The sequence below is a fragment of the Streptococcus sp. CCH8-C6 genome (assembly GCF_001557225.1).
Classification (GTDB): domain Bacteria; phylum Bacillota; class Bacilli; order Lactobacillales; family Streptococcaceae; genus Streptococcus; species Streptococcus sanguinis_C.
This window is the reverse complement of record NZ_LSJN01000008.1, coordinates 1-57,671: the sequence shown is the minus strand read 5'-3', so window position 1 is coordinate 57,671 and position 57,671 is coordinate 1. Positions and strand designations below refer to the sequence as shown.

The 57,671-nt window shown below is 44.8% G+C and carries 51 protein-coding genes, 1 tRNA gene, 5 pseudogenes and 1 riboswitch (1 of these 58 running past the window's edge); of the genes and pseudogenes, 17 read left to right on the top strand and 40 right to left on the bottom strand.

The annotated features are described in order from the left end of the window. Nucleotides 1–531: the 3' portion of an AraC family transcriptional regulator gene (locus AX677_RS00665; RefSeq protein ID WP_002896563.1), read on the top strand. It extends 342 nt beyond the left edge of the window; only the last 531 of its 873 coding nucleotides appear in the window; its start codon lies beyond the left edge, outside the window; it ends in the stop codon at nt 529–531. 122 nt (nt 532–653) lie between these two features. Here the strand turns inward: AX677_RS00665 and AX677_RS00660 are convergent. The 10 genes and pseudogenes from AX677_RS00660 to AX677_RS00615 all read right to left on the bottom strand — a co-directional run bounded on the left by AX677_RS00660 (nt 654) and on the right by AX677_RS00615 (nt 10,530). Continuing rightward, a pseudogene (locus AX677_RS00660) lies at nt 654–1,327 on the bottom strand (hypothetical protein). An 89-nt stretch (nt 1,328–1,416) separates the two neighbouring features. Further along, a complete protein-coding gene (locus AX677_RS00655) occupies nt 1,417–1,617 on the bottom strand; it encodes a hypothetical protein (protein ID WP_048772272.1) in 201 nt (66 codons plus the stop codon). Nucleotides 1,618–1,791: 174 nt separating this feature from the next. Then, complete coding sequence (locus AX677_RS00650) at nt 1,792–3,174, bottom strand: CapA family protein (protein ID WP_060975810.1); 1,383 nt, start codon at nt 3,172–3,174, stop codon at nt 1,792–1,794. Between the two features lie 217 nt (nt 3,175–3,391). Next, entirely contained in the window at nt 3,392–4,663 is a 1,272-nt protein-coding gene (locus tag AX677_RS00645; protein ID WP_060975809.1) for a TRZ/ATZ family protein, read from the bottom strand. A gap of 137 nt (nt 4,664–4,800) precedes the next feature. After that, nucleotides 4,801–5,493 carry a methionine ABC transporter permease gene (locus tag AX677_RS00640; RefSeq protein WP_002898357.1) on the bottom strand — a complete coding sequence of 231 codons (693 nt, stop codon included), beginning with the start codon at nt 5,491–5,493 and terminating at the stop codon, nt 4,801–4,803. Next, entirely contained in the window at nt 5,493–6,560 is a 1,068-nt protein-coding gene (locus AX677_RS00635; RefSeq protein WP_060975808.1) for a methionine ABC transporter ATP-binding protein, read from the bottom strand. The genes AX677_RS00640 and AX677_RS00635 overlap by 1 nt, the downstream gene beginning before the upstream one ends. A 249-nt stretch (nt 6,561–6,809) precedes the next feature. Continuing rightward, nucleotides 6,810–7,682, bottom strand: a complete 873-nt coding sequence (locus AX677_RS00630; protein WP_002896572.1) for a MetQ/NlpA family ABC transporter substrate-binding protein — start codon at nt 7,680–7,682, stop codon at nt 6,810–6,812. A 158-nt stretch (nt 7,683–7,840) separates the two neighbouring features. Next, nucleotides 7,841–8,776, bottom strand: a complete 936-nt coding sequence (gene msrB, locus AX677_RS00625) for a peptide-methionine (R)-S-oxide reductase MsrB (RefSeq protein WP_060975807.1) — start codon at nt 8,774–8,776, stop codon at nt 7,841–7,843. A gap of 255 nt (nt 8,777–9,031) precedes the next feature. Then, the gene (locus tag AX677_RS00620; RefSeq protein ID WP_060975806.1) at nt 9,032–9,421 is read right to left on the bottom strand and encodes a DUF1310 family protein; all 390 of its coding nucleotides are present in this window, start codon (nt 9,419–9,421) and stop codon (nt 9,032–9,034) included. A 170-nt stretch (nt 9,422–9,591) separates the two neighbouring features. Then, complete coding sequence (locus tag AX677_RS00615; RefSeq protein ID WP_060975805.1) at nt 9,592–10,530, bottom strand: dihydroorotate oxidase; 939 nt, start codon at nt 10,528–10,530, stop codon at nt 9,592–9,594. 352 nt (nt 10,531–10,882) lie between these two features. Between AX677_RS00615 and gdhA the strand changes: the two genes are divergently transcribed. The 3 genes and pseudogenes from gdhA to AX677_RS00600 form a co-directional block, all read left to right on the top strand. Further along, entirely contained in the window at nt 10,883–12,229 is a 1,347-nt protein-coding gene (gdhA, locus tag AX677_RS00610) for an NADP-specific glutamate dehydrogenase (protein ID WP_060975804.1), read from the top strand. A 30-nt stretch (nt 12,230–12,259) separates the two neighbouring features. After that, entirely contained in the window at nt 12,260–12,745 is a 486-nt protein-coding gene (locus tag AX677_RS00605; RefSeq protein WP_060975803.1) for a GNAT family N-acetyltransferase, read from the top strand. Between the two features lie 16 nt (nt 12,746–12,761). Beyond that, nucleotides 12,762–12,932: pseudogene (locus AX677_RS00600) on the top strand (NADP oxidoreductase); the annotation flags it as partial. A 30-nt stretch (nt 12,933–12,962) separates the two neighbouring features. Here the strand turns inward: AX677_RS00600 and AX677_RS00595 are convergent. The 4 genes from AX677_RS00595 to AX677_RS00580 all read right to left on the bottom strand — a co-directional run bounded on the left by AX677_RS00595 (nt 12,963) and on the right by AX677_RS00580 (nt 15,985). After that, a complete protein-coding gene (locus AX677_RS00595) occupies nt 12,963–13,331 on the bottom strand; it encodes an EXLDI protein (protein ID WP_060975801.1) in 369 nt (122 codons plus the stop codon). 62 nt (nt 13,332–13,393) lie between these two features. Further along, the gene (locus tag AX677_RS00590; RefSeq protein ID WP_060975800.1) at nt 13,394–14,296 is read right to left on the bottom strand and encodes a DUF2268 domain-containing protein; all 903 of its coding nucleotides are present in this window, start codon (nt 14,294–14,296) and stop codon (nt 13,394–13,396) included. Between the two features lie 174 nt (nt 14,297–14,470). Beyond that, entirely contained in the window at nt 14,471–15,100 is a 630-nt protein-coding gene (locus AX677_RS00585; protein WP_060975799.1) for a DUF4352 domain-containing protein, read from the bottom strand. Between the two features lie 21 nt (nt 15,101–15,121). Next, nucleotides 15,122–15,985 (bottom strand): mechanosensitive ion channel family protein, encoded by an 864-nt coding sequence (locus AX677_RS00580; protein WP_002907299.1) that lies wholly within the window; start codon nt 15,983–15,985, stop codon nt 15,122–15,124. 143 nt (nt 15,986–16,128) lie between these two features. On the opposite strand from AX677_RS00580, the pseudogene sstT reads away from it, so the two are divergent. Beyond that, nucleotides 16,129–17,337, top strand: a pseudogene (gene sstT, locus AX677_RS00575) (serine/threonine transporter SstT). 65 nt (nt 17,338–17,402) lie between these two features. On the opposite strand, the gene AX677_RS00570 reads toward sstT, so the two are convergent. From AX677_RS00570 to AX677_RS00540, 7 genes are all read right to left on the bottom strand, one after another. Then, nucleotides 17,403–18,740 (bottom strand): sodium:alanine symporter family protein, encoded by a 1,338-nt coding sequence (locus tag AX677_RS00570; protein ID WP_060975798.1) that lies wholly within the window; start codon nt 18,738–18,740, stop codon nt 17,403–17,405. A gap of 85 nt (nt 18,741–18,825) precedes the next feature. Beyond that, nucleotides 18,826–18,918, bottom strand: a riboswitch (glycine riboswitch). 166 nt (nt 18,919–19,084) lie between these two features. After that, nucleotides 19,085–19,399 carry a thioredoxin gene (gene trxA / locus AX677_RS00565; protein ID WP_002898369.1) on the bottom strand — a complete coding sequence of 105 codons (315 nt, stop codon included), beginning with the start codon at nt 19,397–19,399 and terminating at the stop codon, nt 19,085–19,087. A gap of 85 nt (nt 19,400–19,484) precedes the next feature. Further along, entirely contained in the window at nt 19,485–20,903 is a 1,419-nt protein-coding gene (locus AX677_RS00560) for a C69 family dipeptidase (protein WP_060975797.1), read from the bottom strand. Nucleotides 20,904–21,003: 100 nt separating this feature from the next. Further along, nucleotides 21,004–21,648, bottom strand: a complete 645-nt coding sequence (locus AX677_RS00555) for a GNAT family N-acetyltransferase (RefSeq protein WP_002903750.1) — start codon at nt 21,646–21,648, stop codon at nt 21,004–21,006. Nucleotides 21,649–21,657: 9 nt separating this feature from the next. Next, entirely contained in the window at nt 21,658–23,991 is a 2,334-nt protein-coding gene (locus tag AX677_RS00550; protein ID WP_060975796.1) for an endonuclease MutS2, read from the bottom strand. Nucleotides 23,992–24,045: 54 nt separating this feature from the next. Further along, the gene (locus AX677_RS00545; protein ID WP_060975795.1) at nt 24,046–24,597 is read right to left on the bottom strand and encodes a CvpA family protein; all 552 of its coding nucleotides are present in this window, start codon (nt 24,595–24,597) and stop codon (nt 24,046–24,048) included. Between the two features lie 10 nt (nt 24,598–24,607). Beyond that, entirely contained in the window at nt 24,608–24,898 is a 291-nt protein-coding gene (locus tag AX677_RS00540; RefSeq protein ID WP_002896593.1) for a hypothetical protein, read from the bottom strand. Nucleotides 24,899–25,086: 188 nt separating this feature from the next. Between AX677_RS00540 and rnhC the strand changes: the two genes are divergently transcribed. Genes rnhC through AX677_RS00525 form a run of 3 tightly spaced genes read left to right on the top strand, consistent with a single transcriptional unit; the run spans nt 25,087 to nt 29,036 of the window. Further along, complete coding sequence (gene rnhC / locus AX677_RS00535; RefSeq protein ID WP_060975794.1) at nt 25,087–25,977, top strand: ribonuclease HIII; 891 nt, start codon at nt 25,087–25,089, stop codon at nt 25,975–25,977. 3 nt (nt 25,978–25,980) lie between these two features. Then, nucleotides 25,981–26,610: a signal peptidase I gene (gene lepB / locus AX677_RS00530; RefSeq protein WP_002932010.1), complete on the top strand. Its 630-nt coding sequence runs from the start codon at nt 25,981–25,983 to the stop codon at nt 26,608–26,610. Nucleotides 26,611–26,669: 59 nt separating this feature from the next. Further along, nucleotides 26,670–29,036 carry an ATP-dependent RecD-like DNA helicase gene (locus AX677_RS00525; protein WP_060975793.1) on the top strand — a complete coding sequence of 789 codons (2,367 nt, stop codon included), beginning with the start codon at nt 26,670–26,672 and terminating at the stop codon, nt 29,034–29,036. A gap of 50 nt (nt 29,037–29,086) precedes the next feature. On the opposite strand, the gene AX677_RS00520 is transcribed toward AX677_RS00525, so the two are convergent. The 5 genes from AX677_RS00520 to dinB form a co-directional block, all read right to left on the bottom strand. Then, complete coding sequence (locus tag AX677_RS00520) at nt 29,087–29,728, bottom strand: TetR/AcrR family transcriptional regulator (RefSeq protein WP_060975792.1); 642 nt, start codon at nt 29,726–29,728, stop codon at nt 29,087–29,089. Nucleotides 29,729–29,803: 75 nt separating this feature from the next. Then, nucleotides 29,804–30,553: a CPBP family intramembrane glutamic endopeptidase gene (locus tag AX677_RS00515; RefSeq protein ID WP_060975791.1), complete on the bottom strand. Its 750-nt coding sequence runs from the start codon at nt 30,551–30,553 to the stop codon at nt 29,804–29,806. After that, the gene (locus AX677_RS00510; RefSeq protein WP_060975790.1) at nt 30,543–31,337 is read right to left on the bottom strand and encodes a CPBP family intramembrane glutamic endopeptidase; all 795 of its coding nucleotides are present in this window, start codon (nt 31,335–31,337) and stop codon (nt 30,543–30,545) included. Before AX677_RS00510 ends, AX677_RS00515 begins: the two co-directional genes overlap by 11 nt. Before the next feature lie 318 nt (nt 31,338–31,655). Continuing rightward, a complete protein-coding gene (locus AX677_RS00505; protein ID WP_060975789.1) occupies nt 31,656–31,982 on the bottom strand; it encodes a hypothetical protein in 327 nt (108 codons plus the stop codon). A gap of 211 nt (nt 31,983–32,193) precedes the next feature. Continuing rightward, nucleotides 32,194–33,258 (bottom strand): DNA polymerase IV, encoded by a 1,065-nt coding sequence (gene dinB / locus AX677_RS00500; protein ID WP_060975788.1) that lies wholly within the window; start codon nt 33,256–33,258, stop codon nt 32,194–32,196. Between the two features lie 369 nt (nt 33,259–33,627). Here dinB and pflB point away from each other — a divergent pair, with 369 nt between their 5' ends. From pflB to AX677_RS00475, 5 genes are all read left to right on the top strand, one after another. Beyond that, a complete protein-coding gene (gene pflB, locus AX677_RS00495; RefSeq protein WP_048772231.1) occupies nt 33,628–35,943 on the top strand; it encodes a formate C-acetyltransferase in 2,316 nt (771 codons plus the stop codon). A 159-nt stretch (nt 35,944–36,102) separates the two neighbouring features. Beyond that, complete coding sequence (locus AX677_RS00490; RefSeq protein ID WP_002901514.1) at nt 36,103–36,879, top strand: threonine/serine exporter family protein; 777 nt, start codon at nt 36,103–36,105, stop codon at nt 36,877–36,879. A gap of 4 nt (nt 36,880–36,883) precedes the next feature. Beyond that, nucleotides 36,884–37,351, top strand: coding sequence for a threonine/serine exporter family protein (locus AX677_RS00485; protein WP_002898388.1), 468 nt, complete (start codon nt 36,884–36,886; stop codon nt 37,349–37,351). A gap of 144 nt (nt 37,352–37,495) precedes the next feature. After that, nucleotides 37,496–38,674, top strand: coding sequence for a hydroxymethylglutaryl-CoA synthase (locus AX677_RS00480; RefSeq protein WP_060975787.1), 1,179 nt, complete (start codon nt 37,496–37,498; stop codon nt 38,672–38,674). Next, entirely contained in the window at nt 38,671–39,945 is a 1,275-nt protein-coding gene (locus AX677_RS00475; RefSeq protein WP_060975786.1) for a hydroxymethylglutaryl-CoA reductase, degradative, read from the top strand. The genes AX677_RS00480 and AX677_RS00475 overlap by 4 nt, the downstream gene beginning before the upstream one ends. Nucleotides 39,946–39,984: 39 nt before the next feature. On the opposite strand, the gene fni is transcribed toward AX677_RS00475, so the two are convergent. From fni to gla, 8 genes are all read right to left on the bottom strand, one after another. Continuing rightward, nucleotides 39,985–40,992 carry a type 2 isopentenyl-diphosphate Delta-isomerase gene (gene fni / locus AX677_RS00470; RefSeq protein WP_082730164.1) on the bottom strand — a complete coding sequence of 336 codons (1,008 nt, stop codon included), beginning with the start codon at nt 40,990–40,992 and terminating at the stop codon, nt 39,985–39,987. Continuing rightward, nucleotides 40,973–41,992: a phosphomevalonate kinase gene (locus AX677_RS00465; RefSeq protein ID WP_060975784.1), complete on the bottom strand. Its 1,020-nt coding sequence runs from the start codon at nt 41,990–41,992 to the stop codon at nt 40,973–40,975. Before AX677_RS00465 ends, fni begins: the two co-directional genes overlap by 20 nt. Next, entirely contained in the window at nt 41,982–42,929 is a 948-nt protein-coding gene (gene mvaD / locus AX677_RS00460; protein ID WP_060975783.1) for a diphosphomevalonate decarboxylase, read from the bottom strand. Before mvaD ends, AX677_RS00465 begins: the two co-directional genes overlap by 11 nt. Then, nucleotides 42,911–43,789, bottom strand: coding sequence for a mevalonate kinase (gene mvk, locus AX677_RS00455; protein WP_060975782.1), 879 nt, complete (start codon nt 43,787–43,789; stop codon nt 42,911–42,913). Before mvk ends, mvaD begins: the two co-directional genes overlap by 19 nt. Nucleotides 43,790–43,939: 150 nt before the next feature. Then, nucleotides 43,940–44,875 (bottom strand): serine hydrolase domain-containing protein, encoded by a 936-nt coding sequence (locus AX677_RS00450; RefSeq protein ID WP_060975781.1) that lies wholly within the window; start codon nt 44,873–44,875, stop codon nt 43,940–43,942. Then, complete coding sequence (locus tag AX677_RS00445) at nt 44,872–45,606, bottom strand: CppA N-terminal domain-containing protein (RefSeq protein WP_060975780.1); 735 nt, start codon at nt 45,604–45,606, stop codon at nt 44,872–44,874. The genes AX677_RS00450 and AX677_RS00445 overlap by 4 nt, the downstream gene beginning before the upstream one ends. Before the next feature lie 95 nt (nt 45,607–45,701). Further along, nucleotides 45,702–46,985, bottom strand: a complete 1,284-nt coding sequence (locus AX677_RS00440) for a hypothetical protein (protein ID WP_060975779.1) — start codon at nt 46,983–46,985, stop codon at nt 45,702–45,704. A 63-nt stretch (nt 46,986–47,048) separates the two neighbouring features. Next, nucleotides 47,049–47,954 (bottom strand): aquaglyceroporin Gla, encoded by a 906-nt coding sequence (gla, locus tag AX677_RS00435; RefSeq protein WP_002898407.1) that lies wholly within the window; start codon nt 47,952–47,954, stop codon nt 47,049–47,051. A gap of 105 nt (nt 47,955–48,059) precedes the next feature. On the opposite strand from gla, the gene AX677_RS00430 reads away from it, so the two are divergent. Beyond that, nucleotides 48,060–50,345 carry a Xaa-Pro dipeptidyl-peptidase gene (locus AX677_RS00430; RefSeq protein WP_060975778.1) on the top strand — a complete coding sequence of 762 codons (2,286 nt, stop codon included), beginning with the start codon at nt 48,060–48,062 and terminating at the stop codon, nt 50,343–50,345. Nucleotides 50,346–50,389: 44 nt separating this feature from the next. Here the strand turns inward: AX677_RS00430 and AX677_RS00425 are convergent, their stop codons facing one another. Then, entirely contained in the window at nt 50,390–50,794 is a 405-nt protein-coding gene (locus AX677_RS00425; protein ID WP_002931955.1) for a hypothetical protein, read from the bottom strand. Nucleotides 50,795–50,986: 192 nt separating this feature from the next. On the opposite strand from AX677_RS00425, the gene AX677_RS00420 reads away from it, so the two are divergent. Beyond that, a complete protein-coding gene (locus tag AX677_RS00420; RefSeq protein WP_002919734.1) occupies nt 50,987–51,286 on the top strand; it encodes a YbaB/EbfC family nucleoid-associated protein in 300 nt (99 codons plus the stop codon). Nucleotides 51,287–51,403: 117 nt separating this feature from the next. On the opposite strand, the gene AX677_RS00415 is transcribed toward AX677_RS00420, so the two are convergent. Next, complete coding sequence (locus tag AX677_RS00415) at nt 51,404–53,158, bottom strand: glycerophosphoryl diester phosphodiesterase membrane domain-containing protein (RefSeq protein ID WP_060975777.1); 1,755 nt, start codon at nt 53,156–53,158, stop codon at nt 51,404–51,406. 90 nt (nt 53,159–53,248) lie between these two features. Then, entirely contained in the window at nt 53,249–53,743 is a 495-nt protein-coding gene (locus tag AX677_RS00410) for a DUF536 domain-containing protein (protein ID WP_002896624.1), read from the bottom strand. A 301-nt stretch (nt 53,744–54,044) separates the two neighbouring features. On the opposite strand from AX677_RS00410, the gene AX677_RS00405 reads away from it, so the two are divergent. Further along, nucleotides 54,045–55,220 (top strand): NAD(P)/FAD-dependent oxidoreductase, encoded by a 1,176-nt coding sequence (locus AX677_RS00405; RefSeq protein WP_060975776.1) that lies wholly within the window; start codon nt 54,045–54,047, stop codon nt 55,218–55,220. A gap of 108 nt (nt 55,221–55,328) precedes the next feature. Here AX677_RS00405 and AX677_RS00400 read toward each other — a convergent pair whose 3' ends face one another. Together AX677_RS00400 and AX677_RS00395 are read right to left on the bottom strand one after the other, a co-directional pair. Then, nucleotides 55,329–56,069, bottom strand: coding sequence for a MerR family transcriptional regulator (locus AX677_RS00400; RefSeq protein WP_060975775.1), 741 nt, complete (start codon nt 56,067–56,069; stop codon nt 55,329–55,331). Nucleotides 56,070–56,174: 105 nt separating this feature from the next. Further along, nucleotides 56,175–56,921 (bottom strand): annotated as a pseudogene (locus AX677_RS00395) (class I SAM-dependent methyltransferase). Between the two features lie 212 nt (nt 56,922–57,133). Here AX677_RS00395 and AX677_RS09460 point away from each other — a divergent pair. Beyond that, nucleotides 57,134–57,363, top strand: a pseudogene (locus tag AX677_RS09460) (ISL3 family transposase); the annotation flags it as partial. 159 nt (nt 57,364–57,522) lie between these two features. Here AX677_RS09460 and AX677_RS00390 read toward each other — a convergent pair. Next, a tRNA-Leu gene (locus tag AX677_RS00390) sits at nt 57,523–57,606 on the bottom strand. Between the last annotated feature and the right edge of the window lie 65 nt (nt 57,607–57,671).

Here is a 57,671-nt window from a genome sequence, read left to right as displayed (position 1 = left end):
CTCTACAATGGCCAGTTGGACTTGACTCATGTTATCAAGCCTACGGATACAGCCTATGCCGAGATTCGCCAGTGCCTCTTAGCAGCTATGGAAACAGGCTATTTCCGCAAATCTCACTACGAATTTCAACTCAAGGCCCAGCTCAACCAGCTCTTCTATCTGCTCTTTGAGAATGGCTATGTCATTTCCAAAGACCTGTCACCAGAAGGCTATCGCAAGGAAGAAAAGATTCGCTCCATCATCGACTACATCAATGCCCACTACCAAGAAGACCTGAATATTGACCAACTGGCTGGCATTTGCGGCTACAGCTCTACCCATTTCATGAACTTCTTCAAGAAGCATCTGGGCGTTTCCTGCATAGAGTACTTGATTCAATTCCGCCTTCGCAAGGCAGCCGAACTCCTGCAGCACTCTAATCTCTCTGTACTGGAAATCTCCAGCCAAGCAGGCTTTAATAACCTGTCCAACTTTAACCGCCAGTTCAAAAAATACTACCAAATGACACCAAGTCAGTATCGGAAGAAATGAAGCTCTAAAATGGAAAATAAAAAAACGAATACCTGCTAAGCTAAATGAACTTTGTGGTATTCGTTTTTTTGTAACGCTAATATTATAAGAAGGATAGAAACAGCACCATGTTTTGTAAGATATTATTCTAGATCTCGGTCCCTGCCTTCTGAGCCATAGACTCTGTGATAGGCTTTGACATAAAAAGATATGGGTTTATCTGATTCGTTTTGGACAGTGATATCTTGATCACTGTCGCTTACACTAAAAACAAACGTTCTATTTTGGGTAAAGTTGACATCAATGCTATAGTTTTCGTTAAACTCAACACCTAAATCGGATAAAGCCTGTTCGTTTGGGATTGTTATCCCCCCCCTTCCTTTTCATTATAGTAGTGAACAGACTTTTTTTCTGCATCATAGATATACTCATTTTCACCTATCTGCTCTCTCAAATAAGAATCATAAATTCTAATTTTCCCATCTGTTTTATCTTTAAATTTTAAAACACTGACTCCTGAACCCTTTATTAGCTCAAAATTAGGCTTTTTAATCTTTACATAAACAGCTTCGCCTGGCCTTAATTTTACTAATTGGTAAGAGCCACCATGATCTTCTCCGCCAAAATAAACAAGATTCCAAATCAAAGTTCCCAAAAAGAGTAGACTAATCACTTTCCCATAAATGCTTTTGTAGAAAGGCTTCTTTATACAGATATAAACTATCCATGAAACGATAAAAACAACAAAGATAAATAAGAGTGGTAAAAAGTGAATTAAAAAGTCTATTAAAAGAAAAAGTTGTTCAAAAAAATACATATTTAGCCTTTCCTTAATTCTCAATCAATATTTAGTTTCAACGAACAAGGATAAAGCTAGTCCCTATCATTTCATTTGGACTGTTCTCCTTACGAACTCATCATTTCTATACTAGCAAGTTCAGCAGAAGATTGAAGAGCCCCAGCCAAAAGATAGCTAGCAGCAAATTGCGCCCCTGCTTTTCCTTGAAGAGATTTCTTCTCAGAAACAGGCAGAAAATCAACAAGACCAGGGAGCACACTAGCAACAAAAACAAGATAAACATAGGTATAAGATACAAAAGCAACCACAAACCAAAATACATTTCATTTTCTTTCCAATAACATAATAGACGAGCTCGAAAGCGGTCAGTTTCATTCATTAACAGTTCTATAATCCTTTTTAATTATAACAAAATCTTAAATTTCAAAACAGCAAAAACCAGATTGGTAAATCCAATCTGGCTAAAATCATATTCAGGCAATTTATTGCCCCGGCCAATTCAGTCCAACATGAGAATTCATTTCCTGATAGGCGGTATCAATCCGTGCTCTGGTTTCTTGATCCAGTTTGTCTCGATACTTGCCACCTTCGACAAAGTCGTCCAAAATCCAGGTCTGGTAAGTGTATAAAGGTAGACCGTCTGCCGAAGTAGTGCCTTTTTCCACTCGGCTGACCCAGCTCGGATGAGCCTGGGCACTTTTTATCTGTGTGCCCTTTGGTGTCTTTTCAATGGTAACATCCATCAGCACTCCGCGCTCGGTCCAATGAGCATTTTCAATTCCCTCCATAGTTTCGATGCGCTGATTGGAAATGAAATTTCCCATAGAATACATGATCAGCTTCTTCTGACCATCTTTCTCTAAAATCTCCGCCGGCTCAACCACATGAGGATGCCCTCCAAAGACGATATCTGCTCCCCAGTCAACCATTTTATGGTAGAGGGCCATCTGCTCCTCGGTTGGCTCCAGCTGGTACTCTATCCCCATCTGAGGCATGACGACTGTAATATCTGCTTCCTTTTCCGCCCGTTCAATCTCGGCCCGCATCTTTTCTTCATCCAGATCGGACAGGCGATTATCATAGTCTTCCTGACTGAGAAGCCCTTCCATGCCATTGTAGCCATAAGAGTAGGCTAGCAGTGCAATCCTAATGCCTTTTACTTCCTTTATCAAGAGCGGTGCCTGACTGCGGCTTTCATGCGGATAAACACCGACGGGAGTGATTCCCTCTTTTTCAAAAGCCTGAGCTGTAGTGAAAACTCCCTCCAAGCCAGAGTCTAAAATGTGATTATGAGCCAGATCCATCACCTGATAGCCAGCATCCTTGATTGCTGGAACTACGGCTTCTGGAGCATTAAAGAGCGGATAGCCATTCAAGGGATAGTCCGGCCGAATCGTGCCTTCAAAGTCCCCTAAGACCAAATCTCCCTGCCGAAGCCATTCCTTGGCATAGTGGAAATTCTCAGAAAAATCATAAGTGCCATCTTCTTTCTGAGCGCTCAGATAAAGGCCATCGTGATAAAGCAAATCCCCAGTTGCCATGATGCGAACCGTCTGATTCTGAGAGGAATCTGACTGCTGCTCTTTCTTACTAGGAGACAGAAAGGTAAAATCCTGCACATGCTCTGACAGCAGAATTAATCCAGCTGACAGCCCTACTACGGTCAAAAGCACTCCGACAAACTGGCGATTGCTAAGCTGTTTTTGAAAGATTTTGGGACGAGGAAATGGAAGTCCCTTAAACCAGTCCCGCCAAGCATGGTAAGCATCTGCCAGCAGATTATGTTCCGCAGTAAAATCCGATATCTTTTTCCAAAGTTCCTGAAAAAAAGTCCGAATCTTCTCCCAAAGAAATTTTTTATCCATCACATTTCTCCGCTTTTTCTTACTTGATAATAGTGCATCAACATTTACTATATTGTACTATTTTTATCGCCAAAAGGAAAGAAAAGCAAAAAAACAGGAGCGGGGAGAAGCATGCTACAATCTCCAAATTGCGGCATGCTCCCACCATTCTCCTGCTTCATTTTCTATTTTTTCAATTCTAATAGCTGATTGCCGAGCTGAAACTCAGCTTTCATTCTTACACAAAACTCCCTACATCAACGGTGAGCACCTGGCCGTCTCGGACGACCTGCTGCCCAGCAATGTAGACATCCTGAACATCACTGCCTTTGACTGCGTACACTAGGTGCGACAGCATATTTCCCAAAGGATAGAGATGAAGTCTTCCCTTAGGTTGAATGACAATGAAATCGGCTTGCTTGCCCGCTTCCAGACTACCGATTTTGTTATCCAATCCCAACGCCTTGGCTCCTTCAATAGTCAAAGCTTTCAAAGCCTGATCAATCGTAAACTGGGTCGCATCTCCTGCCCGCATCTTCTGAAGGAGAGCAGCTGTCCGACCTTCTTCAAACATATCCAGATTATTATTGGAAGCGACAGAGTCTGTCGCTAAGCCAACGGTCACCCCAGCGGCTAGTAAGTCGGTCACCGGAGCTACACCGGAAGCCAGCTTGAGGTTGCTGATAGGATTGTGGGCGATGCTGACTGGTGAAGCCGCCAAATCCGCAATCTCTGATGGATTCAGTTCAACTCCGTGAGCAAAAATTGCTGGCTGCTCCAAGTAACCCAAACCCTTTAAGAAAGCCAGAGGCCGTTTGCCATAGCGCTCCAGTATGATTTTATTTTCTTCCTGGGTTTCAGCCACATGGATATGAAGCTTCAAGTCTAGCTCACGCGCTAGTTCAAGACTGCCCTTGAGCAGATCTTCGTCACAGGCATAAGGTGAATGAGGCGCCACCATAACCTGAAAATCTTCATCGTCATAGGAGCAAATTTTCTCAATAATGGCCCGAATACGAGCCAGAGTCTCTTCTGCCGTTTCCGCGGCTGAGCTAAAGAGTGTTGGTGAGAAATAGCAGCGCATACCAGACTGCCGCACAGTCTGATAAATCCGGTCAATATCCACTCCCTGAGGATTATACATGTCGTTAAAAGTTGTTGTTCCTGACAGCAGCATTTCAGCCAGAGCCAGCTGGACAGCCTGGGTCGTTAAATCTGCTGTGAATCGACTTTCTGCTGGCCAGATATAGTCCTCCAGCCATTCATGCAGATTGCTGTCATCACGAATCCCGCGCAGCAAGGTCATGGCCGAATGAATATGGCAGTTGACCAGCCCGGGCATGATCCAAGCACTTTCATAATCCACTGTTTCACTGCATTTCCCTAGCCAGCTTTCATCATAGGGACCGCAGTAGGCAATACGGTCGTCCTCAACCACCAACAGCCCTTCCCGGTAAACATGAAATGCGCTGTCACAGGTCACCAGATTGACATTTGTATAAGCTTTCATCCGCCATATCCTCACTTTCCCAACACTTGACTTCAAGAGATTTTAGCTATTATAACAAGCCTAATCTAATTGTGCAAGTCTTTTAATACAATTATGGAATAAAAAAGAGCCCCAGCTGAGGCCCTAGTTGTCAATCATTATCTATGACTAATCTTCCGTGTCAGGAAATCCCCAACAAACTGAATAAAGAAGATGAGCAGCAAAATAAGAATAGTCGCAAGAATGGTCACATCATGGTTGAAACGTTGATAACCATAAGTCAGGGCAACATTTCCCAGTCCACCAGCTCCAATCGCTCCGGCCATAGCGGTCTCACCAACCAGAGAGATCAGCGTAACAGTCGTCACCCGAATCAAGTCCGGCAGACCTTCCCGCAGGTAAACACCGACAATGTCCCAGAAGGTTGCTCCACTAGCCTGCGCCGCTTCAATCACTCCTCGGTCTAATTCGGATAAGACCACCTGAACCTGACGGGCAAAGAAAGGAAAAACAGCCAGAGAAAGAGGGACCAAGGCCGCAGTCGGTCCAATCCCAGTTCCCACAATAATACGAGTAAAAGGATTGATGAGGGCTAGGAGAATGATGAAAGGAATCGCCCGAAAGATAGAGGTAACCTTGTCCAAGACGAAAAAGACAAGTCTATTTTCCAAAATACCTCTCGGCCCTGTCAAGACGAGCAAGAGACCAGCGATAAAGCCTAGAATCCCTCCGATAAAGAAAGGAATGATGGTCATATACAGAGTCAGGTAAATAGCTGTTCCCCAGCCAGCCTGCCCAGACCAGCCCATTCTATAAACATTGGGCATAAATTGTTGAATCAGCTGTAGCATTAGTTACTCCCTTCTTTCAGAACATGCAGCTCTACTCCTGCTTCGCGCAGACTTTCCTGCACCGCCGCCAGTTGCTTGGTCTCTCCAGATAAGATAACGACCATTTCTCCGACCGGTACATGATCTAAAATCTCAATATTGGCGTGAAGAATATTGGCAGATATTTGATACTGCTTGTAAATGTCGTTTATAATGGCTGTGTCCGTTACCACACCTGAGTATTTCAGGTGTGCCAGAATGGAATTTTCCGGCAGGTTTTGCACAATCTTCTGCTGGTTGATTTTGATCATGGCCTCATTGATACCGGTTGCTGTCGTAATGAAGTCTTGGGTCAGCTCATTCTTGGGATTAGAGAAAATATCCAGAACTGATCCTTCCTCAATGAGCTGACCATTCTGCATGACTGCTACCCGGTTGGCAATGTCCTTGACAATCTGCATTTCGTGGGTAATGAGGACAATAGTCAGACCCAATTTTTGATTCAAATCCTGCAATAAAGCCAGAATCTGCTTGGTAGTCTTAGGATCCAGAGCAGATGTGGACTCGTCTGAGATTAGGATTTTGGGATCATTGGCCAAAGCCCGCGCAATAGCCACCCGCTGCTTCTGACCGCCAGACAGCTGGGCAGGATAATTGTCCGCCCGATCCGCTAAACCTACCAAGTCCAAAAGCGTATGAACTTTTTTCTCTTTTTCAGCAGCTGATAAAGGTGAATGCTTGAGCGCAAAGGCAACATTTTCCTTGGCTGTCATCTGTGCCATGAGGTTAAAATGCTGGAAAATCATCCCGATATCCTTACGCTTTTGGCGCAGCTGAGCCGCAGTAAGCTGAACCTGATGATGATCATAGAAAACCGTATCATCCACCGTAATCTTACCGGCAGACGGCACCTGCAGCAAGTTAATAACACGGACCAGGGTAGACTTGCCGGCACCAGAATAGCCTACAATTCCATAAATATCTCCCTGATTAATATGAATGGTCACATCTTCTACGGCCTTAATGTCTTGCTTTTTTTGATTAAAAACGACATCAATGTGATCCAATTTGATAATTTCTTTGCCCATAATTTCCGATTCACTCCTTGATTTGTCCAATATGTGATTTATCCTCTGTAGCCTTTTAGTTTGATTTCCGTCTGTCACTTGACTAGGGAAATGTGATGCCATAAGCCGCAATCTTTACCGACTTAACCCAAAGCCAGATACTGTTCAAACTAAATGACCATAATAGCAGATAAAGGGCTGGAGAAGCTAATCTCCGCCCTTCTTAATCATTTCATTTATTCAATACAATGACCTTCTGCTGGAAAAAAATTACCAAACTGGCTGATCCATACCATCTGATGATTCTTCAATAACTTTTTTCACTTCATCAGTGTGGTAAGCCTTGATAATTTTTTCAATTGCGTCAGCCTTGTCTGATTTCTTCCAATCTGGTTTCGCTGCAATCAGGTTATACCATTGTTTTGAGTTTTCATTGGCTTCTTCTTTGAAGAGGGCCTTCTTGTAGTCAATACCTGCTTCGCGGACGAAAGTATTATTGACAACTGCAGCATCTGCTGAAGTCAGAGAAGCTGGCGTTTGAGAAGCATCCAACTCAGAAATTGTCAGATTCTTCTTGTTTTCTTTGATGTTGGCAACAGTCGCAAGTTCTTTACCTTTAACATCAAGCTTGATCAAGCCAGCTGATTCAAGAAGATAAAGAGCGCGGCTCTCGTTTGTCGCATCATTTGGAACAGCAATTGTACCATTTTCTGGGATGTCTTTCACATCTGTATATTTATTTTTGCCGTCCTTTGTACCAGAGTAGAGACGAATAGGAGCGATATAGGTATCCGCAACAGACACAAGGTCTGCTCCCTTCTCTTTGTTCCAGTTTTCAAGGAAGTTGTAATGTTGGAAAGCGTTGATATCCACATCACCGTCAAGCAGAGCTTGGTTAGGCTGAGAGTAGTCGGTAAACTGTGTATACTCTAATTTAACGCCTGCATTTTCTTTGTCAAGAATCTCTTGAACCTTGTTCCAGCGCGCTTCTTCTGTATCACTCAGGCTCATTACCCCAACCTTGACGGTTACAGGTCCGTCTGCTGATTTGCTCTCCTTACTAGAAGAGCCTCCGCAAGCTGCCAAACCCAAGGCTGCAAGGCCGACTAAGCCGACTGAAAAGATTTTTTTCAAATTCATCATTTATTCTCCTTTAATGGATAAAATTCTAAATCTTCTATTTTATAAGATTACTTCTCATTTTACCATGTTAAAGGAGACTTGGCTTATATAAATAATTTATCGCCGTGATAAAAAAAATATATGACTGATTGAAGCATTTGAGTTGATTTTATGCCCTTTTACTGCATGAAGGTCAGCAGATAGCCATATCCTTCTGCTTCCATTTTTTCTTTTGGAATAAATCGCAGAGCTGCTGAGTTGATGCAGTAGCGCAAGCCGCCTGCTGCTTCTGGGCCGTCTGTGAAGACATGCCCCAGATGGGCGTTCCCTGAACGGCTGCGCACTTCGATCCGCTCCATGCCATGGCTCTTGTCTTCATAGTATCTCAGAACTTCTCTGGCAATGGGCCGGCTAAAGCTAGGCCAGCCGCAACCAGACTCAAACTTGTCTCCAGCAAAAAAGAGGGGCTCCCCAGTCGTCACATCTACATAAATTCCTTCCTCAAAAGTGGCATTATAGGCATTATGGAAAGGGCGCTCTGTCGCACTGTTCTGGGTCACCTGGTACTGCTCTTCCGTCAGCTGCTCTTTTAGTTCCACATCTGTAGGCTTCTCGTATCGGCCTGGATCGACCAAGGGCTGATAGGCATCATTGACATTGATATGGCAGTAGCCACCAGGATTTTTCTTGAGATAATCCTGATGATAGTCCTCAGCTAGAACATAATGGCGCAAAGGTTCTAGCTCAACAACAATCTTTTGTCCCAGTTGTTTTTCCTGTTCAGCAAAGACCTGCTCAATGACCGCCTTATCGGCTTGATTGGTATAGTAAACGCCCGTCCGATACTGACGTCCTACATCATTTCCCTGCTTATTGACCGACAGAGGATCAATGACTCGGAAATAATAGAGCAGGATTTCCCGCAGGCTAATCCGCTTTTCATCATAGACCAGATGAACCGTCTCTGCATGATCCGTCTGATGAATCAGCTGGTAGTTGGTTGATTCTACTTGCCCATTGGCATAGCCCACTGTCGTTTCCTCCACACCCTCAATGCGAGAAAAGTACTCTTCCAATCCCCAGAAGCATCCACCTGCTAAATAAATTTCTGCCATAAAAACACCTCATTTCTTTGCGTCTATTTTCTCATAAAAGGAGTAAATTTTATAGTGATTCAACTCAAAAATGATTTCTGCTACTGACTATAACTACTATTATACAGGCAAAATCTCATCATATTTATTTTTTTGCTCACCGACAACCGGTCTCACTTTTTTAGCCATATTGATCTTTTACTTCACGATTAAGAGAATTATCGTTATATTCAGTCATAGCCGTCTGAAGATTTTATTCATTTACATAATTTTTGCTCATTTAACATTTTCCTTTAACAAAGCTGATAATTTAGGTGATATGGTATAGCCATATGTTTCATACTCTCCATTGTCATTTTTTATCAATCCAAAATGAAAGTCTAATTCTTTATTGTTATTAAAATACAATCGAACCATCAGACCTCCCATCGGATTATATTCTAATGTCTCAGTATCAATTTCATAAGATTGAATAACTCCTTCTCTTGTTAGAGCATTAGGATCATTCTCTCTCATATGTTCTTCATAAACCTTTCTAGCTTCTTTACTAGTCGCAATGCGTATCATCTTTTGCTTCTTCTGGTTTTGATACATACTAAATCCTATGATAATCAGTCCCGTAACTACTAGAATACTGAGCCCACTCCATAAGAATGTTTTATTCATCGTAATTTCCCCTTCAAATATCTTATCAATTTATTTTATTTGTAGTATAACACAATTTTAGGATATTCTTTAAATGGTGGAGGTCAGTAGTTCTCAGATATTATCATCGCTTTCAAAAAAAAATTGAAGAAAGATGCATCTTTCTTCAATCTGAAACAGCCGTATTTTAATTACTCCTCAATATACTTCAATTTTCCTCGGAAATCTTCTAAGCTTTCATAGCCTTTTTCTTCCATAATAGCCTTGAGTTCTGAGGTGATGCGTTCGAAAGCTGCCACTCCTTCTTTATGAAGGGTTGTTCCTACCTGCACCATACTGGCTCCACAGAGGATATGCTCAAAGGCATCGCGCCCCGTCAGAACACCACCTGTTCCAATGATTTGGATTTCCGGTTTAAGGCGTTGGTAAAAAGCATGGACATTGGCCAGAGCGGTCGGCTTGATGTACTGACCTCCGATACCCCCAAAACCATTTTTCGGACGAATGACCACTGACTCATCTTCTATATAAAGACCATTTCCGATAGAGTTTACACAATTGACAAACTTGAGCGGATATTTGTTAAAAATCGCAGCGGCCTGGTCAAAATGTACGATGTCAAAATAAGGAGGCAGTTTGATGCCTAGGGGCTTGGTGAAATAAGCAAAAACTTCTGACAAGATTTTTTCCGTCGTTTCAAAGTCATAGGCAATCTGTGGCTTGCCAGGGACATTGGGACAGGAGAGATTGAGCTCAGTAATGCCTTTAAAGTCACTTGCCTGCACTTTCTTAAGAATAGTGTGGGTTTCTTCTGGCGACATACCGACCAAAGAGAGGAAGAAAGTCCGATTTGCTTCGCTTTCCTGGAGTTCCAGCAGGTAGTCAAGATAGTAGTCCAAACCATTGTTGGGCAGGCCCATGGAGTTGATAGACCCTAGCGGAACATCCTGATAGCGCGGTTCTGGGTTTCCCTGACGAAATTCCAGCGTCGCTGTCTTGGTCACAAAGGTTCCTGCAGCAGAATCTTTGACTTCCGCCAGTTCCTCTTTTGTCATGCAGGCAACCCCAGCTGCATTCATCAGGCAGTTGTCAAATGCAAAACCAGCAATCTGTGTAGATGTCGAAACCATAGTAAAACGCTCCTTTTTCTTTTGAAGGCGAGTGCCTTTAGCTCATTTCCTCTATTATATCACCAAACTCCACTTTTTCGTTTTTTAAACCGGCAATTCCTGACTAACGTTCGGAAAACATCCCGTTCGCTTGACTATTTTCTGGAATGTTTCAGAAAATAAATTGTGGAAATTTTTAGAAAATTCAACTTTTTTCTTTACAAGAGAAAAAAAGTCTGCTATAATGTTCCATGTAATAAAATATGACATCTAAAAGATGCCTGTTTTAAAAATTTAAACACATCCTCGTCACACAAGCTGCAAGCAGCTTCCGACAGGATGGTTTACTATTTTATTTAAAGGAGAATGACAGATGACAACTGCTAAAGAATATATCCAAAGCACTTTCGAGACCGTAAAAGCCCGCAACGGACACGAGGCAGAATTCCTCCAAGCTGTTGAAGAGTTTCTCAATACTCTGGAGCCCGTTTTCGAAAAACACCCAGAATACATTGAAGAAAACATCCTAGCGCGTATTACTGAGCCTGAGCGCGTTATCAGCTTCCGTGTTCCTTGGGTAGACCGCGAAGGCAACGTACAAGTCAACCGTGGTTACCGCGTACAATTTAACTCAGCAGTTGGCCCTTATAAAGGCGGACTTCGTTTCCACCCAACTGTAAACCAAGGTATCTTGAAATTCCTCGGATTTGAGCAAATTTTTAAAAACGTCTTGACTGGCCTGCCAATCGGCGGTGGTAAAGGTGGATCTGACTTTGATCCCAAAGGTAAGACTGATGCTGAAGTGATGCGCTTCTGCCAAAGCTTTATGACAGAATTGCAAAAGCACATCGGCCCATCTCTTGACGTTCCAGCTGGTGATATTGGTGTCGGCGGACGTGAAATCGGCTACCTCTATGGTCAATACAAACGTCTTAACCAATTTGATGCTGGTGTCTTGACTGGTAAACCTCTTGGATTTGGCGGCAGCTTGATTCGCCCAGAAGCAACTGGCTACGGTTTGGTTTACTACACCGAAGAAATGCTTAAAGCTAACGGCCAAAGCTTTGCTGGCAAAAAGGTGGTTATTTCTGGTTCTGGTAACGTAGCCCAATACGCTCTTCAAAAAGCAACTGAGCTTGGTGCAACTGTTATCTCTGTATCTGACTCAAACGGCTATGTTATCGATGAAAACGGTATTGACTTTGATCTTTTGGTTGATGTCAAAGAAAAACGCCGCGCTCGCTTGACAGAATATGCTGCTGAAAAAGCAACTGCTACTTACCATGAAGGTTCTGTCTGGACTTACGCTGGTAACTATGACATCGCTCTGCCATGTGCGACACAAAATGAAATCAATGGCGAAGCTGCGAAACGTTTGGTAGCTCAAGGAGTTATCTGTGTATCTGAAGGTGCCAACATGCCGAGCGACCTGGATGCTATTGCAGTTTACAAAGAGAATGGTATCTTCTACGGACCTGCCAAAGCTGCTAATGCTGGTGGTGTTGCTGTATCTGCCCTTGAAATGAGCCAAAACAGCCTTCGTCTGTCATGGACTCGCGAAGAAGTTGATGGCCGCCTCAAGGACATTATGACAAATATCTTCAACACAGCTAAAACAACTGCTGAAACATACGGACTTGGTACTGACTACCTTGCAGGAGCAAATATCGCCGCCTTCGAAAACGTAGCCAACGCTATGATTGCCCAAGGTATTGTTTAACTAGTCGATACATCCTATCGGAGGACTATCATGAACTTACGGCCAATGGAAGTGAGAGACAATCCAGCTGTAGCGCAGCTCATTCGAGCCAGCCTAGAAGAATTCGGGCTTGACAAACCAGGAACTGTCTACTTTGATTCTCATCTAGATCATTTGGCCGACTATTATCAACAGCAAGAGAGGGCAGCTTACTTTGTTTTGGAAGACGAAGGCCAGCTCGTCGGCTGTGGCGGCTTTGCACCTGTTTCTGATAAGATTGCTGAATTACAAAAACTGTATGTCACTAAAAACTGTCGTGGCAAAGGTTATTCCAGCCAGTTGATAAAGCGGATATTCCAGGAAGCCCGCCTAGCAGGTTATGAACAGCTTTATCTAGAAACCACTACTGAACTGGCTACGGCCGTGGCCGTCTATCAACACTATGGTTTTACATCACTGCAACAACCACTTTCTAACGCTACCGGCCACCCAGCTATGAATATCTGGATGATAAAATCCCTCTTATCAGATGAATAGATGATCAGTATACTCTGGCTGTCTCAAGAATATCATGACCAACATCCTCAACACAGCTAAAACTACCGTTGAAACTTACGGACTTGGCAAAGACTACCTGGCTATTGTTAATATCGCTGCCTTCGAAAACATAGCCAAAGCCATGATTGCGCAAGGTATTTGTTTAAGCACTATCAAACTAGAATAAATCCGACTGCTTATCAAAGCAGTCGGATTTTTATATATCTAATTTTTCAAAAAATTTGCCTGCTGACTGCTTTTCTTTTAGCTTCTCAAGCAGCTCAGTCTCCAGAAAAGGACTTAGTTCGTCAAAATCTTGGCAAACCTTAAAGACAGTTTCTCTGTCCAACTGGCCATAAGCTAGTTCATAATAATCCTTCTTATGATGCCAGTTCTGGTCATAGTTGACATCTGTCCGTTGATAGTAAACAATGTTTTGCTTCGGAGTCAGGTAAAGCTTCTGTGTCAGAATGCTTTTCTGATCTTTGGACAGCTTGCTGCGGCTGAAAATCTTAACCCCTTGAAAAATTTTGCGCTCATGGATACCTTGACTTGTGACTTTCAATTCTACTCTTTTATAATGCATACTGATACCTCCAGAAATCACCTACATTATATCAAGTTTTGACAGATTTTCAAGTAAAAGTGTCATTTCCAAAAGTCTTTAGTCGCCTCTAAAATTTCTTCTGTCGGTGTTACTGTGGCCTCAATAATGCTCTTGCCAGTCTTTTTCAGATAGACTTGTATCAGATGATAGCCATAAGCATAGCCCGCAGCATAAGGCATACCGACTGGTATTTGCCCCTGTATTTCTGCAATTTCATCACCGTATAGATAAGGAGCCATTTCCGCCATCCCCGTTAGCTGAAGCTGACTGGAGATGATAGGCTTAATCTCTTCTAACTGCTCTGGACTGGTTGAAGTGACCCAAGGCCCAATGAGATCTTTGCCATAGAGTTCAGCAGCAAAGGACTCTGCCAATCCTTCACTAACTACCCAGTCTGCTAATGTCGTCTGCTGGTTCCATTTAATAAATTGGAAGCGGACATTATGGTTGCACTCGTGAGCCAACGCAGCCTGCACACGTGGTAAAGTATAGTCATTTGGCAGCAGACTAAGCATGAGGTAGCCTGGAATTCCTCCATCCCCGCTGTAACCCATATTGAGCTGTAGCATGGGCTTTTCTGGATTGCCTAACAAAATAGTAAAATAGTAATCCTCAACCTCTAAATCATAGCCAGCTTGCTCAAAAAGACCGATACTCCTCTTGATGGTATCTTGACAATTTTGCCAGAGTTGATCAGAGCTCAGAGCATCAATAGCCGGCCTATCCTTTTCTGACAGAGTGCCGGGTAGCTGATTCATAAAGCCAAGTAGGAAAAGAGCATCAAATCCTCCGGGATACTTCGCTTTCAGAGGAATGTGTTGTGTTTGATATTTTGTTGCAAAAGGTGCTAAAATCTTAGCTCGAAAACAACCCTCTCTCTTTTCCAAGGGCAGTTCAAGCAACTCCTGATAAACCTTATCTGAACGAATGATATTGATTTTCATGGTAATCTCCTTTTCTAATTTTCACCAGTATACACCCTCCTCTAAGGTCAGAGTCAAGAAAAAGATTTGAAACTTTTGTCTCAAATCTTCTTTTATCTATTCAATTTGCTGCCTCCACTTTCAAATCTGGGTGCGGAAAATAGCAAAGGCGTTAAAGTGATGGGATAATATTCCCTATTGCTCCTTCTTTTTCTCTTGCTTTGTCTTGTTTTTCTCCTTTTGCCACTTGGCATTTTCGTAGGTCACGGTATAGGTATCCTCATCGCCGCCTTCCCCATCAAAGATTAGGTCAAAGCGGATGGACTTGCCTGGCGCCAGATTGGTGCCGATTTGTGTATTGTCAAAGGTTGAGCCATCCAAAATATAGACATTTTCCTTCTTGTCATAGAGTCCAAAGTCATAAGGACTAACCAGAATGGGCTTTTTAGAAGTATTTTCAACCGTGATAGTCGCAACGACAGCTACTCCTGTTGACTCATCGCTCATGACTCTCTTGCTGTCTTCTACTGCCGAATGAACTGTCACCTTAAGTCCACTGGAAAATTCAACTGTTTTTTCAAAAGCATGGCTGTTATAGGACTCTAAAGGCGAGTTATGGTGGCCTGTGAGAGACTTGAGATGGTCATTTTCCTCCATAAGGCCAATAGTGGTGATGACGAGGAGAATGCTGAGCAAGGCCAGAAGAAAGATGATAATACCAGACACCAGAGCTGCCCAAAAGAGACCCTGCTTGTGGAGAGGACGTTTTAAACGGTAAACAAGATTGTCCTCACTGACAATCTCCTGCTGAATTCGCTGATTCATATGGACCTTTCTAATCAATAATTATTTGCCTTTGGAAAGAGGTCCAAGCGTCGGAAGCTCAATCCCCTCTCGTAAAAGCGCTTCATGGTAAAGACGGTAGAAGATATGGTAAATAGAAATCTGCATGCCTCCCTGCACTATCATGCTGATACGGAAGTTGAACTGGCCATTTGAAGCCATCTGCGGCCCCAAAATATTCGGTTCCTTGAGAATCTCCGGATGTTCTGGTACGGCTTCTTCATTGACCTTGGAAATGATGCGGTAAATCTCGTCCAAATCCGTCTGGGCATAAATGGGGATATCAATCAGAACACGCATATCTCCACGGGAAAGATTACTGACAACCATGATATTGCGGTTTGGAACAAAATGCAGCGTTCCGTCCGCGTCCCGTACCTGCGTCGTCCGAATCCCGACACTGATTACTGTTCCAGCGATGTTGATAGGACCGTTAGTCAGGCGGACATTGTCACCGACATCTAACTGTCGCTCGAGAAGGATAAAGAAGCCATTGACCAGGTCCGACAGGAAGCCCTGAGCTCCCATCCCGATAGCCACCCCAGCAATCCCGGCACCAGCCAAAAGGCTGGAAACCGGCAGTCCCAAGATGGATAAAACCCAGTAAATCAAGAGGAAATACAAGACATAATTAAGCAGATTCTCAATCAGCCGAGTAATGGTTTTCTGTCTGGCTACATCCTGCTTGGATAGCTTGAGAGAGGGGGCAATAATTTTGGTCACTGACAAATGCAGGATTTTCTTAACGATGTAAAATAAGATAAAAAGCAGAAGTAAAGAGACCAGCTTGGAAAAAAGGTCATCTGCAATCTTGCTCCAGTCAAACTGCTGGATATAGCGAGAAAAGACATTTCCGGTCTTAGACATAGGCTACCTCCAAAAAGATTACTACCATTATACCACAAAGACCAATCAGCGCGGACATAGAATGGTTAGTCCGACCTAACATTGCTTTCACTCCCTTTCTATCGTATAATAAAATAAGTATCCAAGACAAGAAAGGAACTTACATGCTCCATCGCTCCATCACCATTTGGAATAAAACCAATCTAATCAAGCGGATTTCCATCGGTATTGGCATTGGTGTCCTAATTCTTCCCCCAAGCACAAGCCATCGGACTTCTGGGCCAAATCTTCGTTGGCGGCCTCAAGGCCATCGCTCCGCTCCTCGTCTTCGCTCTGGTAGCAAACGCCCTGTCGCAGCAGCAAAAAGGACAAAAGAGCAATATGAAAACAGTCATCTTGCTCTACCTTCTGGGAACCTTTGCGGCGGCATTGGTAGCGGTCCTAGTCAACTTCTTCTTTCCCATTAGCATAGAGTTGGCTTCGTCCTCCCAAAAAGTTTCTCCGCCAGATGGAATCGGACAAGTCCTCAGCAATCTTCTGCTTCAGCTGGTGGACAATCCCGTCAACGCACTCATCACCGCTAACTATATTGGTATCTTGTCCTGGGCTGTCATTTTTGGAATTGCCATGCGAGAAGCCAGCCACCACAGCAAGGAACTGCTGCAGACCTTGACAGATATCACTTCTAAGATTGTCGAGTGGATTATCAATCTAGCCCCTCTTGGCATTTTAGGTCTGGTCTACACGACCATTTCCGGGAAAGGCTTCCAAGCTCTAAAAAGCTATGGTATCCTACTGCTGGTCTTGATAGCCAGCATGCTGATTGTCGCTCTGGTTATTAATCCTTTGATTAGCTTTATCATGCTGTGGAAAAATCCTTATCCCTTGGTCTGGCGCTGTTTGCGAGTCAGTGGCGTAACTGCCTTTTTCACGCGCAGCTCAGCGGCTAACATCCCCGTCAACATGAAACTCTGTCGGGATCTGGGGCTCAATCCAGAGACCTACTCGGTCTCTATTCCTCTGGGGGCCACTATCAATATGGCTGGGGCTGCTATTACTATCAATACCCTGACCTTGGCAGCTGTCAACACGCTGGGTATCAGGGTTGACTTTGGCACAGCTCTAGTTCTCAGTGTCTAGCGGCAATTTCTGCCTGCGGGGCTTCCGGTGTAGCTGGCGGGTCTCTCCTACTCATTCCGGTCGCCTGCAGCCTCTTTGGGATTTCCAATGATTTGGCCATGCAGGTAGTCAGCGTCGGCTTCGTTATCGGTGTCATTCAGGACTCCTGCGAGACCGCCCTCAACTCTTCTACTGACGTTCTCTTTACAGCTGTGGCCGAGATGAGCAGCTGGCCAAAAGAAAAACGCTATTAATTTCGACAAAAAACCTCTAGACTTCCATCATTACAGAAAACTAGAGGCTTTTTTATGTGCGAAAATTAGTTCTTTCGATACTTGTCAAAGTATTTCTTTGTTTCACTGATGACAATAGGAGAGAGCGCTAGGAGAGCGATTAAATTTGGCAAGGCCATGAGAGCATTGACAATATCTGCAAGAATCCAGACCGCCTCTAGACTCACAAAGCCACCTAGAACAATCATAAGAACAAATAGCAGGCGATAAATGCGGATATAGCGCACCCCAAAGAGAAATTCAAAACAGCGCTCACCATAGTAGTTCCAACCCAAGATAGTCGTAAAGGCAAACAGAACTAGAAAGACTGAAAGCAGAACTGGACCAAAATTAGCAAAAACAGTCGCAAAGGCTGCCTGAGTCAGAGACACACCATTGAGATTGCCATCCCAGACCCCTGTAATTAAAATTGTCAATCCTGTCAGACTACAAATGATCAGGGTGTCGATGAAGGTTCCAGTCATAGAAATCAAGCCCTGTTCTACCGGTTCCTTAGTCCGAGCTGCCGCCGCTGCAATGGGTGCTGATCCCAAACCAGATTCATTGGAAAAAACTCCACGCGCGACCCCGTTTTGAATTGCCATCTGGATGGTCGCACCGGCAAAACCACCGACAGCAGCCGTCTGACTAAATGCTGAGCTAAAGACCAGTTGGAGAGTGGGCAGCAGACGATCTAGATTGACCGCTAAGACAGTCACAGTCCCCAAGATATAAATCGCTGCCATAAAGGGCACAACCTTGGTCGATACTCGAGCAATAGACTGGATGCCACTGAAAATAACCAGAGCCACCAAAATAGCCAAGATAGAAGCTGTCACAGCTGGAGGCAGCTGAATGGTATTCTGCATGGCCTCTGTGATGGAATTGACCTGTGTAAAGGTCCCAATCCCCAAGAGAGCCACCAAGATACCAGCTATCGCAAAAAAGATGGCCAGCGGGCGCCACTTCTCGCCCATCCCTAGTAAGATATAGTGCATGGGGCCGCCCGCCATAGCACCATGAGCATCCTTGCGGCGGTACTTGATAGCCAAGAGGCCTTCGGCATACTTCGTCGCCATTCCAAAGAAAGCAGCCACCCACATCCAGAAGAGGGCGCCCGGCCCACCGGTTTTAATGGCAGTTGCCACTCCAATGATATTTCCCGTTCCCACAGTCGCGGCCAGAGCCGTACAGAGAGCCGCAAAGCTAGAGACATCGCCCTGATGCTCCTCGTCCGATACAAAGATTAGCCGAAAGGCACGCGGAAGTCGAAAAATCTGCAGCAAGCCCAGACGCAAACTAAGATAGATACCGGTACCAACCAGCAAAATGAGCAGGGGCGGCCCCCAAACAAAAGAATCTAGACAATTCAATATTTCCAACATGATATAAGCTCCTTTTCACACCGAGAAAAAGAAAGAGCACATGCAAAACATGTACTCTGGATGTGCTGGAGTAGGGAAATCCCTGCCTCTTAGCTCTGTCCTTTTACCTGAGAGTTTGAGCGGTTCTAAACCGCCTTGCCCCTTCGGTGCCATTCATGGTCTCTCCAGAGTTCCGTCCATTTCACAGTCAGAAGCGCTCGCCTCTTTCTGAAAAACTTCGTTCGGTGTTGATTATTAATTTTCTATTATTCTAAAAGAACATTCGCTTTTTGTCAATATTTTGTGAAAATTTTTGAGCATGAAAACGTTTTTTGATGCAAAAAAGAAGCCCAGAGGCTTCTTACTTAGCTTAATTCGGCGATAATAGCCTTGAGCTGGTCTTTGGTGTGAACACCTGCGACTTGCTTAACGACTTGACCGTCTTTCTTGAACAGAAGGGTCGGAATGGACATAATGCCAAATTCGCGGGCAGTATTTGGATTTTCATCCACATCCATTTTAAGGATTTTCAGTTCGTCCTCATGAACTTCTCCTGCCAACTGCTCCAAAATAGGCGCCTGCATGCGGCATGGACCACACCAAGTTGCCCAAAAGTCAATCAGAACCAATCCATCTTTTGTTTCTTCTGCGAATGTTGCATCTGTAACTGCTGCTACCATAAATCTTCTCCTTTGAATAGCTTACTTTTGATAACATTTTACACCAAAAGCAAGAGAAAGAAAAATATTTGCTACGGCTAAGAGCTCAGTCACTCAGTGAGAAATGGTTGGTCATGAGATTGCTGGCATCCAAGAGTACTTTCTCCAAGAGCTGGTCTGTCGCTTCTTGCACCTTGTCGCTCATGGCTTGATTTTCAGCTTCAAAGTCCACATCCTCGCCCTTGGCCAGAGCTCGGTCTACCCGACCAATCATTTCATGACCCCAAGCCATGGTCTTTTCCTGATAATCATCCAAGTCTCCGACATGACTGCTAAAATGAGCATCAGCCAACCCAGCAATGAGTCGATTAGCCCAGTAGAAAGAATCTGTCGAAACCTTGTCCGTCGTATTGGCAAAGTAGTCTGGTGTTGTCGAGACTTGAGTAAAGAAAGGAACGGCTGTATTGTAAGGCATGGAGGCGTAGGACAGCCACTGGATACCTGTCGTTTCCTGCGGTTGATTAGGGCGCAACTGCAAGATAGCTGTCTGGCTGGTCCGATTGATTCCAATGGTTCGAAAGGCTCGTTTGCTGTGGTAATCTCCCTCTGCTTCATAAGGATCATAAGGCGAATCCTGATAGTGACTGCTCAGGACATACTTGACATCTTCGATCGTAATCTTGCGGTAAGGCTGGCGGCACCAAGGAATGAAGAAACTTCTTGGATCTTGCTCCACTTCTGGATTGAGAAAACGCTGGATATCCCAAGCTCGCGGTGTATTGTAATGGCGGTCCTTATCCTTCTGGCTGCCAAAAGCATAGCGTGGATTGAAACTCTCGTCCGAGTAATTCAGATTGAGATGGTTTTCCTCGATAAAATTTTTGAGATTTGGATGACAGAGGAAGTGCTCTGGATTGTCAAATTCAAAATAATCACTACCCAGCTGATTTGGATTGGTCACATAGGCATCATCTGGCACGCGCCGCGCCAGCCAATGGTGGCCACCGATGGTTTCCAGCCACCAGATTTCATTGACATCTGAAATGGCAATCCCATTGGACTCATACGTGCCGTACTCCTCCAGGATTTTTCCTAAGCGTAGAACCCCTTCGCGAGCCGTTTTGATATAGGGAAGAACCAGCGTGAGGATATCTTCCTCACTAATACCTGATTCTACTAAAGGGTCAGCCCCCAGCACGCGGCTATTGGTCGTAATCGTTTCCGTCGCGCTGACAGCAACATTATAGCTGTTAATTCCAGCTGCTCCCCAAATCCCATCTTTGGGAACTGCATCTGGCACTGCCGTATAGCGGACTGGATTATCTGGCAGATCCATCTCAAAAGACGTCAAAACAGACTGATAATGGCGGGGCTGGTCTTGTGGTTCCACTACGACAAATTTCTTGGGCGTAAAGACCCCGTTTTGTGAATCCTCTGTGCGAGCCACAATGGTTGAACCATCATAGCTAGCTTTCTTTCCCACCAAAATAGTCGTGCAGGAATCTGATGCGTGCTTTAATCTCATTATTTACCCTCCGAAACTCTTTATGCTGCTTACATTATAGCAAAAAGCAGGCCCTCATAAAAGAACCTGCTGTTATCTCTTCGCTGAAACTTCCAATGCCCTATTCAATTTTCAAAACATAGGTATGTTCTTTGTAAAGTTCATCAATCTCAAAATGCTCCAAATCTTCTTTCCTTGAGACAATATAATGTCCTTCTCTTTGATAATAGCCTAAAGAATTTCCTGACTTGTCTGTCAGAAAGATTGTCTGCTGCTTAGTATCAACGCTGAAAGAAAAGGCTATTTGATCTTTGGGGCGTCCGACAACTAAATAATCTTGACAAATCAGCTTGCCGCCCCACTTCTGATAGAGATGATTTGCCTGCTCTCCGTCTCTGGTAAAGATGATCAAGGCCTCAACTTTCTTTTCATGTAGCTGCTCCCAAGCAGCTTGAAAGAGTTGGCTGGCTATCCCTTGATTCTGAAAATCAGGATGGACAGCCAGATTAGCGAAGTAAGCTATCTTTTCTCCCGGATAATATGCATAAGAATGACTTGCTTCTTCGGTGTAAATCCCAATATCTAGAAGCCCCACAACCTGATCATCTTCCACTGCTATGAGCTCAATCGAATCTTGGTAAGGCTCTTCAGTAAACTCATCCTTGCTGCGACTCATATCATCAAAGAAAGGCGAAAAGAGATAACTCAAAGCCTTTGTATAAATCCAACTTTTCTCATAAGCCAAGTCATAGGTTTGTATTTTCATTTCCGTCCCTTACTTAAAAATTACAATCGTTGCACCGCTGCCACCGGCATTTTGCGGAGCATAGCCGAAGGACTTAACGTGCTTGTTGCGGCGGAGGTATTTTGTCACCCCTTCACGGATGACCCCGGTCCCGATACCGTGGATAATATCCACCTGAGCCATGTTATTGAGGAGGGCCTGATCGATAAAGGCATCCAGCTCTTCCATGGCCTCTTCGTAGCGCTTGCCGCGCAGATCCAGTCTGGCTTTCGGTCCAGCAGTATTGGCCCGCTTGACCACATTGACCTGCTTGCGCTTAGGTTGCTGCTCCTTTTCAGCCTTGAGTAAGTTAAACTCCTGCTCTTCTAGCGTCATCTTGATAAGACCGACCTGAGCTTCCCAACGGCCGTCCTTGAGCTGCTTGACCAAGGTTCCCCGCTGACCATAGCTGGTGACTAGGATATCATCTCCCACCTTGGGCGCCCGATTTTTCTTAGCCTGCTTGAGCACCTTATTCTTTGATAAATCAACCGTTTCTGGTGCCAACTTTTTAAGCTGAGTCTTAGCTTCAATAATCTCATGCGGTTTGAGACTGGACTTATCATGGAGATTTTTGAGAATGCTCTCACTCTCTGACAAAGCCAAATCAACGATTTCCTGGGCTTCCAATCGCGCCTTATTGAGCTCGGTTTCCTTTTCTCGGTTAAATTCATTGTAAAGTTTTTTGAGGGCTCGGTTAAATTTGAGATTTTCCTGCTCCACCTCACGGATATTATCTAAACGCTTGCGGCTTTCCAGCGTCTGCTCTTCTAAGCGCTCAATAATCCGATTGACATCGCTGTCTGTGTCAGTCTGCTCTTGGGCATGGCCAACGATAACTTCCGCCAAGCCCAAACGCCGAGCGATTTCAAAGGCATTGGATCGTCCAGGCACTCCCTGCATAAAGCGATAGGTCGGCCTTAAACTATCTGTATCAAACTCCATGCTGGCATTTTCCACCCAGTCCGTCTCAATCCCATAGGCTTTGAGCTCAGGATAGTGGGTCGTCGCCATTGTTTTAATCTGCCTTAGCCGCAAATCTTCCAAGATAGCAATAGCCAGAGCTGCACCCTCTTGCGGATCAGTTCCAGCTCCCAGCTCATCCAGCAGAACCAGACTCTCGCTATCAACCTGCTCTAAAATAGAGACGATATTAGTCATGTGACTGGAGAAAGTCGACAAACTCTGCTCAATGGACTGCTCATCACCAATGTCTGCAAAAATCTGACTAAAAATCCCGACGCGACTCCCCTTGTCCGCCAGAATCGGCAGACCTGACTGGGCCATGATCTGAGCCAAACCCAAGGTCTTCAGCATGATGGTCTTACCACCCGTATTAGGTCCGGTAATAACAATCTCTGTCAAGTCTGGCCCGAAATGCAAATCATTAGCCACTGCATTTTCAATCAGGGAATGACGAACACTGAGCAGTTGGATATCCTGCTCTTCCGACAGGTCTGGCACCACCGCTCCCGTCTCTTGCATGAAGCGGACCTTGGCACGCACCAGATCCAGATGTCCGATAATCCAAGCATTGTTGGCAATTTCAGCTGCATGGGGACGGAATAGGTCCGATAATTCCTGCAAAATCCGCTGAATTTCATATCGTTCATCCGCCCGACTGCTGGCGATTTCTTCGTTGAGATTGACAACTGCTCTAGGCTCGATATAGACGGTATTGCCGCTGGCTGAAATATCGTGAACCACACCAGAAATGCGGTTGCGGTAGGTATTTTTCACAGGCAGCACATTGCGGCCATTCCGACTGGCCACTACCTGATCCGCCAGCATCTCTCCCTTGTTTTTGAGAATCTCCTGCAGGATTTCCCGCACCTGGTTTTCATTTTCTTGAATTTTTCGGCGGATGCGGCTCAAAATTTCGCTGGCAAAACTTTCGATAAAGCCGCCATCATTCACAGCCTGCAGACTTCCTTGTAGCTTAGGGAAAACAGCTAGATTCTCAAACAGACGGTCCAGCTTTTCCAAGTGCACATTTTCCAAGTCCTCATAAAAGGACTTGAGTTCCTGAGTCACAGCCAAGACGCGCTTGAGAGCCAAAAACTCCTCAATATTCAAGTCGCTCTCCAGCTCCAAGCGCTTGGTCAAGGCAGTAATATCCTGAGTCGCGGCCAGACTAAAGTGCGGATGCTGCACAAAAATCTGCTGCATATCTGTCATTTCCAGAAAAGCCGAGGCCACCGTCTCCTTCTTACTGGTCGGCAAAAGCAGGCCCAGCTCCAGCTGCCCCTGCTCGGTCAGAAGATAGGGAGCAAAAAGTTCTTTTATTTTCTTAAATTCTAAGGTTTCTAAAATTTTTGTGTTCATAATTTTCTTTTCTAGTAAAAAAGAACCCAGCTAGCAGGCCAACTGAGTCGTCTTTTATCCGATAACTTGATTCACCCAGAGATCTTTGAGGATATTGGATGTGATAGGGGTATACTTGACAATAAAGCGAATCATAAAGCTGCTGTTGAGCCGCTCCTGAACTATTTCCATCGGCACCGTCCCTAAAATAGTCAGGCACATTCCCAAAACAAAAATAGAGATGCAAACAGCGATGGCTCCGCTGGTCACATTGTACCATTTGGTATCCAGCTTATTGGGGTAGGGAATCAGATTCGCAAAAATCCCGAAAAAGCGCCCAAGGATGTAGACAGCCGTAAAGACAATGAGATAGGCCAAACCAGCATAAAAAACCTGATCCAACTGAAAGAGCTGGGAGCTAGGGAAAAAATAGGTCGAAGAGCCCTGATTCGCACTGGCATAAGGCACCCAAAGGCTGATAAACTTAGCCAAGCTCTTATAAAAAGCTCCAGCCACCAGCATAGAAATCATGGTTGCAGCAGCATAATAGCCCTGCAGCACAATACCACGCGAGTAGCCGATATAAAAGCTCCAGGCCAATATTAGTAAAATAATAATAGAAAACATTATTTCTCCTCTATTTACCCGACTTTTCTCTCAAATCACTGAGCATTTTGTGACGAAAATCTTCTAGTTCTTTTTCCTTGTCGTCAAACTCAATCTCGCGGCTGAGCTGAGTAGATAGGCTATTGACCGCCAGCAAAATCGCCAGAACTTCATCATCTGCCGCAGGCATCTGCTCTTTGATAGCCTTGTATTTTTCCTTTGCTACCCGTTCTACTTCTTCCATAAAGAGATTATCGTGTTCTGTTGTTAGAGTTAAGGTCTTGTTTCCAAATGTAAATTTATATCGATTCAAATTTGCCATAAAATCACCTCATTGTATTATATCAAAAAAGAAGCCCTTTGTCAGTTATAAAAACACTTGGAACTAGACAGGGACTTTCTTTTTCATCGTTTTTGACATAGCAATCAGCGGTGCTATCCTACAAAATTTTTGTAGGATTTTCAATCTTATGACTTTCGACTTTTCCTTTTTATGGTACAATAGGGGGTATGGAAAGTATCACCCTCAGTCCCAAACAGCAAGAAATTCAGGCTTTTGTTGAGAAATATCAGGGCCAGCTGGCTCCCAGCAAGAACCCGCATATTCAATATTTCTTTCAGCTGGATCAGGCGACGGTCAGTGTCTTTAGCTCCGGAAAAGTTCTCTTTCAAGGGGCAAAAGCTTCTCACTACGCTGGCTTTTTTGGCCATCAACCAGAAAAGGCCAGTTCTAGTGCTGCTTCTCAGAATTTTGCCCTCATTGGGACAGATGAGGTCGGCAACGGCTCCTACTTTGGAGGTCTAGCCGTCGTAGCCTCTTTCGTCACTCCAGACCAGCACGACTTTCTGAGAAAACTGGGTGTCGGTGATTCTAAAACCTTGAACGATAGCAAGATTCGCCAACTGGCGCCGATCTTAAAAGAAAAGATTACTCATCAAGCACTGCTCTTATCGCCAGAGAAGTACAACGAAGTCATCGCTTCTGGCTACAACGCTGTCTCTGTCAAGGTAGCCTTACATAATCAAGCTATTTACCTACTGCTGCAGAAAGGCATCAATCCTGAAAAAATCGTCATCGATGCCTTTACCAGCCAGCAAAACTACAATAAATACCTAAAGCAGGAAAAGAATCATTTTCCAAATCCGGTAAGTCTGATTGAAAAGGCTGAAGGAAAGTTCCTAGCTGTTGCAGTCAGCTCTATTATCGCTCGCGACCTCTTTCTGGAAAATCTAGATAATCTCAGTCAAGAGTTAGGCTATACCCTGCCCAGCGGAGCCGGAAGCAAGAGCGATCACGTTGCCAGCCAGATTCTTCAAGCCTATGGAATGGCCGGTCTGCAGCATTCTGCTAAACTCCACTTTAAAAATACTGAAAAAGCACAAAAACTTCTAGAAAGGTAACCTATGAAAAAATCAAATCCTGTCCTCTCATTTCTTAAAGAATGGGCCCTCTTTATCATCTTTATCTCTGTCATTATCCTGTCACGGCTCTTTCTCTGGTCTCCTGTAAAGGTAGATGGTCACTCTATGGATCCTACGCTAGCCAATGGGGAATACTTACTTATCCTCAAACATCAGTCTATTGATCGCTTTGATATCGTCGTCGCCACTGAGACAGATGATAACGGAACGAGCAAGGAGATTGTCAAGCGGGTCATTGGTATGCCGGGCGACACTATTCAGTATGAAAATGATACTCTCTATATCAACGGCAAAAAAACAGACGAGCCTTACCTGACGGACTACATCAAGAAATTCAAAGAAGACAAACTCCAATCCACTTATACTGGGGACGATTATGATGACAATGGGGAGTTTTTCAGAAAACTCGCTGCTCAGGCTCAAGCCTTCACTGTTGACAAAGATGGCAGTCCTGTCTTCACCATCAAGCTTCTGGATGATGAATACCTGCTTCTGGGTGACGACCGGATTGTTTCCAAGGACAGCCGACAGGTTGGTGCCTTCAAAGCAGAACAAATCCAGGGCGAAGCTAAGTTCCGCTTCTGGCCTCTGCTGCCCTTTAAGACCTACTAAGTATACCGAACTCAGTTGAACTTCAGCTGGGTTCGTTTTAAAAGAAGAACCTATAAACTATGGAATTTTACTTTTCAGGAACGATTGAACGGATTATTTTTGAAAATCCCAGCAACTTTTTCCGCATCCTTCTCTTAGATATTGAGGATACAGATGCCGAAGATTTTGAAGATTTTGAAATCATTGTCACCGGCTCCATGGCAGATGTCATGGAAGGCGAAGACTACACCTTCTGGGGCAGTCTCGTCCAGCACCCCAAATATGGTCAGCAGCTGAAAATTTCCCGCTATGAGCGAGCAAAACCCAGCAGCAAAGGCCTAGTAAAATACTTCTCCAGCGACCATTTCAAGGGAATCGGGGTCAAGACTGCTCAAAAAATCGTCCAACTCTACGGAGAAGATACCGAGGACACCATTGATAAGATTTTAGCGGAGCCGGAAAAGCTAACCCAGATAAACGGCTTAGCAGCTAAGAACCGCGAGGCCTTTGTCGCCAAGCTCAGACTTAACTACGGAACTGAGATGGTACTAGCCAAGCTGGCAGCCTACGGCATTCCCAATAAGCTGGCTTTTCAAATCCAGGATACCTACAAGGAAGAAACGCTGGATATCGTCGAAAAATATCCCTATCAGCTGGTAGAGGATATTCAGGGGATTGGCTTTAAAATTGCTGACCATCTGGCAGAAGAACTGGGCATCGAAAGTGATGCTCCAGAGCGTTTTCGGGCTGGCCTTGTCCATACCTTGCTGACCCAGTCTATGGAGCGGGGAGATACCTATGTTGAAGCTCGTGATTTACTTGAGCATACCATCGAGCTCTTAGAAAGCTCACGCCAAGTGGAGTTGGACCCTAGTCTAGTCGCTGATGAGCTGGCTCATCTAATTGAGGAAGATAAGGTCCAGAATGTAGAGACCAAGATTTTTGAAAACAGCCTATTTTTTGCTGAGGAAGGAATAAAAAGTAATCTGGTCCGCCTGCTGGAAAAAGGAGAGCAAGACTGCTTTGACGCAGATAACATTACTGCGGCTATCCAGCAAGTGGAGGAAAAATCTGGTATCTCCTATGACAGTATCCAAAAAGAAGCCATCCGTCAGGCTATCAATCAGAAGGTCTTTATCCTAACCGGCGGACCGGGCACTGGAAAAACTACCGTTATCAACTGTATCATCGCAGTCTACGCCCAACTTCGCGGTTTGGATCTGCGAAAGGTCAATGATCTGCCTATTCTGCTTGCAGCTCCTACCGGACGTGCTGCTCGTCGCATGAACGAATTGACCGGTCTTCCTAGCGCTACTATTCACCGCCATTTGGGGATGACTGGCGATGATGATACCAGTCATTTGGATGATTATCTAGATGCTGATTTTATCATTGTAGATGAATTTTCCATGGTGGATACTTGGCTGGCTAATCAGCTGCTCAGCAATATCTCCTCTCAGACCAAGCTCTTGATTGTCGGAGATGCAGATCAGCTGCCCTCTGTCAGTCCAGGGCAAGTACTGGCGGACTTGCTGCAGATACCAACTATTCCACAGACCAAGCTGGAAACCATCTATCGGCAGAGCGAGGAGTCTACAATTGTCACACTGGCCAGCCAGATTCAGAAGGGCATTTTACCAGCAGACTTTACGGAGAAAAAAGCGGACCGCTCTTATTTTGAAGCTAGAAATGAGCATATCCCGCCTATGATTGAGAAAATCGCTAGCGCAGCCATTCGCAGCGGTATCCCAGCTCAAGATGTTCAGGTATTAGCACCTATGTATCGGGGGCCAGCCGGCATTGACCAGATTAATAATCTTATGCAAAATCTCATCAATCCTGTCGAGAAAGAGGAACTGACCTTTGAAGCTCCCGACTGTCAGTATCGCCAAGGAGATAGGGTTATCCACTTGGTCAATGATGCCGAAAGCAATGTCTTCAACGGTGACTTAGGCTATATCAGCGATCTACTGCCTGCTAAGTACACCGACTCCAAGCAGGACGAGCTGACCATTAACTTTGATGGCAATGAACTTGTTTATCAGCGTAGCGAATGGTACAAGATTCGCCTGGCCTACGCTATGAGCATCCACAAGTCTCAGGGCAGTGAATTTCCCGTGGTCATCTTGCCCATCACCAAGAGCAGTCACCGGATGCTGCAGCGCAACCTCATCTACACTGCTATCACCCGCGCCAAGAGCAAGTTGATCTTACTTGGGGAAAAAGCAGCCTTTGACTATGCTGCAAAAAACACTGGCACCGCCCGCAAAACCTATCTCATCGAGCGCTTTGGCGACTTTCCGCAAGCTGAGAGTAATATTCACAATACTGTGGATAAAATGAAAGCACCTGTGGAAAACTATGTCCTGACTGAGGAAAATTTCCAGAAAATCGACCCCCTAATCGGCTTGACCGAGGAGGATATCCACAGTATATTTAAAACATGAATAAAAAGGCCTAGACAGAACCAATTTTTAAGTTCTGTTCCAGCCTTTTTTTATGCCTTATTTCTCTGGCTAAAGAGCTGCATGAGCTCATCATCAAAGATATCCATGCCGATCGAGGTCATCATAAACTGCAGAAAATGGAAGCGTTCTGGCAGTTTTTCAGGATCGCTTTCAAAAACGGTCCCATGCATCCAAAAATTCACCAGCAGCAGAAAAACTTCTGCAGCCTGATCCGGATACTCGGTCTGAAGGGAGCCATCTGCCATGCCTTTTTTGATAATGTCACTGACCACAGAGGCGCCTATCCGCAGATTGTCCCGCATCATGGTCAAAATAAAGCCCGCGTCCTTCTCATACTCACCCAAAATGATGCCATCTATGGCCCAGGCTGTCTGACTTTCCAGATTGGACTTGAGGATGGTTTGCAGCTGCTCTCTGCCAGTCAGATTTTCCGTAGCCTTGAGCCACTGCTTCATCTCTTCTTCCATCAGCTCCTGCCGGCTACTCATCACCGCCAGGACAATCTCATCTTTTGACTTGAAATGATGGTAGATAGCCCCCTTGGAAATGCCTGCCGTCTGGGCGATGTCCTGCATACTGGTCTTTTCGGGCCCCTTTTGGATAAAGAGCTGGGTCGCTGTATTTAAAATTTTTTCTCTCATGGCCTGGGATTTGTCTTTTCGTTGCGCCATTCTGTTCCCCTTTGTTTCTAATATAGCTTTATTCTACCAAAAAAGCCGGGGAAATACAAAACCATAAAAATATCTTTAAGCCTTGTCTTGCTGATCCCTTTGATACCAAAGATAGATACTGTAAGCCGCCATCAAGATATAGCCTAGGAAAAAGAGCGGATTTTCCGTCCCCTTCCCCAGGAAAATGCCTTCACCAATGGTATTGATGGCCCCGTGGAAAAGAACACAGTAAAGGATGGACTGACTGACCTTGTAAAGAGCCGCCAGCCAGAAACGGGCGAGCAGGCAGGCGGCAGTAAAGACTAGAAAAGAAGTCCCTGCCTGACTGCTGCCAGGGGTAAAGAAGAGGGGCAGATGCCAGACAGCCCAAATCAGACCGGTTGTTACAGTCGCTATCGGAAAGGGCAGGATCTTCTCCAGATTTGGCTGCAGGAAGCCCTGCCAGCCAATCTCTTCATTGCCGCCTGTCAGAAGAGTCGTCATGAGAAAAAGCAGAGCAATCCTGAGGGGGCTAAAACCAGGCAGGAGCGGGCTCCAAAAGACTATGGAAAGGGTGTAAAGAATTGTAAAAATCAAGAGATGGACCCAAGTCCTTTTTCGGGCCGATCCGATAGAAGCCAAGAGCTCCTTGAACGATTTTCCTAAGACCTGTTTGGCTCCAATGGCCGGGCCAAAAACACCAGCGATGGTTAGGACCTGGGAAATAATAGGAATCCTCAGAAAAGCCGAAGCCAGCCAGGCAGACCAGCTGATGCCAAAAGTCCAGAGCAGAAAAATTAGAATTTGCTTGACAGATGAGGAATCTTTATAGTTTCTAGCTTGCATCTTTCTCGGCTCCTTTCCGATTGCCCTTCCAGTACCACCAGCCGACCAGCAGAGCGGTCATGAGCAGATTAGCAGCCTGGAAGCTGAGATACCTTCCGCCATTTGTAGCACTGCCGACAATCGTCGCCTGAGCAAAGTTAATGCAGCCGTGAAAGACCATGCAGGCAAAGACAGAGGCCGTCTGCTTGTAGAGAACCGCCAGACAGAAACTGAGCAGGATACAAAAGAAAATATAGAAAGGCAAAGAAACCTGACTTTGACTCGTTCCCGGAATCAGCCAGAGGGGCAGATGCCAGGCCACCCAGACCAGAGCCGTGATGACAGTTGCCAGAGGGAAGGAGAATTTTTTCTCCAGAGCCGGCTGCAGGAGGCCCCGCCAGCCAATCTCTTCATTCCCGCCTCCAGCAAAGGTGATAAAGGCCCAACCCAGGGGAAACATCAGAATGGCATTCAGAGGCGGCAAGGCTGGATTGGCGATAAAAAGGGTCAAAACCCGAACCAGACAGAAGGCCAGCATATAAATCCACCAGCCCTTAGCATGAGAAAAGATAAAGTCCAGCATCTTCTTAGGATGAGAAATTTTGAGGCTGATAAAAGTTCCCAAAGTCGGTCCGAAGCCCCCGATGAAATTGAGAACAAATCCCAAAGGCTGGGCTCCGCTGGTCAGCTTCAGGGCGATTAAAATATAAAGAATCAGCCAGGATCCCCAGGTAATGCCAAAAGTCCAGGCCAGAAAGGGCAGGATATGCCTTGTCTCTGGCTCTACATGTGTTTGTTTGTTCATACGATAACTCCTTATCAAATGTAGAATAGTGAAAAGTCATCCGAAAACTGGACAAAAGCATCCTTTACCCTCAGTCGTTCAGATGATTGCCTGTTTTGAAAAGCAGATTTTTAAAATCCGACCATTCGGTTTGTTTTGTTATAAAAAATAAAGACCTGCGCCAAATAGAAAACGTAGTCTTTTAGTCCTTGCTTAAAATAAAAAGCAAAGATAGACTAAATAATGCTAAAAGCTATGTCAGCACCGTTTAGCTACTGCCTGCTGCTTTTAGTTTCTAAGTTGTCCTGACTCTGATGCTTAAGACAGGCCATTTCTCTGCTACTTGCTCCTTTCTTGATTTTGCAATCGCCGAATTTGCCAGAGATTGGAGGCAAGACTCAGACCCCCTACTGCCATAATACCCAGTCCTCGCCAAGGGCTAAAGACAGAAGTCAGCAAGCCACCAGCAAGGACAGCATATCCAGCTTTGACTCCCCACTTAGAATAGCGTATGAGATTCTCACCCTGTGTTATCTTTTCTAGCCACACCTTACGTTTTTCTGCCTGCTGCTGCAAAAACTCTTTCTGACTTTCCCGCTGCCGATCCATCTCCTGATTCAACTTGAGGATGTGATCGCTTGTTTTTTCTACTACAGATTTCTTCATTTCTGCTCCTTTCTTTTTAAAAACCGACCAGACGGTTATTATTTTATAGACTCAGTATAACAGACACAGAAAACTTTGTCCAGTATTTTTTCAAAAAATATTATTTTTAGTTAATGAAAATCATCAGCCAACTTAGAAACTCGTCACAAGCAACTATCTCATACTAAAAACTATATCTAAAAAAGCCCGGTAATGAACCAAGCCTTTATCTTTATTCAAACCCCGTCACTGTCACTCCTAGCAGCCGGATACCTCGTGGTTGTTCTTCCAAGCTATCGTAAATCTCATGAGCCGTTCGCTCGATTTGCTCCTTGTCTTTAGTGGCTAGATTCAAACTTTTTCTTTTAGTCAAGGTGGAGAAATCGGCATAACGAATTTTCAGAACGATGGTTCGTCCTTTCTTATCATGCTTAGTCAGGCTATTTTCTACCTTCTGTGCCAGCAGGGTCAGCTCTTTCTTGATGTCCTCCTCACTATAGAGCAGTTTGGCATAGGTCCGCTCCTTCCCGATCGACTTACGAATACGATTGGATTTGACTGGACTATTGCTGATGCCACGCGCTTTCCGATAAAGATCAAAACCAAAGCGACCAAACTTATCAATTAAAGTCATTTCCGGTATCTTGAGCAGATCTGCACCAGTATAAACTCCCATTTCATGCAGTTTTTCAACGCTTTTCTTGCCGACCCCATGAAACTTAGCAATATCCATAGGCGCCAGAAAGGCCTCAGCTTCCTCAGGTAGAATAACAGTCAGACCATGAGGCTTCTCATAGTCACTGGCAATCTTGGCCAGAAACTTATTATAAGAAACGCCTGCCGAAGCCGTCAGTTGCAGCTCATTCCAGATATCGTGCTGAATCAACTTGGCTATTTTGACTGCAGATTTAATCCCAAGCTTGTTTTCCGTTACATCCAGATAGGCTTCGTCGATACTCATTGGCTCAATCAAATCCGTATAGCGTTTGAAAATCTCTCGGATCTGCAAGCCGACTGCCTGATATTTTTCGTAATTCCCCGAGATAAAAATCCCCTGGGGGCAACGCTCATAGGCTTCCTTGGAGCTCATAGCCGAATGAACTCCGAACTTTCTGGCCTCATAATTGCAGGTGGAGACGACACCACGACCGCCAGTCAAGCGGGGATCGCTGCCGATAATGACCGGATGTCCCTTTAGCTTAGGATTATCCCGCTCTTCCACCGAAGCGAAAAAAGCGTCCATATCAATGTGGATAATCTTCCTAGATGTATCGTTAATCAGTGGAAAAATCAGCATGTCCTCCTCCTTTCTCCTGCCATCAATCTCAGCTTACAGGCTTTCACAAAGTCGGCCCTTTTTGCTCAAATAAATCTGAAACAGTTTTTCATTCTTGTAAAAAGTATTTTAAAAGTAAGATTCTTCGTCAGCAATTTTTATATGACATTTTAATTACTTTTATTATAACTTTTTTACCCATTTTTCCAAAATATTTGAAAAGATTTATGTTTTTCAAATCTATAGTACACATCTGCAACTTTTTACTTTCTGTATTATAAAAGAAAGTCTTTCTTTCTGCCGAAAATGGTTTGTGAAACCGATTACCGTATGATATACTTTACTTATAAATGTAACAGTTTATGTTGCTAGAATAAAGAGGAAAATCAAATGGTTGTAAAAACAGTTGTTGAAGCTCAAGATATTTTTGACAAAGCTTGGGAAGGCTTCAAAGGTGAAGACTGGAAAGAGAAAGCAAGTGTTTCTCGCTTCGTTCAAGCTAACTACACACCTTATGATGGAGATGAAAGCTTCTTGGCAGGTCCTACTGAGCGCTCACTCCACATCAAGAAAATCGTAGAAGAAACAAAAGCTCACTACGAAGAAACTCGTTTCCCAATGGACACTCGTCCAGCATCTATCGCTGATATCGACGCTGGTTACATTGACAAGGACAACGAACTGATTTACGGTATCCAAAACGACGAACTCTTCAAATTGAACTTCATGCCAAAAGGTGGTATCCGCATGGCTGAAACTACTTTGAAAGAAAATGGATACGAACCAGATCCTGCTGTTCATGAAATCTTTACTAAGTATGTTACAACAGTAAACGACGGTATCTTCCGTGCTTACACTTCTAACATCCGCCGTGCTCGTCACGCCCACACTGTAACTGGTCTTCCAGATGCTTACTCACGTGGACGTATCATCGGGGTTTACGCACGTCTTGCTCTTTATGGAGCTGACTACCTCATGGCTGAAAAAGTTCGCGACTGGAATGGTTTGACTGATATTGACGAAGAAACAATCCGTCTGCGCGAAGAAATCAACCTGCAATACCAAGCACTTGGTGAAGTTGTAAAACTTGGTGACCTTTACGGAGTAGATGTTCGCCGTCCTGCTTTTGACGTTAAAGAAGCTATCCAATGGACTAACATCGCCTTCATGGCTGTCTGCCGTGTTATCAACGGTGCTGCTACTTCTCTTGGACGTGTGCCTATCGTTCTTGACATCTATGCTGAACGTGACTTGGCTCGCGGTACTTACACTGAATCAGAAATCCAAGAATTTGTTGATGATTTCGTTATGAAACTTCGTACAGTGAAGTTTGCTCGTACAAAAGCTTACGACCAACTTTACTCTGGTGACCCAACCTTCATCACTACTTCTATGGCAGGTATGGGGAACGACGGCCGTCACCGTGTTACAAAGATGGACTACCGTTTCCTTAACACACTTGATAACATTGGTAACTCTCCAGAACCAAACTTGACTGTTCTCTGGACTGATAAACTTCCATACTCATTCCGTCGCTACTGTATGCACATGAGCCACAAGCACTCTTCTATCCAATACGAAGGTGTAACAACAATGGCTCGAGATGGTTACGGTGAAATGAGCTGTATCTCTTGCTGTGTGTCTCCACTTGACCCTGAAAATGAAGAACAACGCCACAACATCCAATACTTCGGTGCTCGTGTAAACGTTCTGAAAGCCCTTCTGACAGGTCTCAATGGTGGTTACGACGATGTTCATAAAGACTACAAAGTATTTGACATCGAACCTATCCGTGACGAAGTTCTTGAATTCGAATCAGTTAAAGCGAATTTTGAAAAATCTCTGGACTGGTTGACTGACACTTACGTAGATGCCTTGAACATCATCCACTACATGACTGACAAGTACAACTACGAAGCTGTTCAAATGGCCTTTTTACCAACTTACCAACGCGCTAACATGGGATTCGGTATCTGTGGATTTGCCAACACTGTTGATACCTTGTCTGCTATCAAGTATGCAACCGTTAAGCCAATCCGCGACGAAAACGGCTATATCTACGACTATGAAACAATCGGAGAATACCCACGTTGGGGTGAAGATGATCCTCGCTCTAACGAACTGGCTGAATGGTTGGTAGAAGCTTACACAACTCGTCTGCGCAGCCACAAACTTTACAAGAACGCTGAAGCAACAGTATCACTCTTGACTATCACATCTAACGTTGCTTACTCTAAACAAACTGGTAACTCACCAGTCCATAAAGGAGTGTACCTCAACGAAGATGGCAGCGTGAACTTGTCTAAATTGGAATTCTTCTCACCAGGTGCTAACCCATCTAACAAAGCAAAAGGTGGCTGGTTGCAAAACCTTAACTCTCTTGCTAGCTTGGACTTCAGTTACGCAGCTGACGGTATTTCCCTGACAACTCAAGTATCACCTCGTGCGCTTGGTAAGACTCACGACGAACAAGTAGACAACTTGGTAACAATCCTTGATGGTTACTTTGAAAACGGTGGACAACACGTTAACTTGAACGTTATGGACTTGAAGGATGTTTACGAGAAGATTATGTCTGGCGAAGATGTTATCGTTCGTATCTCAGGTTACTGTGTAAACACTAAGTACTTGACTCCAGAACAAAAGACTGAATTGACCCAACGTGTCTTCCACGAAGTGCTCTCTATGGACGATGCTTTGAGCTAATAAACGACTAAGGACTTACAAACCATTTGAAAGAAGATTGGAAATCTCCAATCTTCTTTTTTGTATTTCAGACTTCAAATGACTGCCAACTTGATGATATTTTTAAGAGGCTTTATGGTATAATGGTTCTATTGCTATACTAGGAAAAGGATTGGGGAAATGACAGAGAAAGGTATCAGGGAAGAAGCCAAAGATTTCAATCTGGCAGTAGATGTTATCATGCTAGCCGGGACACTGCTGCTGCAGAGCGGATCCGAGACCTATCGGGTAGAAGACACCATGATTCGCATCGCACATTCACAAGGGATCATCGACTGCAATGCCTTAGCAATGCCAGTGGCTATTTTCTTTTCGATTGAAAATACAAATGTTTCACGGATGAAGCGCAATCTCAAGACCAACTACAACATTGAGAAGGTCTGCGATGTCAATCAGGTCTCCCGTCAGTTGGTTACAGGAGAAATCAGCCTTCAAGAGGCTTTTGATGAGCTGAATCGTCTCAAAGTTAAGGAGCTGCCCTATAACAACAAGCAGCTGATCGCTGCCGCAACGCTCAGTGCTCCCTTCTTCTCCATCATGTTTGGCGGAAATTTCTACGATGCTTTGGGGGCTGCCATTGCTACCTTCTTTGGCTTTGCCTTCTCTTTGTATGTTGACAAGTATATCCGCATTCCTTTTGTGACAGCTTTTGCTGGAGCCTTTGTCTTCGGACTGCTGGCTCATATCTGGACACGTTATTCCGGTTTTAACTCCACAGATGATTTAATTATTGCAGGTTCTGTCATGCCTTTTGTGCCTGGCATTGCTCTGACCAACTCTGTGCGTGACATCATGACCAACCATATCAACTCTGGAATGAGCAAACTCTTTGAATCGCTCCTCATTACCCTTGCTCTCGGTGCAGGTACCTCTGTCGCCCTCCTTATTATGAAATGAGCCTATGACAATCTTGACATTCTTACTGCAAGCAGTTGCCAGCCTACTGGCTATCATTACCTTTTTAATCGTTCTAAATGTCCAGCGCAGTATGCTGATTCCTGGCGGAGTGCTGGGCATGGCTATTTGGCTGCTCTATCTCCTGCTCAAAGGACCGACCAACGTCATCATAGCAACCTTTGTGGCTGCTATCATTGGTTCCTGCGTCAGCCAAATCCTCAGCATCATCTACAAAACGCCCGCTGTTGTTTTTATTTTGGCCATTCTAGCCCCCTTGGTCCCAGGCTACATTTCCTATCGGACGACTGCCTTCTTTGTCACTGGTGACTACAGCCAGGCCATGATTCACGCCACTCTGGTGGTCATTCTGGCCTTGGTCATCTCGATTGGCATGGCCAGCGGCACTGTCGTACTCAAGCTCTATCACTATTTAAAAAAGCGCCAAAGCAAACTCACAGCAAACAAACAGTAGAGCCATCTGCTGTTTTTCTTTTGGAAAATACATCTTAAGCCTGATTTAGCTGAGATTAGATGTTTTTGTAAGAGTTTTATTCCTAAGTATGGTAAAATAGTCTTCGGAATATACTAGAATAAAAGGATTTAAAGAGGTCTTATAATGACAATCGGAATCGACAAAATCGGTTTTGCGACCAGTAATTATGTCTTAAAATTAAATGATTTAGCGGCAGCCCGTGGGACTGACCCAGACAAGCTTAGCAAGGGGCTCTTGCTCAAGGAACTAAGCATTGCTCCTCTGACTGAGGATATTGTTACCTTGGGAGCGGCGGCAGCAGAACCCATCCTAACAACAGAGGACAAAGAAAAGATTGATATGGTCATCGTGGCTACTGAGTCAGGGATTGACCAGAGCAAGGCGGCAGCCGTTTTTGTCCATGGCCTTTTGGGTATCCAGCCTTTTGCCCGCAGCTTTGAAATTAAGGAAGCCTGCTATGGAGCTACTGCTGCACTGGACTATGCCAAGCTCCATATCGAAAAACATCCAGACAGCAAAGTTTTGGTGTTAGCTAGCGACATTGCCAAGTATGGTATTAACACACCTGGCGAACCAACGCAGGGAGCAGGAGCTATTTCTATGCTGATTAGCAGCAATCCTCGTATCCTCGCTTTCAATGATGATAATGTAGCTCAGACACGCGATATCATGGATTTTTGGCGCCCAAATTACTCGACAACTCCTTATGTCAACGGGCTCTATTCAACCCAGCAATATCTGGATAGCTTAAAGACAACTTGGACGGAGTACCAAAAACGCCACAAGCTAGCTCTCAAAGATTTTGCGGCCTACTGCTTCCACCTGCCTTATCCAAAACTGGCTCTTAAAGGCCTCAATAAAATCATGGATAAAAGCCTGCCTCAAGAGCAGCAAGACCAGCTTAGAAAGAACTTTGAAGCCTCTATTCTCTACAGCCAAAAAGTTGGAAATATCTATACAGGCTCCCTCTTCCTAGGCCTCCTGTCTCTTTTAGAAAACTCTGACAACCTCAAGGCTGGCGATCGGATTGCTCTTTTCGGCTATGGCAGCGGGGCTGTCTCTGAAATCTTTAGTGCCAATTTGGTAGAGGGCTATGAAAAGCATCTATCCAAGACACGCCTAGAGGAATTAGACCAGCGTCAGACTCTTTCCATCTCAGACTACGAGCGCATCTTTTTTGAAGAAGCTGAGCTGGATGCGGAAGGCAATGCCCGCTTCTCTGGCTATGAAGACCAAAGCTTTGCTCTGGCGGAAATTGCAGAGCACCAGCGCAAGTACATCAAAGTTGAGAAATCATCATGAAAGTAAACTGGACTGGATTTTCCAAAAAAACTCCTGCTGAACGTCTGCAGATGTTGAAAAATGAGGAACTTTTACAAGATGAACATTGGAAGCTGCTAGATAGTCAGCAGACTTTGCCTCTGGAAACAGCAAACCAGATGAGTGAAAATGTACTGGCCACTCTAGCCTTGCCCTACTCTCTGGTGCCAGACTTTCTGGTGGATGGTAAGACCTATCAAGTTCCATTTGTGACAGAAGAGCCATCTGTGGTAGCAGCAGCCAGCTTTGCCGCTAAGATTATCAAACGTTCTGGCGGATTTGAGACAGAGATCCACAAACGCCAGATGATTGGGCAAATCGCCCTCTATCAGGTTGAAAAGGTCGACCAAGCCATTAAAGATGTTCTCAGGAAAAAGAAAGAGTTATTGGAACAGGCCAACCAAGCCTATCCATCAATTGTAGCCCGTGGTGGCGGTGCTAGAGATCTTTGGCTGGAGCAAAAGGCTGACTTCCTCATTTTTTATCTGTCTGTGGATACGCAGGAAGCCATGGGAGCCAATATGCTCAACACCATGCTGGAAGCTCTCACCTTTCCTCTGGAAGAGCTGACTGGTGGTAAGAGTCTGATGGCTATCCTGTCAAACTATGCAACAGATAGCCTGGTAACAGCCCGCTGTGTCATCGACTATCGCTTTCTCAGTCGAGATAAGGCCGAGGCGGAACTTCTTGCGGATAAAATGCAGCAGGCTAGCAAGCTAGCCCAGGTCGATCCTTACCGGGCAGCTACCCACAATAAAGGTATTTTTAATGGTATTGATGCTTTGGTGCTGGCTACTGGAAATGATTGGAGGGCTATAGAAGCCGGTGCCCATGCCTATGCCAGCCGAGAAGGAAGCTACCGCGGCCTCTCTACTTGGACGGCGGACCCAGACAAACGCCAGCTTCATGGTCAAATAACCCTGCCCATGCCCATTGCAACTAAGGGAGGCTCCATCGGCCTCAATCCCGCAGTGGCAGCCAGCTTTGACTTACTAGGGCAGCCTCAGGCCAAGGACTTGGCTTCCCTCATCGTATCGGTCGGATTGGCACAAAACTTCGCTGCCCTCAAAGCACTGGTCAGCACTGGTATCCAAGCTGGTCACATGAAATTGCAAGCAAAATCCTTAGCATTGCAAGCTGGAGCCCAAGACGAAGAAATTGCTGCTGTAGCCAATCGCTTAACAGCCATGAAGACTTTCAACCTCGCTACTGCTCAGGAAATCCTAGCTGACTTACGAAAACAGGACAAGTAAAAAGGCCTTAATGGCCTTTTTTGTATGTCTTTATGCTATTTATTTAATCTGTTCCTGAGCTTCTTTCAGCTGCCCATAAAGTAGATAGGATACACTCTTTAATTCTTGCAAATTTCGACAGGACAGGGCGCACATGATGAGGCGCAGATCCGATTTCCAGCCTTCTACAATATCAATAACCTCTTCCACTGAGTGATTTTCCACCAAGTCCAACATGGCGCGAGAAAGGCCAACCGACTTGGCTCCTAAGACCAGAGCTTTGATTATGTCTAAAGGATGGCGGACACCTCCACTAGCCAAGAGTTCGACTTCATCACGCAATGGCTGAAGCACTAATAGGCTCTGCAGAGTAGATTGCCCCCAATCATTGAGGTAGTCACGATTGCCACCCCGCTGATTTTCAATATAGGCAAAGTTAGTGCCGCCCCGGCCAGAAATATCAAAAGTCTGAATCCCCAAGGAGCGCGCTTCTTCAACAGTAGAGCGATCCATGCCAAAGCCAACTTCTTTGAGAATCAGAGGGACTTCCAGCCGCTGACTATAATCCGCCAAGTGCTGTCTCCAAGAGCGAAACTCCCGCTCGCCCTCTGGCATCAGCAATTCCTGCATGAGATTAACATGGACCTGCAAAAAGAGGGGCTGCAAATCAGCTACTGCCTGCTGGGCAGCTTGATAAGGCTTGTCCAAGCCGATATTGGTAGCCAGCAATAAATTAGGCCGACCAGCCGCCACCCGATAGGAAGAATCAGAAGGATTTTTCAAGGCTGCACTATAAGAGCCAGTTACAAAAAGAAGGCCACAACTTTCAGCTACTTGAGCCAGTTTCTCATTGATTTGACCGCCTTTTTGGCTGCCGCCAGTCATGGCATTGATATAAAAAGGAAAGTCCCAGTCACGACCAGCAAAGTGAGTAGATAGGTCAATCTCCGCCAAATCATACTTGGGCAGAGAACGGTGAACCAGTTCCATTTCATCAAAACTGTTGTAACCCGGACGCTGCTCTAAGGCGTATTTGATATGGTCGTCCTTACGATTCTGGCTCATCATAGCCCATCCTTTCTCTGTATAATAGCTCAATGCCAGCTTCTTGCCAGGCTTGAATCAGTTGCTTGCTAGATGCGGCATCAAAGCTGATAGCAATCCCGCAGTCACCACCGCCGGCACCACTGCTCTTAGCCACACAGTTCAGTCCCTCTGCCGCTTCTTTTAAGACTTTCAGCCTGTCTGTATAGATAGCTGGGTTGAGCCTTTCTAAGAGCTGACTAGCCTTTTCCATACTAGACTGAATAGCAAGCTTATCTCCTGCTAATAAAGCTCTCTCCAAAGCATCAACCTGCGTCCTGCTGCCTGTCAAAAAGGACTCCGAAATAGCTGACTTGACCTGATTGACCAAGTCCTTAGAAATCGCCGGCTGCTTGGTCCAGCCAACCAGAAAATCCATGGCTAAGCGAGGCTTAATGCTGCTAATTTCAAAACCCCAATCCTCTGCTAGTAATTGCTGTAAATCAACCTTGTCCATACGCTTGCGGACCAGCTCTCTATCAAAAGACCGGTAGTAAATCAGGTCTTCATAAGCAATGCAGGCTAGATCTCCCATGGAACCATTGTCTCCGCGCTTGAGGAGAACGTAAGAAGCCAGCTTAAATAGTAGCTCCGACTCCAAGTCCAGCTCATAAAGTGCTGCCATGGCCTTAAGGATCAGAATAACCACACTACCGCTGGAGCCAATCCCGAACTTCTTACCGTCCCTTTCCATCTTGCCACTAATCTTTAGAGAAAAAGGCTGAAGTTGGTAGCCTAAGACCAGCAGATAAGTGTTCATAACTCCTACCGTCTCCTGAATCAAGGCATAATCAGGGTCTGGCTCTAGATTAGCGCTGTGTTCAAACATATCTGATGTCAAGCGATAGTCAGGCGCTACCTGGATTTCTCCAGTCATATAGATAGGGATGTCCTTGATAATGGCCGGCTGACCAGCCGTCAGCACTGCATATTCACCTGCCAGATAGAGCTTGCCGCAGGTTTGGACTCTTGCATTAGCTTTCATCTGACAGGTCCTTTGTTTTGGAGACGATAAGCCGGTAGTCCTTCTCAAGTATAGCAGCCAGATGGTCTAGGTCTTCCTCCAAGCAGAGGACCTTGACATTTGGCCCCGCGTCCATGGTAAAGTAGCAACGCTCGCCCTGCTCCCGCAGCTTTCTAACAGCATCCATAGCCTGATAAGACTCCTCTGTCAGATAAGAAAACGGCGGATAAGCTTTTTCTGTCGTAGCATGCATCCGAAGAGCATTTTCTTCTGTCAGCTGACCAACCTTAGCAAACTCATTGTCCCGTAAATAAGCTAGCATAGCCTGATAATCCAAGGCAGACTGGGCAATCCAATCTGGGAAAATCGTGGAAGTTTTAGCACAGAGCTCCATACCGTCGCGGCTGGAAATGGGCTTTTTCTCATCGTGAAGAACCAGCATAATCATGGCTAGCTTCAAATCCGTCTTGACTGGATAAATGGCTCCACTATCCTTATCCCAGGCCGCTAGCGGACCAAAGAAAGACCGAGCTGACGACCCTGAAGCAAACTTGGCCAATTGAGCCAGCTCTTGCGTCTGATAGCCCGTCTGAAAATAAGCATTGCAGGCCTTGACTAGGGCAGACAGACCGCTGGAGCTGGAAGACAGACCCGCTGCTGTTGGCATATTGTTGCTGGTATCAACACGGACAAAACCATCTTCTGGAGAGCGGAAGCGATCAATAATCTTACTGATTTTGGTATGTTCTGCCGGGCTTTGCAGCTGACCGTCAATATAAAACTCATCTCCAGTCGCTGTATCCGGCAAAGGACTCAGCTGAGTCTCGGTATACATATTTTCCAGTGTCAGCGAGATACTGCTGGTAGACGGAATCATCTTTTCTGCATCTTTCTTGCCCCAATATTTGACAATTGCAATATTGGCATAGGATTTGACACTTACAGGCTTTCGATCCATGTGTTAATGGCCCCTTTCTCTCTCAATACGGTGGCTAAGACATCCGCCTGACTTCTTTCTCCTACAAGAGCAATGACACAGCCACCCAGACCGCCACCGCTCATCTTAGCTCCCAAAGCTCCATTTTCAAGAGCTGCCGATACCAGCTCATCTGCTTTCTGGCAAGAAACCCCTAGCTTGGCTAGCTTCTCATGAGCCTTGGTCATAGCTTGTCCCATTGTCATCAGGTCCTTGATAGAAATGGCTTTCTCAAGGATTTTCGTTAAATTCCCCAATTCCTGCAGCAAAGGCAGAGCCTTTTGACCCTGACTTTCTACAGCACGGATAGCTTCGCGGGTATGACCGTGAATGCCCGTATCTGCAATCACTAAAAAAGCATCCAGATCCAGTTCAATTTCACTGAAACCGAAATTGCGGATGAATTTGATAGCCACATCGCTGAGGCAGGTCTTGGCATCAAGGCCGCTAGGATTCATATGGGCAATCATCTCTGCCCGATTGGCTAGAATCTCCAGTGTTTGGTCATCCAGTTCTTCCTCAAAGTAGTCAAAGACCGCCCGAATAGCTGCAATACTAACCGCGGCTGAAGACCCCATTCCCCTCTTCTCAGGGACCATGGACTCCACCTGACAGCGAATCTTAGCCCCTTGCCGACCGAAATGTTCAAGACAGGCAAAGACAGCCATAGACAGCGTATCCTCGGCGTAGAGGGTCCAGGCCCGCTCAGACGGAAAGACCTGACAGGTCACTTCAATGCGATTAAGAGGCAGGGAAATGGCTGGATAGCCGTAGACCACCGAATGCTCTCCCATTAAAATAATTTTACTGTGTGCCTTGCCGACACCGATTTCTTTTGTCATACTCTTCTCTTGTCTGTAGATTCTCTCTATCTTATTTTAATATACTTTGGCAAAAAAAGCGATTTTTATTAAGAGAAAATCACTGGGGCTAGAGACCGATATTAATATAGGTAGACATGATAAAACCCCGGAGCTTGCAGCCGGAGTCTTTTAAAGTTCTCTTCTTATCAGGTCCATCAGCTGGTTACGATCCAAGATCCATTGAGCCCGCTCGTCTTTTTCATAGGTCCGGTTGGATAGGAAAATATCCGCCTTTTGCTCCTTGCGATTATACATAATAAAGGTTCCTGTGTAGCCAGTGTGATCCAGCCAGCTGCCCTCTAGATTCCAAGCTAGACTGCGTCTTTTGCCTGACTCCTTGGAAAAATTCTGGGTCAGATTGGCCGCAAAGTCACCCTGCAGATAATGCTCCAGAAATATTTCCAAATCCCTGAGAGTTGAAAATAAGCCCGCACTGCCAGCATGGACACCCAGCACACGCGCCTTAGGGTCATGAACCTGACCATCCTTGACACCGCGAACGGTCGGCACAGCTCCTGGAACTGGTCCAAAACTAGTCTCAGCCAAACCCCAAGGCTGGAAAATCTGACTTTGAAAAATCTGATCCAAGGACTGACCGTAGATCTCTTCCAACATAAAGCCCAAGAGCAGAAAATTCACATCCGTATAGCGGAAAATCTTATCTTCAAGCACTGTCAAATGATTGAGTGCTGCTTTCAACTCGGGAGCTGTCAGCTGATCACGATTGGGAATAAAAGGATCCAGCCCAGATGTGTGGGTCAAGAGCTGACGCAAGGTCACATCTTCTCGATGGAAGGCCGGATAGTAATGCTGCAAGGGCAAATCCAGCTCCAGCTTGCCTTGCTCATATAAAAAGGCTGCCAGAGTCCCAACTCCGACCACCTTGCTGACGCTAGCCAAGTCATAGACCAAACCCGCTTGAGTGGTCTTCCCTTCTTGCGGATCAGCTAGACCAAAGTAGAATTCCTGCCACCGGCCAGCTTGGTACAAGGCCAGACTAGCACCGGGATAGATACCATCTTTTAGCTGTTCTTTGATTTTACTGATGATGTTTTCTAGAGTCATGCTTCAAACCACAATTCAATCTTACTAAAATCCTGACTCAGCAGGAACTTATCTGACTTGGGTACAAAGACCTCGTGTCCTTCAAAGATAGGACGCAGCGCAGCGGTTTCTAAACGATTGACTTGAGCTTTGAGCATAGTCAAGTCCCAAGTTAGGGCATTGTCTGCCTGCAAGTCTTGACCCTCTGCTTCTATAAAGGTCAGAAAGTCCAGCGCATTTTCAATCTTGCTGTAAAATTCTTGGGCTTCATTGGCATTAGGTACACGAATTTCTACCGTCTCTATCTCAAATTGGCTAAGGCCGATGAAGTCCTCTTGCTTTTCAAAGTCAGGCACCGCCGTGACTGCTTGCAGATTTGCTCTATTCTCTTCTGCATGCAGAAGAACTAGATCGCCCTCTGGTGACAGAGCTTCAAAAGCATAGCCTTTCTCTCCTTTATACAGCTTAGTCCAAGCAGGCTTTTGAGCCAATAGCGACTCGATTTCTTTAGCATCTGCAACCTTGACAACGATTCTGGCTAATTTTTTAGGACCTTGGACTCGCCGCGACCGCATACTAGGCGATTCTTCCAGCTGCAGTTTCTCAGTCTTGGTCTGATCTCCCAAGGACAGAAAAGCAGCTTCCTCTAAAAGGGCCTTCATGCCCAGCTGATTTACAAAAAACTCTTGATTTAAATGACGATTATTTATCTTTAATACAGGGATAATTCTAATAATATGATTCGCGCTCATAATTCCTCCAAACCATTTTATTGTAATGGATTTTCATCTTTTTGACAAGAAATTATGCGCAAATAAACAATTTTTAAAACAAGAAGGCCTTGGATTTATTGGTAAACGGTCTGAGCAATGACCAAACCTCTAGCGGACTCAAACTCGTACTGCAGATAGGACTGGTAGGTACCGGGCGCGATAATACCACGAATATCCAGAGTATCTGTCCCAGCCTGCCCAATAATCGAATCTGCTAGCAGGCAACAGTTGGTCGACAGGACAAAATACGTCTTGAAACGACTGGTTTTAAACTTATACAGCTGCGCTCCTAGTTCATGCTTCAACTTGTAGGAGTATGTTGGCTGGCCATTTTTCAGTTCTGCTGGCGGCTCCCATTCTACTAACAGCTGATCAATTTCAGCCAGGCGCTTCTCAACCGCCTCTTTCTCCTTATCTGTCAAAACCAGAGAATAACCAAAGAGTGTTTTCTTGCTTTCTTTTTTGCAAAGCTCAATATAAGCGTCTTTAGGAACCTTGAAAAGAACACCGTCTCCAATCATGCCCTTGCATCGCTCAGAAAAAACATCATAGCTGCCATAAGAAATCACTTGTCCCTGATAGCAAATATCTACATGACCTATGCCCCCTAATAAACTTGTCTTTGAAGTATGGACCAAGACCTCTAAGTCCGCCTTTTTCTCTCTATTCTTAACAAGACTATAAACATTTTTACGATCAGAAGCAGTATCTCCCTGAATCAGTCGATTAAAGTGTTCCAGATTTTCTACCGGAATAAAGGCTGCAAAAATAATAGGGAGGTTAATACGAATTTGCCTACGCAGCCGATGTTTTTCACGGTCATTATCAAAAAAGAGGCCATCCCGGATATTGGACATTCCCAGCATCATCAAATAGATTCCTAAAATCAAAAACTGCAAGTGTCCGTCAGTCGCAGGCGAAAGAATACTGGTCAGCCCAATTCCACCATAGAGAACGGTATCAAATAGATAGCGCAAGCCGCCCTTGACATGATTTTGCCGATAAAGGAGATAGGTCACTCCGTAAATACCGGCAGTCAAGAGCTGGTAGCTACCCAAACTGATAATCACAATATTGACAGGCACATCACTGATTCGGTTGAGCCAGCTGATACCCATAGCGACTGCAATCTGAAGCAGACTATGCCAGACAGCCCCTTCTTTCTTGCGCGTAAAAATATGAAGAACAATATTTACCAAGCCAACAACTGTCAGATAAAGCGAAATAAAATCGAAGGCCAGCTTGGTAAATCTGAAGCCATTGACAATGATAATCAGGCCAAAAACAAGGGCTAAAAAACCAAAGAGTAAGGTTCTGCGGCCACTGACCTTATGAAATTTTGATACTTGCATCTCCATCTTTACCTTCTCTATCGTTCGAAAAAAGAGTTGAGGAAATCCCCCAACTCTGATCTTATGCGCTTATCCGTAGATTGTTTTAAACAAGAGGACTGCTGTGATACCTGCAAGAATCGGTGCCACAACTGGAACCCAAGAATACCACCATTTTGAATCACCCTTGTGTTTGCCCAAAACAGATTCTGGCAGGATGAAGTGGAGGATACGAGGTCCAAGGTCACGAGCAGGGTTCAGTCCAGGTCCAGTAGGGCCTCCCAGTGAGGTTACCAAAGCCATTACCAAGAACCCAAGTGCTAGGTGAGCGACTGAAAGGCTACCAACTTGGAATGGTGCAACTTGATCTTTAGCCTGAGATATTGCAGCAGCAATCTGTTCTTTAGGAACTGAAGTCCCTTGTGCTGCCATCTGAGCAGCTTGTGAATTGATAGTTGCTTCAGCTTTGCTCAACAATTCTGCTCCAAAGAAGTTCTTGGTCAAGCCCATAGCCGCAAAGAAAAGAACAAAAGAACCAACAAATTCATTGATAAAACCATTGAACAAGGCTGCTTTACGTGATTCAGGCGTGCCATGATCTAAGCTAGAGATAGTTGAGAAAGTCCCTAAAATATTATTAGGATTCTCTGTTCCCAAATAGTAAGGACGATGAGTCGCAACTACCAAGGCCTGTCCGAAAATAGCTCCTAAAAGCTGGGCTGCAATGTACGGCGCAACCTGTGACCAAGGGAAATAACCACTGACAGCCAGTCCCAGAGTGAAAGCAGGGTTGATATGGTTACCGGACACATTACCGAACATCAAAGCTGGAATCATAACCCCCATACCGTAACCAACAGCGATGACTAACCAGCCACTCTGATGCCCCTTGGTTCCTTTTAACTCAACGTTCGCAACAGCTCCATTTCCCAAAATAATGAGAATAGCTGTACCCAAAAATTCTGTGGCATATTTAATTGCCCAACCGAAATCCATCTATATGATACTCCTTAAATATTTTTTAGACAAAGTCTATTTTATCAAGTATAATGGATAATGTAAAGGTCATTTTTAATAAAAATAAGAAAAAGAGGGAAGAATATGCGTTTTAATCAGTATAGTTATGCAAGAACAAAACGGGAAAATATGTTGACAGAATTAGCTGAATTAGGCTTTTTTTATGACAGCAATCGCTCTGATAAGGAAAATCTTGAAGATTTTCTCCGCACCAGTTTTTTCACTTATAAAAATACAGATTATCCCTTGAAGTCCTGGGTTGCTGACAGCCAAACAGACCTGCTGAGCTTTTTCCAGTCTGACAGAGAACTGACGGCGTCTGTCTTTTATACTGTGGCCTTTCAGCTGCTTGAGTTCTCGCCCTTTATTGATTTTACAGATGTTGAGGCCTTTCGCAAAGAAACAGGCTTTCCCATTACATTTGGAGACTTGTTGGAAAACCTCTACCAGCTGCTCAACACTCGGACAAAAATTGGTAACCTCTTAGTTGATAAACTAGTCAGTGAGGGATTGATTCCTGAGGACAATACCCACCACTACTTCAATGGTAAGAGCCTAGCAACCTTTTCCAGCCATGATGCTATCCGAGAGGTAGTTTACGTGGAATCACGCGTGGATACTGATCAAGACGGTCGTCCGGACCTCATCAAGGTCAGTATCATCCGTCCCCGCTATCAAGGGAAAATCCCTGCCGTCATGACTGCTTCTCCTTATCATCAAGGAACCAATGACCCTGCCAGCGACAAGGCTCTCCATGATATGAATGTGGACTTAGCAAAAAAAGAACCCCATCAAATCACAGTACAAGATCCTGAACTAAAATTGCTCCAGCTGGATTCGCCAGCTCCTGCCCAAGAAGTCTCTGAAGCCGAGGAAAAATTAGGCCATATCAATACCTACACACTCAATGATTACTTGCTTCCCCGCGGCTTTGCCAATCTCTATGTGTCTGGCGTAGGAACTAAAGACTCTGAAGGACTGATGACCAGCGGCGACTATCAGCAGATCGAAGCCTATAAGAATGTTATTGATTGGCTCAATGGCCGCTGCAGAGCCTTCACCGACCACACACGCCAGCGGGAAATCAAGGCCACTTGGTCCAACGGAAAAGTGGCTACGACCGGTATCTCCTATCTAGGCACCATGTCCAACGGGCTGGCTACAACTGGAGTAGATGGACTGGAAGTCATCATCGCTGAAGCTGGGATTTCTTCTTGGTACAACTACTACCGCGAAAACGGCCTTGTCACAAGTCCTGGCGGCTATCCAGGAGAGGATTTTGAATCCTTGACCGAACTGACCTACTCTCGCAATCTGAGGGCTGGTGACTACCTGCGTCATAATGATGCTTATCAGCAAAGCCTAGAGCAACAGCGCAAAGACCTAGACCGAAAAACCGGAGATTACAATCAATTTTGGCATGACCGCAACTACCTGCTCCACGCAGATAAGGTCAAGGCCGAAGTCGTCTTCACCCACGGCTCTCAAGACTGGAATGTCAAGCCTCTCCATGTCTATAATATGTTTCGGGCTTTACCGCCCCACATCAAAAAGCATCTTTTCTTCCATAACGGTGCCCATGTTTACATGAACAACTGGCAGTCCATCGACTTCCGTGAGTCTATCAATGCTCTGCTGAGCAATAAACTGCTGGGATATGAATCAGACTTCGAACTGCCAGCAGTCATTTGGCAGGACAACAGCCAAGCTCAAAACTGGCTGACCTTGGAAGACTTCGGCGGACAAGAGCAGAAACTTCAGCTCCAACTAGGCCAAAACTGCCAATCTATCAAAAATCAATACCCAGAAGAAGACTATAATCGTTTTGCAAAAAATTACCAAAGCTTCAAGACTGAGCTTTTTGAAGGTAAGGTCAACCAGATTACTCTGGACTGGACCTTGGAAAAGGACCTCTTTCTCAACGGAGCGAGCCAGCTCAATCTTCGCCTCAAATCCAGCACCGATAAGGGACTACTTTCTGCTCAATTGCTGGACTTCGGACCAGCTAAACGCCTCACACCGATTCCTACGCCTATTGAGCCTAGAGTCATGGACAACGGCCGCTACTATATGCTGGACAATCTGGTTGAACTCCCCCATACTGAAACGCCTCATCGCGTCATCACCAAAGGTTTTCTCAATCTGCAAAATCGAACCAATCTACTGACAGTCGAAGAAGTCACTCCTGACCAATGGCTGGAATTTTCCTTTGAACTGCAACCAACTATCTATAAGATGAAAAAAGGAGACCAACTGCGCCTCGTCCTCTACACTACGGACTTCGAGCATACCGTTCGTGATAAGACCGACTATCAGCTGACGGTAGATTTGGAGCGATCTAGTATTGAACTTCCCATTACATTTTATTAGATCAAAAATGTAATGAAAAAAGGCACATCTTTTGTGCCTTTTTCTTATCGATTCATGTATTTTTCTGCATATTTCTCGTAGTTTGGAACTTCCTTACGATTCATAGCTAAAATCATCTCTCCGTTTAGATAGTCATCATCTGAAGACGGCTGGAGCAAAATAGCAATATTCTTATCAGCATCTGGGAAAACAATTGAATATTTTTGCTTCTCGATCTCAATAACTACATAATGAGAATTATTCTTAAAGCCTGTAGCAACTTGCTTATACTCTTTCTCTTTATCCTCAACAACTACCTTTTTATCTGTAAATTCCGTAGTATTTATATCACCATAAGCTCCCTGAACGTTCCACTTCCCTTTGATACTAGGTGTACCATTACAGCCAGCTAAGAGAAAGAGAGGTAATAAAAGTCCAAGAAACAAAAGTTTCAATTTATGTTTTTTCATCCGAAAATACTCCTAAATAATATATAAATTCTCAAACATTTTACCATAGTATCGCCTTTCTTGTCAAACTCACTGTAAATCAATATCAAAATATCATTATACATTCTTGCCACTTTTCCAAAAAATGATATAATTTGAAGAGTGAAGATTACCAAGGGCTTAGCCCTTGCGAGAGAAAGGAAAGAAAATCTTATGATGAACATGCAAAGCATGATGAAGCAAGCACAAAAGCTTCAAAAACAAATGGAAAAAGGACAGGCAGAACTGGCTGCAACAGAATTTACCGGCAAATCAGCCCAAGATTTAGTCGTCGCTAAACTGACAGGCGATAAAAAGGTAGTCAGCATTGACTTCAATCCAGCCGTTGTGGATCCTGAAGATTTGGAAACTCTGTCAGAGATGACTGCGCAAGCTCTGAATCACGCGCTGGCTCAGATTGATGATGCTACTCAGAAGAAAATGGGCGCTTTCGCAGGCAAATTGCCATTTTAAGCAAGATAAATAACCTTACCTCTTGACTAGAAATAAGTCAAGAGGTACTCGAACCAGCAAAAAAGACTGAGAAATCTCAGCCTTTTTTTGATTTATAGTCGTTTTCTCACTAGTCCACTACACAAAATTAAGCAAATCCGCTGCCTTACTCATCAAAAGCAGGGCATAGTCGGGATTGTTTTGCAGTTCCTTGATGGAGCTCTGAACCAGCTCTAAATCATCAGTTATCATGCCATCAACACCCAGACGGAAGGATTTGCCGATGCTGTCTGCATCATTGATGGTCCAGTCATAGAGCTGCTTATCTGTCGTCCAGAGCTTATCGACAAAGTTTTCATCGAGGGTCGAGTACTCCATCGTATAGCCAGAAGCCTGTGTCCGTGGGAAAATAGTATTGTAGGGTAGGATAAAGAAGGTCGGTATGCTCTCATCATACTGGACAGTCTTGTCAATAACCTGATAGTCCAAGGACTGAATCTGGTGGCCGTAAACCTTGATATTGGCTCCGTATTGACTCAGAAAACGGTCCATCATATCGTCTGAGTCCAAGCTGCTGGTCTTGATTTCTATCAAGAGTCTCTGCCCCATCTGATTGGCTCGTTTGAGATAAGCATCAAAACTGGAAATTTTGGCAGTGTGTCCATTTTCTGAAATATCTAAAGCCGTCAGCTCTTGCAGAGTCAGCTCTTGCGGTCTGGCATCAACGCCGGCCAAAGCTTTTAGATTGGCATCGTGCATCATGACAAACTGACCATCCTTAGTCTCCTGAACATCCATTTCGATATAGTCTGGCTTGAGCAGGGCGGTTTTCTCTAGCGACTCAACTGTATTCTGGACACCATTTCCCTGCGAAACCCCACGATGCGAGATGGTCAGAGGGACATTTTCCAAGGGCAGATTGAGATAGACAAAGCCTTCAAGGGCAAAGACAGAGCTAGTGACCAAAAGGATAAACCAGCGCATGATAGGCAGGCCTTTCCTGTAGCGATACTCAGACAGTTTGCTGTCTGTCAGAAAAGCCACAAACTTAATCAGAAAGTAGGCTACCATGAAGTAATAAGCCAGCTTTATGAGGCAGTAATTGACAACCGCTGCTGTCAAGGCTATCTGATTGGACTGGCCATCCGCATACTGCTGCAACACTAAAATCGGAATGCTGCTTAAAAGAAAGAAGAGAAAGCTCTTGGCCAGTATCCAAAACAGCTGCCAAGTATAGCGAATCAAGTGTCCCTTGGTCTTCTCCAAACTATACCGAATCGCATCACGTAGGCGGAAATGCTCAAAAAAGAGCTTGGGCAGGGAAAACATCAGGCGGACAGCTATCAAAAAAAGCAGACAACCTAAAGCATAGATTGAAAATTTCATCCATAAGGCCGTCTTGAGATAGGTCACGATAAATTCTGGAATCAAAATTTTATTCAAATAGTAGATTTTGAGAATTTGCCGCAGAAAGGGAAAGATAAAGCCCATATACAGTGCAATAAAGAGGACCTTGCTGGGCCTAGCGTAGCGAATCAGCGAGCCGCTGTCTTTGAAACTTTTCTTAATGAACTGAAAGGCGCTTCGTTCTTCCTCGTCCAGAAGATTGCGGAGCCCCATAAATATCAGTCCAATCTGAAAATAAGCGACAAAGAGATTGGCCGCAAAAAGCACTAGAAAGGCTAAGCCAACCCAGACATTTGAAGTCAGAACTTTAAAGGCATTCGTATAAGATAAGAAGAGGTAGCCTGTCTGCTTGAGCAGAGTCTCTGCTGCAAAGGAGTTGAAAGGCACCCAAGCCAGCTCCATGAGCATAAAGACTGTGAAAAAGAGCAACAGAATTTTATCAAGATTGCGATAGAGACGTAAAAGTCCCAGTCTTTGTGAGTTCATTTTCCTCCTTTATGTTGTGAACAATACAAAACTTGCTAAAAAGCGATTCTTATTTAAAACAAGGTTGAGACAGATGTCCCAACCTTATTTTTATTTTCCAAATAAACGTGCCCAGAAGCCCTTGCTTTCCTGCTCCTGCACCTTTTCCTTGGCTTCATCCAACTCCAACAGCAAGGTTTCACGCTCATTCATAGCCTTAGCTGTTAGCTGCTGCTGCTGGTCCAACTGCTTGTCCTTTTCAGCAATCTGGACGTCCTTGATGCGCAGCTGCTCATCTTTCTTAGCTAGCTGGCTGTCCTTGGCCTTAAGCTGCTCATAGAGACGCACAATCTCAGCATTTTTTTCATCCACCAAGATTTCCATCAGCTCGCGTTGCTTCACATCTTCGCTAACAGGTTCATCTTCAAAAATAGTTTTCTTATAAATCTCTTCCAGCTTAATCAAGCCGCTGCGGGTCACCACCGTGACTCCTTTTTCATTCTTTTCCGTATCTTCTGGCGGCAGTGCCTTGACACGATTGTTAATCGCCTGGCGGCTAACTCCAAGAATCTCGGCTAACTCGCTGACTGTCTTTTCAATTGCCATAATTTCCTCAAAAACTTTTTCTAGTTTGTAGATACCTAAATCTTATCATATCAAGCCTTAACTGTCAAATTTCACAATATTTTTTGAGCCTGACTCCTATCTTTTCAACCCCTTTTTGTGATACAATGAGACAGATTAGTCTAGTAAAAGAAATGAAAAAATCGAATGAATTTAGAAATCTAGATATTCCTAGCTATAGTCCTCCAAGAGGAGCTGCAAGAGAGCAAAAGCCAGCTCACCAAGGAAGCATAAGATTTCTGACTAACTGATAGAAGCCACTCTCCACGAAAGGAAAAGACCAATGAACCATTTTGACACAATCATCATCGGCGGAGGACCGGCTGGCATGATGGCAGCCATTTCCGGTTCTTTCCACGGACAGAAGACCCTGCTTCTCGAGAAAAATAAACGACTGGGCAAGAAACTAGCTGGTACAGGCGGCGGGCGCTGCAATGTGACCAACAACGGAAACCTAGATGACCTCATGGCCGGTATTCCGGGCAACGGGCGCTTTCTTTACAGCGTCTTTTCTCAGTTTGACAACCATGATATCATCAACTTTTTTACAGAGAACGGCGTCAAACTCAAGGTTGAGGACCACGGCCGTGTTTTCCCAGCGACAAACAAGTCCCGCACCATTATCGAAGCTTTGGAAAAGAAAATTTCAGAGCTGGGTGGCACTGTCATCACCAATACTGAAATCGTCTCCGTTAAAAAATCCGACGACCTTTTCACTATCAGATCCAGCGACCAGACTTGGACCTGCCAGAAATTGATTGTGACGACTGGCGGCAAGTCCTACCCTTCAACAGGCTCGACAGGCTTTGGTCACGATATTGCCCGACACTTCAAGCACACGGTGACTGACCTGGAAGCTGCTGAAAGTCCTCTTCTGACTGACTTTCCTCACAAAGCGCTTCAGGGTATTTCGCTGGACGATGTGACCCTCAGCTATGGCAAGCATGTCATCACCCACGACCTGCTCTTTACTCACTTTGGCCTATCAGGCCCGGCAGCCCTGCGCTTGTCTAGCTTTGTCAAGGGTGGAGAAACCATCTTTCTGGATGTCCTTCCTCAGATGAGTCAGCAGGATCTGGCGGACTTTTTAGAAGAAAACCGGGAAAAATCCCTGAAGAACTGCCTGAAGATTCTCCTGCCCGAGCGAATGGCAGACTTTTTTGCCCAGCCCTTTCCCGAGAAAGTCAAACAACTCAATCTCAGTGAAAAAGAAGCCCTTATTAAGCAAATCAAGGAACTAGCAATTCCTGTCACTGGCAAAATGTCCCTGGCCAAGTCCTTTGTAACCAAAGGCGGCGTCAGCCTCAAAGAAATTAATCCCAAAACTCTGGAAAGCAAACTGGTTCCCGGCCTCCACTTCGCTGGAGAGGTCCTAGACATCAATGCCCACACGGGCGGATTCAACATCACCTCTGCCCTCTGCACCGGCTGGGTGGCAGGGAGCTTGCATTATGAGTGATTAGAAAAATATTTTAAAGTAATTGAAAAAACTGGTCGAGGAACATTGCACTGCACCCTAAAAGTTAACTAACTTTTGGGGGTTAGTGCAGAACATTCTCACCAGTTTTTATTCTGCATTTGTCTGAACGTAAACTGCAATCACATCTGCTGTGTACTGGGCAGTGCCTGGTCCAAATTGATCGATATTTTTCTTGAATTCTGGATTATGAACATAGCCCTGACCGATATGGGCAAAGACTTGCAGTGAGCAGTCAAAACCGTAAGTGCGAATGGCTTGTAAGAGACGCGCTGCCTGCTCTTGATTTTCCGCTGCTTCAACTGGCAAGCCTTGTTGCATATTCTCTGCCAGACTTTGAAAAACTTGATTGAAGGCTGAGGCAGATTCTTCTTCTCGTCCATTTTGACGAGTCAATGCTTCTGCCATGACTTCTTGACCGTATTCTTCGACGGCTTCTTGATGGTATTTGTGATTGTCTTCGTAGGTAAAGCCTGCGAATTTTTCTTTCATTGTCATCTTTCTTTCTCCCTTTTCGTCTTGGATGGTTTTTTGTAAGGTGGAAATCAAGGTATCCAAGCGATCTCTTTCCTGCTGCAAATACTCTAACTGCCTAACCAAATGCGGTAATAAAGCCTGTTCATCCTGACTCAGCAGCTCTGCTATTTTCTCCAAAGAAAAACCCAGATACTTATAGTAAAGGATGACCTGCAGCCGCTCTAAATCAGCTTGGCTGTATGTTCGATAGCCATTTTCTGATTTGGCAGGAACTAATAGTCCGATTTTGTCGTAATGATGCAGGGTTTTGACAGAGACACCTGACAGCTGTGCCGCTTCTTTGATATGGTACATGTAATTGCCCCCCTCTACTAACTAGTATATACTATGACCTAAGGGGAGGGCAAGTTTTTTATCAACTTTTTAAAATCGCCGTAGTTCTTCCAAAGTGGCTAGCAGTTACTTACGAGAAACCATAGCAATAAAGCCCAGTTTTTCTTGATTCTTTTGGAACATCTTAAACATCTTCATAAATTGACTGTAGTTTTATTTTTTAAGGGCATTGAAGCAAATTTTCAGAGTGCCGCCCAGTCCTTCGTCATATATCATCCCTCGAAGGCTCATCAAGGTCATTTCACCGACAAAGGTGTCCACACGGTCAAAAGCATGAGAACGTACCAGCTGAATCCAAGATCCCTCGGTTAGAGGCCCCACATTGACATTAATCGCACGAGATAGCTCTTCTCGGACATTCTCATCTTTTTGCTTGAGCATGACGTCGTGGGTGAGGAGCACTCCATCTGGCTTCAGCACCCGGTAGTACTCATCCATACATTTGGCCTTCCCCTTATCCGTCTGCATGGTCAGCATGGCTTCATTGATAACAATATCAAAAGAATTGTCATCATAAGGCAGCTTCATGGCATTAGCCTGCTCAAATGTGACGAGTTCACTAACACCAGCTTTGTCTCCATTAAGCTTAGCCTGAGCCAGCGCAGCCTTATCTAAATCAACAGCAGTAATCTGGCAACCATATTTTTTCGCTAATTCAATCGTTGTAGTTCCAATATTACAGGCGACTTCTAAAACCTTTTTATCGCTAGAAAATTGCCCTTGCTCTATCAACCAGTCGGTTGCAAGCTTACCTCCAGGGCGAAGACGTTTCTTTCCTAATTTTGCTAAAAATTTATGACCTGCTTCTACCATTTCCGAACCCCCATAATTTTGATTGGTTTCATTATAGCATAAAATAATATATTTTCAGATAATTCTTAGGATAATTAAAGTTAAAAAATAATGCCTATGATTTCTGCAGTGGGTAAAACCACTGTAGAAATTAAAAAGCTCTTTTGTTCTAGAAAAAAAGTCCCATAAGAGCTATAATGAAAAGCGACTAAACAATCATTAGAAAGACTCTTATGGAACAATTAAAAATTATCAAAAACTTAATCGAAACTAAAGACAAAAATATCATAATCTTGAATTATGTGGCATCTTGTGTACATAAGAAATCATCGCTAAGCTAGATTAGCTTGCTCCTATATGCTCTCACTGTCAAGGACAAATAGCTAAATATGACTTCCAGAAAGAATCGAAAATACCTTACCAAGAGTGTTCGGGATACAAAACACTGATTCACTTAAAGAAACACCATTACCTATGAAAGCTTGAGAGTCTCAACTTTAGACACTACTACGGCATCACTAAGAAGCTCTTTCTTTTTTAGACAGGACTTTCGTAACCACTACAGTAGGAAAAGAATCAAAAACAAAAAAAGAAGCTAAAACGCTTCGCTAAACTTAAGCAATACCGGCGGCCGGGGTCGAACCGGCACGTCCTTGCGGACACTGGATTTTGAGTCCAGCGCGTCTGCCAATTCCGCCACGCCGGCTCAAGTTTTTAACTGGGGTAGCTGGATTCGAACCAACGCATGAGGGAGTCAAAGTCCCTTGCCTT

Bases quoted from the DNA above. Each gene is read 5' to 3' on its own strand.
- AX677_RS00650 (WP_060975810.1), bottom strand. From the start codon at position 3,174: ATGGATAAAAAATTTCTTTGGGAGAAGATTCGGACTTTTTTTCAGGAA.
- AX677_RS00645 (WP_060975809.1), bottom strand. From the start codon at position 4,663: ATGAAAGCTTATACAAATGTCAATCTGGTGACCTGTGACAGCGCATTT.
- AX677_RS00640 (WP_002898357.1), bottom strand. From the start codon at position 5,493: ATGCTACAGCTGATTCAACAATTTATGCCCAATGTTTATAGAATGGGC.
- AX677_RS00635 (WP_060975808.1), bottom strand. From the start codon at position 6,560: ATGGGCAAAGAAATTATCAAATTGGATCACATTGATGTCGTTTTTAAT.
- AX677_RS00630 (WP_002896572.1), bottom strand. From the start codon at position 7,682: ATGATGAATTTGAAAAAAATCTTTTCAGTCGGCTTAGTCGGCCTTGCA.
- msrB (WP_060975807.1), bottom strand. From the start codon at position 8,776: ATGGCAGAAATTTATTTAGCAGGTGGATGCTTCTGGGGATTGGAAGAG.
- AX677_RS00620 (WP_060975806.1), bottom strand. From the start codon at position 9,421: ATGAATAAAACATTCTTATGGAGTGGGCTCAGTATTCTAGTAGTTACG.
- AX677_RS00615 (WP_060975805.1), bottom strand. From the start codon at position 10,530: ATGGTTTCGACATCTACACAGATTGCTGGTTTTGCATTTGACAACTGC.
- gdhA (WP_060975804.1), top strand. From the start codon at position 10,883: ATGACAACTGCTAAAGAATATATCCAAAGCACTTTCGAGACCGTAAAA.
- AX677_RS00605 (WP_060975803.1), top strand. From the start codon at position 12,260: ATGAACTTACGGCCAATGGAAGTGAGAGACAATCCAGCTGTAGCGCAG.
- AX677_RS00595 (WP_060975801.1), bottom strand. From the start codon at position 13,331: ATGCATTATAAAAGAGTAGAATTGAAAGTCACAAGTCAAGGTATCCAT.
- AX677_RS00590 (WP_060975800.1), bottom strand. From the start codon at position 14,296: ATGAAAATCAATATCATTCGTTCAGATAAGGTTTATCAGGAGTTGCTT.
- AX677_RS00585 (WP_060975799.1), bottom strand. From the start codon at position 15,100: ATGAATCAGCGAATTCAGCAGGAGATTGTCAGTGAGGACAATCTTGTT.
- AX677_RS00580 (WP_002907299.1), bottom strand. From the start codon at position 15,985: ATGTCTAAGACCGGAAATGTCTTTTCTCGCTATATCCAGCAGTTTGAC.
- AX677_RS00570 (WP_060975798.1), bottom strand. From the start codon at position 18,740: ATGTTGGAAATATTGAATTGTCTAGATTCTTTTGTTTGGGGGCCGCCC.
- trxA (WP_002898369.1), bottom strand. From the start codon at position 19,399: ATGGTAGCAGCAGTTACAGATGCAACATTCGCAGAAGAAACAAAAGAT.
- AX677_RS00560 (WP_060975797.1), bottom strand. From the start codon at position 20,903: ATGAGATTAAAGCACGCATCAGATTCCTGCACGACTATTTTGGTGGGA.
- AX677_RS00555 (WP_002903750.1), bottom strand. From the start codon at position 21,648: ATGAAAATACAAACCTATGACTTGGCTTATGAGAAAAGTTGGATTTAT.
- AX677_RS00550 (WP_060975796.1), bottom strand. From the start codon at position 23,991: ATGAACACAAAAATTTTAGAAACCTTAGAATTTAAGAAAATAAAAGAA.
- AX677_RS00545 (WP_060975795.1), bottom strand. From the start codon at position 24,597: ATGTTTTCTATTATTATTTTACTAATATTGGCCTGGAGCTTTTATATC.
- AX677_RS00540 (WP_002896593.1), bottom strand. From the start codon at position 24,898: ATGGCAAATTTGAATCGATATAAATTTACATTTGGAAACAAGACCTTA.
- rnhC (WP_060975794.1), top strand. From the start codon at position 25,087: ATGGAAAGTATCACCCTCAGTCCCAAACAGCAAGAAATTCAGGCTTTT.
- lepB (WP_002932010.1), top strand. From the start codon at position 25,981: ATGAAAAAATCAAATCCTGTCCTCTCATTTCTTAAAGAATGGGCCCTC.
- AX677_RS00525 (WP_060975793.1), top strand. From the start codon at position 26,670: ATGGAATTTTACTTTTCAGGAACGATTGAACGGATTATTTTTGAAAAT.
- AX677_RS00520 (WP_060975792.1), bottom strand. From the start codon at position 29,728: ATGGCGCAACGAAAAGACAAATCCCAGGCCATGAGAGAAAAAATTTTA.
- AX677_RS00515 (WP_060975791.1), bottom strand. From the start codon at position 30,553: ATGCAAGCTAGAAACTATAAAGATTCCTCATCTGTCAAGCAAATTCTA.
- AX677_RS00510 (WP_060975790.1), bottom strand. From the start codon at position 31,337: ATGAACAAACAAACACATGTAGAGCCAGAGACAAGGCATATCCTGCCC.
- AX677_RS00505 (WP_060975789.1), bottom strand. From the start codon at position 31,982: ATGAAGAAATCTGTAGTAGAAAAAACAAGCGATCACATCCTCAAGTTG.
- dinB (WP_060975788.1), bottom strand. From the start codon at position 33,258: ATGCTGATTTTTCCACTGATTAACGATACATCTAGGAAGATTATCCAC.
- pflB (WP_048772231.1), top strand. From the start codon at position 33,628: ATGGTTGTAAAAACAGTTGTTGAAGCTCAAGATATTTTTGACAAAGCT.
- AX677_RS00490 (WP_002901514.1), top strand. From the start codon at position 36,103: ATGACAGAGAAAGGTATCAGGGAAGAAGCCAAAGATTTCAATCTGGCA.
- AX677_RS00485 (WP_002898388.1), top strand. From the start codon at position 36,884: ATGACAATCTTGACATTCTTACTGCAAGCAGTTGCCAGCCTACTGGCT.
- AX677_RS00480 (WP_060975787.1), top strand. From the start codon at position 37,496: ATGACAATCGGAATCGACAAAATCGGTTTTGCGACCAGTAATTATGTC.
- AX677_RS00475 (WP_060975786.1), top strand. From the start codon at position 38,671: ATGAAAGTAAACTGGACTGGATTTTCCAAAAAAACTCCTGCTGAACGT.
- fni (WP_082730164.1), bottom strand. From the start codon at position 40,992: ATGATGAGCCAGAATCGTAAGGACGACCATATCAAATACGCCTTAGAG.
- AX677_RS00465 (WP_060975784.1), bottom strand. From the start codon at position 41,992: ATGAAAGCTAATGCAAGAGTCCAAACCTGCGGCAAGCTCTATCTGGCA.
- mvaD (WP_060975783.1), bottom strand. From the start codon at position 42,929: ATGGATCGAAAGCCTGTAAGTGTCAAATCCTATGCCAATATTGCAATT.
- mvk (WP_060975782.1), bottom strand. From the start codon at position 43,789: ATGACAAAAGAAATCGGTGTCGGCAAGGCACACAGTAAAATTATTTTA.
- AX677_RS00450 (WP_060975781.1), bottom strand. From the start codon at position 44,875: ATGACTCTAGAAAACATCATCAGTAAAATCAAAGAACAGCTAAAAGAT.
- AX677_RS00445 (WP_060975780.1), bottom strand. From the start codon at position 45,606: ATGAGCGCGAATCATATTATTAGAATTATCCCTGTATTAAAGATAAAT.
- AX677_RS00440 (WP_060975779.1), bottom strand. From the start codon at position 46,985: ATGGAGATGCAAGTATCAAAATTTCATAAGGTCAGTGGCCGCAGAACC.
- gla (WP_002898407.1), bottom strand. From the start codon at position 47,954: ATGGATTTCGGTTGGGCAATTAAATATGCCACAGAATTTTTGGGTACA.
- AX677_RS00430 (WP_060975778.1), top strand. From the start codon at position 48,060: ATGCGTTTTAATCAGTATAGTTATGCAAGAACAAAACGGGAAAATATG.
- AX677_RS00425 (WP_002931955.1), bottom strand. From the start codon at position 50,794: ATGAAAAAACATAAATTGAAACTTTTGTTTCTTGGACTTTTATTACCT.
- AX677_RS00420 (WP_002919734.1), top strand. From the start codon at position 50,987: ATGATGAACATGCAAAGCATGATGAAGCAAGCACAAAAGCTTCAAAAA.
- AX677_RS00415 (WP_060975777.1), bottom strand. From the start codon at position 53,158: ATGAACTCACAAAGACTGGGACTTTTACGTCTCTATCGCAATCTTGAT.
- AX677_RS00410 (WP_002896624.1), bottom strand. From the start codon at position 53,743: ATGGCAATTGAAAAGACAGTCAGCGAGTTAGCCGAGATTCTTGGAGTT.
- AX677_RS00405 (WP_060975776.1), top strand. From the start codon at position 54,045: ATGAACCATTTTGACACAATCATCATCGGCGGAGGACCGGCTGGCATG.
- AX677_RS00400 (WP_060975775.1), bottom strand. From the start codon at position 56,069: ATGTACCATATCAAAGAAGCGGCACAGCTGTCAGGTGTCTCTGTCAAA.